The 57,671-nt window shown below is 40.7% G+C and carries 54 protein-coding genes (2 of these 54 only partly in view); 37 read left to right on the top strand and 17 right to left on the bottom strand.

Going from position 1 to position 57,671, the window contains the following annotated elements:
* The 10 genes from ahpF to IF202_RS06980 all read left to right on the top strand — a co-directional run.
* Positions 1 to 195, top strand: partial view of an alkyl hydroperoxide reductase subunit F gene (gene ahpF, locus IF202_RS07025; RefSeq protein ID WP_191594176.1) — the end only. 1,353 nt of this gene lie to the left of the window's left edge; only the last 195 of its 1,548 coding nucleotides appear in the window; the start codon falls outside the window, past its left edge; the stop codon is at positions 193 to 195.
* A gap of 175 nt (positions 196 to 370) precedes the next feature.
* Positions 371 to 1,243: a helix-turn-helix domain-containing protein gene (locus IF202_RS07020; protein ID WP_191594175.1), complete on the top strand. Its 873-nt coding sequence runs from the start codon at positions 371 to 373 to the stop codon at positions 1,241 to 1,243.
* Positions 1,244 to 1,442: 199 nt separating this feature from the next.
* Positions 1,443 to 2,693, top strand: coding sequence for an MFS transporter (locus IF202_RS07015; protein ID WP_191594174.1), 1,251 nt, complete (start codon positions 1,443 to 1,445; stop codon positions 2,691 to 2,693).
* Between the two features lie 146 nt (positions 2,694 to 2,839).
* Positions 2,840 to 4,873: a TonB-dependent receptor gene (locus tag IF202_RS07010; protein ID WP_191594173.1), complete on the top strand. Its 2,034-nt coding sequence runs from the start codon at positions 2,840 to 2,842 to the stop codon at positions 4,871 to 4,873.
* A gap of 97 nt (positions 4,874 to 4,970) precedes the next feature.
* The gene (locus tag IF202_RS07005; RefSeq protein ID WP_191594172.1) at positions 4,971 to 6,095 is read left to right on the top strand and encodes a siderophore-interacting protein; all 1,125 of its coding nucleotides are present in this window, start codon (positions 4,971 to 4,973) and stop codon (positions 6,093 to 6,095) included.
* Between the two features lie 368 nt (positions 6,096 to 6,463).
* Positions 6,464 to 7,597, top strand: a complete 1,134-nt coding sequence (locus IF202_RS07000) for a siderophore-interacting protein (protein WP_191594171.1) — start codon at positions 6,464 to 6,466, stop codon at positions 7,595 to 7,597.
* A gap of 258 nt (positions 7,598 to 7,855) precedes the next feature.
* Entirely contained in the window at positions 7,856 to 10,078 is a 2,223-nt protein-coding gene (locus tag IF202_RS06995) for a TonB-dependent receptor (protein WP_191594170.1), read from the top strand.
* A 9-nt stretch (positions 10,079 to 10,087) separates the two neighbouring features.
* Positions 10,088 to 10,858, top strand: coding sequence for an ABC transporter ATP-binding protein (locus tag IF202_RS06990; protein ID WP_206705411.1), 771 nt, complete (start codon positions 10,088 to 10,090; stop codon positions 10,856 to 10,858).
* Complete coding sequence (locus IF202_RS06985; protein WP_191594169.1) at positions 10,855 to 11,796, top strand: ABC transporter substrate-binding protein; 942 nt, start codon at positions 10,855 to 10,857, stop codon at positions 11,794 to 11,796. Before IF202_RS06990 ends, IF202_RS06985 begins: the two co-directional genes overlap by 4 nt.
* Positions 11,789 to 13,711, top strand: a complete 1,923-nt coding sequence (locus IF202_RS06980) for an iron ABC transporter permease (protein ID WP_191594168.1) — start codon at positions 11,789 to 11,791, stop codon at positions 13,709 to 13,711. Before IF202_RS06985 ends, IF202_RS06980 begins: the two co-directional genes overlap by 8 nt.
* 86 nt (positions 13,712 to 13,797) lie before the next feature.
* Here IF202_RS06980 and IF202_RS06975 read toward each other — a convergent pair whose 3' ends face one another.
* From IF202_RS06975 to IF202_RS06965, 3 genes are all read right to left on the bottom strand, one after another.
* Positions 13,798 to 14,112 carry a helix-turn-helix domain-containing protein gene (locus IF202_RS06975; protein ID WP_191594167.1) on the bottom strand — a complete coding sequence of 105 codons (315 nt, stop codon included), beginning with the start codon at positions 14,110 to 14,112 and terminating at the stop codon, positions 13,798 to 13,800.
* A gap of 245 nt (positions 14,113 to 14,357) precedes the next feature.
* Complete coding sequence (locus IF202_RS06970; protein ID WP_191594166.1) at positions 14,358 to 14,699, bottom strand: zinc ribbon domain-containing protein YjdM; 342 nt, start codon at positions 14,697 to 14,699, stop codon at positions 14,358 to 14,360.
* 92 nt (positions 14,700 to 14,791) lie between these two features.
* Positions 14,792 to 15,217 carry a VOC family protein gene (locus tag IF202_RS06965; RefSeq protein WP_191594165.1) on the bottom strand — a complete coding sequence of 142 codons (426 nt, stop codon included), beginning with the start codon at positions 15,215 to 15,217 and terminating at the stop codon, positions 14,792 to 14,794.
* A gap of 146 nt (positions 15,218 to 15,363) precedes the next feature.
* On the opposite strand from IF202_RS06965, the gene IF202_RS06960 reads away from it, so the two are divergent.
* From IF202_RS06960 to IF202_RS06950, 3 genes are read left to right on the top strand one after another with little or no spacing between them, the layout of a single operon-like run.
* On the top strand, positions 15,364 to 16,737 hold the full coding sequence (locus IF202_RS06960; protein WP_191594164.1) for a DASH family cryptochrome: 1,374 nt from the start codon (positions 15,364 to 15,366) through the stop codon (positions 16,735 to 16,737).
* Positions 16,734 to 18,233 (top strand): cryptochrome/deoxyribodipyrimidine photo-lyase family protein, encoded by a 1,500-nt coding sequence (locus IF202_RS06955; RefSeq protein ID WP_191594163.1) that lies wholly within the window; start codon positions 16,734 to 16,736, stop codon positions 18,231 to 18,233. Before IF202_RS06960 ends, IF202_RS06955 begins: the two co-directional genes overlap by 4 nt.
* Positions 18,230 to 19,780 carry a cryptochrome/photolyase family protein gene (locus IF202_RS06950; RefSeq protein WP_191594162.1) on the top strand — a complete coding sequence of 517 codons (1,551 nt, stop codon included), beginning with the start codon at positions 18,230 to 18,232 and terminating at the stop codon, positions 19,778 to 19,780. Before IF202_RS06955 ends, IF202_RS06950 begins: the two co-directional genes overlap by 4 nt.
* Positions 19,781 to 19,813: 33 nt before the next feature.
* Here the strand turns inward: IF202_RS06950 and IF202_RS06945 are convergent, their stop codons facing one another.
* Positions 19,814 to 20,332: a glycine cleavage system protein R gene (locus IF202_RS06945; RefSeq protein WP_191594161.1), complete on the bottom strand. Its 519-nt coding sequence runs from the start codon at positions 20,330 to 20,332 to the stop codon at positions 19,814 to 19,816.
* Positions 20,333 to 20,618: 286 nt separating this feature from the next.
* Between IF202_RS06945 and IF202_RS06940 the strand changes: the two genes are divergently transcribed.
* The 6 genes from IF202_RS06940 (at position 20,619) to IF202_RS06915 (ending at position 26,196) form a co-directional block, all read left to right on the top strand.
* Positions 20,619 to 21,374 (top strand): helix-turn-helix domain-containing protein, encoded by a 756-nt coding sequence (locus tag IF202_RS06940; RefSeq protein WP_191594160.1) that lies wholly within the window; start codon positions 20,619 to 20,621, stop codon positions 21,372 to 21,374.
* A gap of 6 nt (positions 21,375 to 21,380) precedes the next feature.
* Positions 21,381 to 22,919, top strand: coding sequence for a sulfatase family protein (locus IF202_RS06935; RefSeq protein ID WP_191594159.1), 1,539 nt, complete (start codon positions 21,381 to 21,383; stop codon positions 22,917 to 22,919).
* A 61-nt stretch (positions 22,920 to 22,980) separates the two neighbouring features.
* Positions 22,981 to 24,009, top strand: coding sequence for a TRAP transporter substrate-binding protein (locus tag IF202_RS06930; RefSeq protein WP_191594158.1), 1,029 nt, complete (start codon positions 22,981 to 22,983; stop codon positions 24,007 to 24,009).
* A gap of 51 nt (positions 24,010 to 24,060) precedes the next feature.
* Positions 24,061 to 24,570 (top strand): TRAP transporter small permease, encoded by a 510-nt coding sequence (locus tag IF202_RS06925; protein WP_191594157.1) that lies wholly within the window; start codon positions 24,061 to 24,063, stop codon positions 24,568 to 24,570.
* Positions 24,563 to 25,840 carry a TRAP transporter large permease gene (locus IF202_RS06920; protein WP_191594156.1) on the top strand — a complete coding sequence of 426 codons (1,278 nt, stop codon included), beginning with the start codon at positions 24,563 to 24,565 and terminating at the stop codon, positions 25,838 to 25,840. The genes IF202_RS06925 and IF202_RS06920 overlap by 8 nt, the downstream gene beginning before the upstream one ends.
* A 17-nt stretch (positions 25,841 to 25,857) precedes the next feature.
* On the top strand, positions 25,858 to 26,196 hold the full coding sequence (locus IF202_RS06915; RefSeq protein WP_191594155.1) for a YidH family protein: 339 nt from the start codon (positions 25,858 to 25,860) through the stop codon (positions 26,194 to 26,196).
* 218 nt (positions 26,197 to 26,414) lie between these two features.
* Here the strand turns inward: IF202_RS06915 and IF202_RS06910 are convergent, their stop codons facing one another.
* On the bottom strand, positions 26,415 to 27,665 hold the full coding sequence (locus IF202_RS06910) for an MFS transporter (protein ID WP_191594154.1): 1,251 nt from the start codon (positions 27,663 to 27,665) through the stop codon (positions 26,415 to 26,417).
* 227 nt (positions 27,666 to 27,892) lie between these two features.
* On the opposite strand from IF202_RS06910, the gene IF202_RS06905 reads away from it, so the two are divergent.
* The 4 genes from IF202_RS06905 to IF202_RS06890 all read left to right on the top strand — a co-directional run bounded on the left by IF202_RS06905 (position 27,893) and on the right by IF202_RS06890 (position 33,213).
* Positions 27,893 to 29,542 (top strand): methyl-accepting chemotaxis protein, encoded by a 1,650-nt coding sequence (locus tag IF202_RS06905; RefSeq protein WP_206705410.1) that lies wholly within the window; start codon positions 27,893 to 27,895, stop codon positions 29,540 to 29,542.
* 226 nt (positions 29,543 to 29,768) lie between these two features.
* A complete protein-coding gene (locus tag IF202_RS06900) occupies positions 29,769 to 31,700 on the top strand; it encodes a putative bifunctional diguanylate cyclase/phosphodiesterase (protein WP_206705409.1) in 1,932 nt (643 codons plus the stop codon).
* A gap of 120 nt (positions 31,701 to 31,820) precedes the next feature.
* A complete protein-coding gene (locus tag IF202_RS06895) occupies positions 31,821 to 32,459 on the top strand; it encodes an NAD(P)H-dependent oxidoreductase (protein WP_191594153.1) in 639 nt (212 codons plus the stop codon).
* A 214-nt stretch (positions 32,460 to 32,673) separates the two neighbouring features.
* Positions 32,674 to 33,213, top strand: a complete 540-nt coding sequence (locus IF202_RS06890) for a DUF3750 domain-containing protein (protein WP_191594152.1) — start codon at positions 32,674 to 32,676, stop codon at positions 33,211 to 33,213.
* Between the two features lie 18 nt (positions 33,214 to 33,231).
* Here IF202_RS06890 and IF202_RS06885 read toward each other — a convergent pair whose 3' ends face one another.
* The 3 genes from IF202_RS06885 to prlC form a co-directional block, all read right to left on the bottom strand.
* Complete coding sequence (locus IF202_RS06885) at positions 33,232 to 33,690, bottom strand: hypothetical protein (protein ID WP_191594151.1); 459 nt, start codon at positions 33,688 to 33,690, stop codon at positions 33,232 to 33,234.
* Positions 33,691 to 33,708: 18 nt separating this feature from the next.
* Entirely contained in the window at positions 33,709 to 33,969 is a 261-nt protein-coding gene (locus tag IF202_RS06880) for a YheV family putative zinc ribbon protein (protein ID WP_191594150.1), read from the bottom strand.
* A 117-nt stretch (positions 33,970 to 34,086) separates the two neighbouring features.
* A complete protein-coding gene (gene prlC, locus IF202_RS06875) occupies positions 34,087 to 36,117 on the bottom strand; it encodes an oligopeptidase A (protein ID WP_191594149.1) in 2,031 nt (676 codons plus the stop codon).
* 216 nt (positions 36,118 to 36,333) lie between these two features.
* Between prlC and IF202_RS06870 the strand changes: the two genes are divergently transcribed.
* The 7 genes from IF202_RS06870 (at position 36,334) to IF202_RS06840 (ending at position 40,434) form a co-directional block, all read left to right on the top strand.
* Positions 36,334 to 36,891, top strand: coding sequence for a gamma carbonic anhydrase family protein (locus IF202_RS06870; protein WP_191594148.1), 558 nt, complete (start codon positions 36,334 to 36,336; stop codon positions 36,889 to 36,891).
* Between the two features lie 89 nt (positions 36,892 to 36,980).
* Positions 36,981 to 37,613 carry an RNA polymerase factor sigma-70 gene (locus IF202_RS06865; protein WP_191594147.1) on the top strand — a complete coding sequence of 211 codons (633 nt, stop codon included), beginning with the start codon at positions 36,981 to 36,983 and terminating at the stop codon, positions 37,611 to 37,613.
* Positions 37,610 to 37,801, top strand: a complete 192-nt coding sequence (locus IF202_RS06860) for a zf-HC2 domain-containing protein (RefSeq protein WP_191594146.1) — start codon at positions 37,610 to 37,612, stop codon at positions 37,799 to 37,801. The genes IF202_RS06865 and IF202_RS06860 overlap by 4 nt, the downstream gene beginning before the upstream one ends.
* A gap of 139 nt (positions 37,802 to 37,940) precedes the next feature.
* A complete protein-coding gene (locus IF202_RS06855) occupies positions 37,941 to 38,216 on the top strand; it encodes a BufA1 family periplasmic bufferin-type metallophore (RefSeq protein WP_191594145.1) in 276 nt (91 codons plus the stop codon).
* Between the two features lie 17 nt (positions 38,217 to 38,233).
* A complete protein-coding gene (bufB, locus tag IF202_RS06850; protein ID WP_191594144.1) occupies positions 38,234 to 39,160 on the top strand; it encodes an MNIO family bufferin maturase in 927 nt (308 codons plus the stop codon).
* Positions 39,144 to 39,887 carry an HvfC/BufC family peptide modification chaperone gene (locus IF202_RS06845; protein ID WP_191594143.1) on the top strand — a complete coding sequence of 248 codons (744 nt, stop codon included), beginning with the start codon at positions 39,144 to 39,146 and terminating at the stop codon, positions 39,885 to 39,887. Before bufB ends, IF202_RS06845 begins: the two co-directional genes overlap by 17 nt.
* Positions 39,888 to 39,963: 76 nt before the next feature.
* Positions 39,964 to 40,434, top strand: coding sequence for a DoxX family protein (locus tag IF202_RS06840; RefSeq protein ID WP_191594142.1), 471 nt, complete (start codon positions 39,964 to 39,966; stop codon positions 40,432 to 40,434).
* A 52-nt stretch (positions 40,435 to 40,486) separates the two neighbouring features.
* On the opposite strand, the gene IF202_RS06835 is transcribed toward IF202_RS06840, so the two are convergent.
* The 9 genes from IF202_RS06835 to IF202_RS06795 form a co-directional block, all read right to left on the bottom strand.
* Positions 40,487 to 42,118 (bottom strand): methyl-accepting chemotaxis protein, encoded by a 1,632-nt coding sequence (locus tag IF202_RS06835; protein ID WP_191594141.1) that lies wholly within the window; start codon positions 42,116 to 42,118, stop codon positions 40,487 to 40,489.
* Positions 42,119 to 42,305: 187 nt separating this feature from the next.
* Complete coding sequence (gene znuB / locus IF202_RS06830; protein WP_191594140.1) at positions 42,306 to 43,109, bottom strand: zinc ABC transporter permease subunit ZnuB; 804 nt, start codon at positions 43,107 to 43,109, stop codon at positions 42,306 to 42,308.
* A 29-nt stretch (positions 43,110 to 43,138) separates the two neighbouring features.
* Positions 43,139 to 43,912, bottom strand: coding sequence for a zinc ABC transporter ATP-binding protein ZnuC (gene znuC, locus IF202_RS06825; RefSeq protein WP_191594139.1), 774 nt, complete (start codon positions 43,910 to 43,912; stop codon positions 43,139 to 43,141).
* Entirely contained in the window at positions 43,909 to 44,433 is a 525-nt protein-coding gene (locus IF202_RS06820) for a Fur family transcriptional regulator (RefSeq protein WP_191594138.1), read from the bottom strand. Before IF202_RS06820 ends, znuC begins: the two co-directional genes overlap by 4 nt.
* Positions 44,434 to 45,438 carry a nickel/cobalt transporter gene (locus IF202_RS06815; RefSeq protein ID WP_191594137.1) on the bottom strand — a complete coding sequence of 335 codons (1,005 nt, stop codon included), beginning with the start codon at positions 45,436 to 45,438 and terminating at the stop codon, positions 44,434 to 44,436.
* 99 nt (positions 45,439 to 45,537) lie between these two features.
* Positions 45,538 to 46,161 carry a MarC family protein gene (locus IF202_RS06810; RefSeq protein WP_191594136.1) on the bottom strand — a complete coding sequence of 208 codons (624 nt, stop codon included), beginning with the start codon at positions 46,159 to 46,161 and terminating at the stop codon, positions 45,538 to 45,540.
* Positions 46,162 to 46,196: 35 nt separating this feature from the next.
* Positions 46,197 to 46,832, bottom strand: a complete 636-nt coding sequence (locus IF202_RS06805) for a LysE family translocator (RefSeq protein ID WP_191594135.1) — start codon at positions 46,830 to 46,832, stop codon at positions 46,197 to 46,199.
* Between the two features lie 66 nt (positions 46,833 to 46,898).
* Positions 46,899 to 47,477 (bottom strand): DUF1007 family protein, encoded by a 579-nt coding sequence (locus IF202_RS06800; protein WP_191594134.1) that lies wholly within the window; start codon positions 47,475 to 47,477, stop codon positions 46,899 to 46,901.
* An 18-nt stretch (positions 47,478 to 47,495) separates the two neighbouring features.
* On the bottom strand, positions 47,496 to 48,452 hold the full coding sequence (locus IF202_RS06795) for a homoserine kinase (protein WP_191594133.1): 957 nt from the start codon (positions 48,450 to 48,452) through the stop codon (positions 47,496 to 47,498).
* Positions 48,453 to 48,652: 200 nt separating this feature from the next.
* Here IF202_RS06795 and IF202_RS06790 point away from each other — a divergent pair, with 200 nt between their 5' ends.
* The 7 genes from IF202_RS06790 to IF202_RS06760 all read left to right on the top strand — a co-directional run.
* On the top strand, positions 48,653 to 49,777 hold the full coding sequence (locus tag IF202_RS06790; protein ID WP_191594132.1) for a GGDEF domain-containing protein: 1,125 nt from the start codon (positions 48,653 to 48,655) through the stop codon (positions 49,775 to 49,777).
* A 112-nt stretch (positions 49,778 to 49,889) separates the two neighbouring features.
* Entirely contained in the window at positions 49,890 to 52,625 is a 2,736-nt protein-coding gene (polA, locus tag IF202_RS06785; protein ID WP_191594602.1) for a DNA polymerase I, read from the top strand.
* Positions 52,626 to 52,945: 320 nt separating this feature from the next.
* On the top strand, positions 52,946 to 54,442 hold the full coding sequence (locus IF202_RS06780) for a Fic family protein (RefSeq protein WP_191594131.1): 1,497 nt from the start codon (positions 52,946 to 52,948) through the stop codon (positions 54,440 to 54,442).
* Positions 54,439 to 54,591 carry a hypothetical protein gene (locus tag IF202_RS06775; protein WP_191594130.1) on the top strand — a complete coding sequence of 51 codons (153 nt, stop codon included), beginning with the start codon at positions 54,439 to 54,441 and terminating at the stop codon, positions 54,589 to 54,591. The genes IF202_RS06780 and IF202_RS06775 overlap by 4 nt, the downstream gene beginning before the upstream one ends.
* A 5-nt stretch (positions 54,592 to 54,596) precedes the next feature.
* Positions 54,597 to 55,238 carry a hypothetical protein gene (locus IF202_RS06770; RefSeq protein WP_191594129.1) on the top strand — a complete coding sequence of 214 codons (642 nt, stop codon included), beginning with the start codon at positions 54,597 to 54,599 and terminating at the stop codon, positions 55,236 to 55,238.
* Positions 55,239 to 55,519: 281 nt separating this feature from the next.
* Positions 55,520 to 56,170, top strand: a complete 651-nt coding sequence (locus tag IF202_RS06765; protein WP_191594128.1) for an Abi family protein — start codon at positions 55,520 to 55,522, stop codon at positions 56,168 to 56,170.
* Positions 56,171 to 56,626: 456 nt separating this feature from the next.
* Positions 56,627 to 57,671: the 5' portion of a hypothetical protein gene (locus IF202_RS06760; protein ID WP_191594127.1), read on the top strand. It continues 536 nt past the right edge of the window; the window shows 1,045 of its 1,581 coding nt (coding positions 1–1,045); its start codon is at positions 56,627 to 56,629; its stop codon lies beyond the right edge, outside the window.

Raw genomic sequence — 57,671 nt, 5'->3', positions numbered from 1 at the left:
AGTGAGTTCCTACAGGACACACTAGCATTGTCTAACCGTGGCGAAATCGTTATCAACGCTCATGGTGAAACCTCAATACCAGGTGTCTTTGCAGCGGGTGATGTGACAACAACACCTTACAAGCAAATCATCATATCAATGGGATCTGGTGCAACAGCAGCCTTGGGCGCATTTGATTACTTGATTCGTAATTAAGCCAATGCGCTAGTGGATTTCTTTTCTACCAAAACACTCTAATCTTAAAACCGCTTTCTAGAATCATCCAGAAAGCGGTTTTTTCATTTCAAATATAGTACATTATAAGTGATAATGATTCTTAATACCGAATTTGATTGAATGTTTCATTGGAACTGAAAGAGGAGAGTTTATTTTGCTAAGTCATCCAGTCGAGAATGTAGCAACGTTTGAGCACTTAAACCTCGATTTTGATTCTCAAAGTTGTGTACGTATTGTTAATCATCGGTTTCCAGAAGAAACCGAAATTGAAAACTACTTCATGCCTGGTTTATATATTTCCATGCTAGGCCAATGCCGTTGTGAAACATTTGATGATGACGGCTATAAAAGCTGCGATTACAGCTATAAATATATTGTAGCTGCTGTTGAAGAGGCTGCTATCAGCAAACTTCATTTCCCTAGCAATAGTATTTGGCAAACATTTTCGATTATGTTGCCACTGAATCAATTCAATGAATATATTTTACCTAAATTAAAAGGTATCACTACAGCAACAACAATAAGAAAAGACAGACTTGCTGAGTCTGGACCAGTTCCAAGAGATATTCTTAGCTGCTGTGAAGCTGTCTGGCAATGTACGTTTCAAGGGGTAGAGAGGGAGCTATTTATTAAAGCTAAGGCTCTTGAAGTTTTGTCATTATTTCTTCATAAAAGGCATGAACAAGATCAAAATATTTTAACTTCAAGAGTGATGAAATTGCAAAATTCACTTAATTATATTCAATCTCATTTATCAGAAGAATGGACTCTAGCCTCGGTCTCCCGCATGGCAGGAAGTAATCCAACGTATGTTAAACAAGACATAAAGGAATTAGTTGGTAGCAGCTTTCGTGATTGGCTGAAAAAAGCTCGTATTGAATCTGCCCTAGAGCAATTAACCGGAAAAGACTCTATTTCTGAAATTGCCCATAATATTGGCTTTAGAAGCCAAGCTCACTTTGCGACTTTGTTTAAGCAAGAAATAGGACTTTCTCCAAGTGATTTCAGACGCTCATTGGCCATATAAGCGGTCATTTTATAAATGATAGTTATTAAAAATTATCTTATTTCAAAAGTAACATGTCTCTATTCAAAAGAACTCCCTCTGAATAAGAATTAAAATCATTCCAATAAATTTCTAATACGACTTCCCACGACCATTTAACAGTGGCTACGTTGAAGCTCTTTTTGAAATTATCGATTAATACTAAATACCGGAATAAAACATGAAATTTGGTTCGACGACTCAATACCCTTGGTTCATGTTAGCTAGCATCTACGTAACCCAATACATAGGTATCGCATTCATATTATCTGCAGCAGTCGCCATTTTACGGCAGCAAGGCGTTGCCCTAGATAAACTTGCGCTGCTGAATCTGGCCGTATTACCCCTAATGGGCAAAGTATTTTATGCACCTCTTATTGATAAATATCGCTTATCTCTACAAGGGAAATATCGTAGCTGGCTAATTATTGCCCAAGCAAGCATGACATTATTATTAGTCATTGCAGGAGCGATGGATTTCGAGAACCAGTTTACTTGGATAATAGTCATACTCACCTTTTATGTATTTAGTCTGAGTGTTCAAGATGTCGCTATAGATGGTTTATCCTGCAAGCTGTTCGCTCCTGATGCACGTAAACTCGCTAGCAGCGTGCAATTCTCAGGTAACTTATTGGGTAATATTATTGGCGGCGGCCTGATACTTATGTTCTACCCTTGGCTTGAATGGCATGGATCATTATGGCTATTGGCGGCTTTAACCAGTATTTCTCTTATTCAAATGGTGCTATTCAACGAGCCAGAAGAATCGATGGATAACCAACCACAACAGGAAGAACACAAGCATTTATTACGTGGTATCAAAGACTTTATAAAGCAAAACAAACACTGGTTCGTCATTATGGCACTTTACCCTATTGGCTCTACTTGTGGTTTTGCTCTGCTCACACCTTTACTTGTCGATGGTGGTTGGCAATTTGGTGACATTGGATTTGTAATGAAAATTTTCGGCTCTGCCGTTGGCCTTATCTCAGCCTTATTAGCAACACCTTTGATCTCTAGAATAGGTCAAGTTAATGCTCTGATTAGCGCTCTATTCGTTCAAGTATTCGCGTTAGCTTTAATAATACCATTGACGCTCGGCTTTACTGAAAAACCAATGGTTTACGCCGCAATCACTGTGCACTTTATAAGTTTTCCTGCGCTGTTAGTTATCTCATCAACCATCATAATGGACAAAGCCGCACAAACTATACATAAGGCCACTTTCTTTACTCTACAGTTCAGCTTTGCGTCTCTACTGGGATTTGCTTATTCCGCTATTAGTATGACTATCGCGAAACACATTGGTTACAGCACCGTTGTCATAGCAGGTGTCGTCCTCACATTAGGGATTGCTCTATTTATTTGCTTTCTACTTAAGCGAAAATCCATCATTTCGATACCCATACACAACGTGATACCTAAACATTAAGCATTAAGGCAACAATCTATTTTATACCTTCTAAAGTAGTGGCCGGTTTTAACATTATTTGAAAGGCAATCAATAGAAATGATTATTATCAGTAACATTACCTTTATCTCATAGCGTATTTAATAATATATAGGAAACTCTAAATTATGAGCCAAACAAGCATTACCAACATTCCCACACATCTATCTTTAGTCGCTTTGTCGGTTATTGCGATCAATAGTGTGATTATCTCTCCAAACGTTCAGGCTGAAACTATCCGATTAGAGAGTATTGTCATCACCGGTGAAAAAATTGATAAGAGCATCAAAGACACAACTACCGCAGTAACTGTTATCAATGAAGATGAGCTAGAAAAAGGGGAGAGTAACAACGCACTAGATATCGCTACCCACGCACCCAACGTTATTGCAGACTCTTTTGATCATATTGCAATACGTGGAATATCTGGTGGTGGTGCAGCAAATGGTGGACTTGTTTACTTAACAAGTGCTCGTGCTCGTATCGCAACTGTTATTGACGGAACAACACAAGATTGGTCTGGTTATAATTTTTCACCAAGTAGCCTATGGGATACCAAACAAGTAGAAGTGCTGCGTGGTCCACAATCAACAACTCAAGGCTCAAGTGCAATTGCAGGAGCGATTGTCGTAAATACAAATGATCCAACATTTGATTCTGAAGCAGCTGTACGCATAGGTTTAGAAACGTACAAGAATGGCAACCTAAAATATAATCTCGCAGCCATGTCCTCCGGAGCCATAATTGACGAAGAGTTAGCCTATCGTATTGCCATTGATAAGACTCAAGGTGAAGGGTTCTTGAATTATGAAACTAGTAGTTACGATACCCCTAATCCGAGCGAATCTGAAAGCTTTAATGTGCGAGGGAAATTATTATGGGAAGCTTCTAGCATTCCAGAACTCTCAACAAAAGTTACCATTAACTATCATAAGAATGATGGCGAACACGCAAATTTTGCCAGTAACACAGAAGAAGGTATGGAAACACAAACTTATACGTTAAACGGTACTAATGAATTTCGTATACAAGACTCCAATGCAAACTCTTTCGCTGTAGATATAGATTACGAATTCGACCAAGGTATTACTAACGCCTTTCATATTAGTCAAAGCAGCTCGGATATACATGACGATGCCTACTCTACAGGCTATGAATACGATATTAATCAAGACACAACGGCATTAGAAAATCGCGTACTGTTTAATCGTAAGGACTCGAACCTAAGCGGTGTATTAGGCTTATTTATATCAGAAAAAGATGCTTCTCTTTCGACCGATAATTATGATATCCAAACAGCTTACACTACTGCGACAACAGCCGCTTATGGCGAAAGTATGTATTCTCTTTCATCCAAAGCAAAAATTGCACTAGGCTTGCGTATAGAAAATGAAAATACAGATAAAACTAGCTCTACTCAATTCTCCGGCAGTGGCAATAATGAGCAAAGTACAGATGAAACCCATTATTTACCTAAACTAGGCGTTACGTACGCTGCATCAAACTCAACTACTATCGGTGCAACTATTCGCCAAGGTTATAGCCCATCAGGTGCAGCCATTAATTTCTCAGGTGTTGCATATACATATGATAGCGAAGAAGTTACATCATTTGAATTAAGCAGTAAAAGCCACTTCAATAACGGTACAACACTTAATGCCAATGTATTCTATAACGATTACACCGACTACCAAGCAGGAACAAGCAGCTTCACTATTGTCAATGTCGACGCCGCTACTACCTATGGAATGGAATTAGAAGCAACGAAGTGGTTAACAGAAAATCTAGAGCTTCGAGGATCGATAGGATTGCTAAAAAGTGAAATAGATGAAGATGATTCCTATAAAGGTAATGAATTAACGAGTGCACCAGAAAGCAGTTTAAGTATTGGATTTACTCAGTACATAGATACTACATGGTCATTTGGCGCAGACATAACCCATGTCGGCGAATACTACTCAGATCTTGATAACACTAGCAGCTCTATCTCTGGTGATTACGTTATGGCTGATGCGCGTATCCAATATATGATGGGGAACTTAACCATAAATGGCTATATCAAGAATTTAACCGATGAAGATGCTGTTTACTATCGAGGTGGCGTTCTTGCCGCAGTCGGCCAAACTCGCACTATTGGTATTAATGCAACGTACCGTATGTAACTTATTCAAATACAGGATGCTCTTCTCTAAGAAAATAAAGTCTCCACAGTGAGACTTTATTTTTATTACTTAAAGCACAAGGAAAAGACAGTTTTTTATGAGTTACTTAACGCCTATTAAAGACATCGATCATAAGATTGATATTATCGATCATGTTAACCAAGATCACCCAGAAGAAGTGCTAGCAATTGCTAGAAGTTATACAAAAAATGGAGAAAGCCTACTATCTGCTAAGATTTTAGACATTTTTGAAGAAGGTGTGAATATTGAAGTAAAATTCGACTCTGCTGCTGATCAGGTACTGGTTCCTTTTAAAATTAAAGGCGAGTTAGAAGACCAAATTCTATATCTAGCCTATGCTGCGATAGTGAAAGAAGGTCGCGACTTTAGTGGTAATGGAAAGCACTTTTTTGAAATAATAGACAAACAAAACATCACCAAGAATATGATTCGTATTAGCGTAAAAAGTGCCTCACCGCTACCTGAATATTACCCTGGTTATGCTTACGCACTTTTCTTAAAAACAATGACAGTGATTCCCCCAGAGCTGTTAAATCAATCCAAACAAAAATCATGGATAAAAAGTGTTTTTGGCCACCTGTTTGTTTGGTTGATGAAACACTTATCGCCCAAAAACCGTGAAAAGCTGTTACAACGTGCCAACAAAGACATTCGTTTATATACACTACGTAAATCTTGGCAGCATGATACGTCGTCTGAATTTTGTGATAGAGGTCATATTGATGTATTTACTCATGGCGAAACATCAGGCAGCCAATGGATAAAAGCTTTATCTGTGGGGGATATCATTATGAGTCGATCAGAATCCCCAGATAAACATCCACACCTTGAAAACGGACAAGCATTATTAATCGCGGATGAAACAGCTTACCCAGCGTTAGCTGGTATTTTAGAAAAATGGAAAAATCCATTATTGCCTCATGTGATCCTGATCAGCTCAGAACAAGGCGAGCAACGCTACTTTGAGCAAGATAAGGTTCCCTTGCCTGAAGGACGAGTTCATCATCTTGTTTGCACACCAGAACAGCAACCTGGACGCGTTTTAGCAATAATACAAGTACTTGGCTCGTTAGACGTTGTGTGGGCCGCTTGTGAAGCACAAGTAGCAAAAGAGATACGACACCATCTAAGAAATGAGCGTCAACTGATAGGGAAAAACAACCATACAAAAGCATATTGGAATCTAAAAACCAAACGTTAACAGTTTTTATGACTTATTAAGTTGCCTTCTAACTTATTATTTAAAAAGCGATTCCCTAACCCTTTTTCCTCACCAATAAATAACACAGCATATGCTGTTCAGTTAGTACTAGGTTAGATTTGATGCAAAAGGATTTAAAGGCTTTATCGATACGCCTTGGGCTTGACTCTCTTTTTTTGCTCTATATCGGATAAGGTATGACGACTGTTTATAATAAAGTCTACATAATGTATTTGTTAAACACCTAATATCAATCTTTTTTCAACATCCAAAATTGATAATGATTATCAGTAATATATAATCATTATCAATTGAAAATATGAGCTCAGTTGCGCCTATATTTTTTACAGCTAAAATACAGAGACATTATGAACTCATATTCACTGATTACTGACATAGACCAAAAAATCGACATTATTGATCATGTGAATCAAGATCATCCAGAAGAAGTCTTAGCCATAGCAAAAAGCCAACACTCAGAAGAAGAAATATTGTCTGCGAAAATCTTAGATATTTTTCAGGAAGGTGTTCTACTTCACATACAATTCAATATCAAAACACCACCAAAAGAGACTTTTTTTCCTTTTCAAATAGAAGGTTCATTGGAAGACAAAATTTTCTATCTAGCTTACGCAGCGACGGTAAAACAAGGTCGTAATCTTACTAGTACTGGCAAACACTTTTTTGAAGTTATTAATAAGCAATACATAACCACAAACATAATTCGTCTTACGGTAAAAAGTACAACACCTCTCCCTGAATATTATCCAGGTTATGCCTATGCTTTTTTATTAAAAACTATTAAAAAACACTCTAACGAATCCACCACTAAAGTTCGAAAAAAATATAGAGTTAAAAACCTTTTGGATCGTTTTTTCATTTGGCTAATGAAACACCTCTCAAGTAAAAACCGCAAAAAATTACTCAAAGGAGCGAACAAGAATGTCCGCCCTTATACTTTACGTAAAACGTGGAAAAGTAGTGATCAAGCTACATTTTCAGATCAAGGACATATCGATATTTACACTCATAATGACACTCTAGGCAGCCAATGGGCTAAAGGGTTAAGTAATGGAGACTTAATTATGAGCCGTTCTGAATCCGCTGATAAACATTCACACTTAATCGAAGGTCAGGCTTTATTGATTGCAGATGAAACAGCTTATCCCGCTATAGCGGGTATTATCGAAGAATGGCAGAACCCATTGCCGCCTCAAATCATTATCATCAGTTCAGAAGTATGTGAACAAGACTATTTCAAAAATATCACTCTACCTGCAGGCTCTCAAATACATAAAATCATTTGTCTTCCTAAGCACCAAACTAATGAAGTCTTGAGTGTCATAATGAGGATAGAGAATATAGACGTAGTTTGGGCTGCGCTTGAAGGAGAATCAGCTAAAAGAATAAGACATCACCTCAGAAATGAACGAAAAATCCTAGGAAAAAACAACCACACCAGAGCTTATTGGAAAATCAAATCAAATCGAAAGTCTGCATAATCGTCTACATACATGAAAAATAAAACTGCATTAAAAGAATATAAACCCAGCTTTATTCAACCTGACCACAATATTCCCTCCGAGTGTAATCGAGAACAAACACGTATAAATGTTGTATAAATCCCCATAAACATCACATTTATAATTAATTATTGACGCTTTCTTGCAAATAAAATGATAATCAGTATCATTCTCACCTCTATTTATACACGTCCGGTTGATCAACGACTCAAATATACCGCTCCAACGAGGAATAACATGAATAAAAAAGCTGCTTTATGTGCAAAATTAACGCCCATTGCTTTAGCTCTATTTACCCATTCAGCGTATGCTGCCGAAAACTTAGACACTATGATTGTGACGGCCAATGGCGTAGATACCGCTATTTCTGATGTTGCTGCGACTATGTGGGTCGTTGATCAAGAACAAATTGAACGTGAAATCAGCACAGGTGCGGATTTAAAAGTTGCCTTAGGTCGATTAATTCCAGGTTACGACTTCGGTGGAGAAAGTAGGACGAACACCAGCCAAAACCTACGAGGTCGTACTGCATTAATTATGATTGATGGTGTTTCATTAAATTCCACACGAGCGGTCAGTCGACAATTAGAAAGTATTTCTCCTTTCAACGTTGCACGAGTAGAAGTACTTTCAGGTGCGACAGCGATTTATGGTGCAGGCGCTTCAGGCGGTATTATTAATATCATCACTAAAAAAGCGGAGTCAGGCGAAACTATCACTGAACTAGAAATTGGAGCTTCATCTGGTTTTAATTCCAGTGACACATCTGGTTTTAAGACCAGTGACGACTTGAGTAAAAATATTGCAGTGGCTGTTTCTGGTGGAAGTGAAAAACTTCGCGGTCGTTTATCTACTTCATACGAAAGCACAGGTGCAAATTACGATGCCAATGGCGACATGGTGTTACCTGATATTACGCAAACCGATCTACAATTTAATGACACTATCGATATCATGGGGAACGTTGAATATCAGCCGGATGATAAACAGCTTTTATCTGTCACAGCACAATATTATAAAAGTGCTCAAGACACTAACTATGCAGCAGACCTCGGAACAAACTCATTGGGGGCTCTTGGCTACGTAGATATAACCATCAGCGATGAATTAGATTTAGACATACAGCCAAGTACTGAACGTCTAATGCTAAACGTTCAGTACAGTAATGAAGATGTATTGGATCATAATTTTCTAGCTCAAACCTACTACCGTAATGAATCCATACAATTCTTTCCTTTTCCTTCTAATATAGCCGATGGTAGTGACCTTCTTACTTCTGCTACTTATGTATTTTCTGCTTCATTACAAAAAACGGAAACCATTGGCGCTAAAGTAGTTTTTAGCAAAGCGTTCGACAATATAAAACTGAATCATGGTCTTGATGCCCAACTAGAGTCTTCAACAGCAACATCGACATATTACGACCAAACAGCTACCAGCTCAGGAGGTTTAACCTTTAATAAACAAGGAGAAATCGATAGATATCCTGATATAGACACACAAAAAATAGGTTTATTTAGCCAAGCCGATTGGGGTGTAAATCAAGATTTGAAAGTCTCAGGTGGATTACGTTATCAATATGTTTCTCATGAGGTTAGTGACTTTGTTGGTACAGCCCAACAAATACTTCTCGATTACGGGTACTTAAGTAGTGCGGATACGATAGAAGGTGGCAAAACAGATTACAGTGAATTAGTAGCCAATATTGGTACTATTTACACAATAAATAACAACCAACAACTTTGGGCGAATCTAACTCAAGGTTTTGAACTCCCTGACCCTTCAAAATATTATGGAGTCGGTGAATATGATGGTAGTGGTAACTTGACCAGCAGTGTCAGTGTAGATGACAATTCATTAGACGCAGTCAAAACAAACTCTCTTGAGCTAGGTTGGCGTCTAAGTAAACCAAAGTATGACGTCCAAATTGCTACCTATTATTCACTTTCTGATAAAACGACCTCTTACGACTCGAGCACTTTAGCGATCATTGTCAATGATGACCAAAAACGTATCTACGGTATTGAAGGGCAAGCTAACTATCGCTTTACTGATAACTGGTATACAGGTTTTCAAGCACACTTAATCAAGAGCGAAACTAAATCTAATGGAAGCTGGTCAGCTTTAGCGGCTGAGACTGCAAGCCCTTCTAGTGCATTAATTCGTGGCGGCTTCGATAATTTCGATTACGGAGCGGAATTACAATGGCAAACACTTGCAGATTATTCTGATGACGCTGGTGAAGAGCTAAATGGTTATTCGTTAATGCACTTTAGTTCTTACTACGCTCTACCCTTCGGCAAAATTAGTTTTGGTATTCAAAACTTACTAAATAAAGATTACTACACTACATGGTCTCAGCGTGCGCAAATCTATTATGGTTCATCGCTCTCAGAAGACTTGTTTGCCTATAAAGGCACGAGCAGGACTTATGCCGTCAGCTATAACGCTGAATTTTAGGAGACACATTTGTTTCAATTTAATAACCTTTCCCTTCAAATTGGAGGGAATAAAATTCTACGAGGAATGACCGGAGAAATTCAAAAAGGCTCAATCACTGCACTGATTGGCCCGAATGGCTCTGGTAAAAGTAGCTTACTCTCTCTTTTGTGTGGGCTAACATTACCAACAACAGGCCAGATATCACTAAACGATGAATTATTAACAGAAATTAAGCGCAGTGATCTGGCTAAAAAACTGGCACTTTTACCGCAAAGTAACCCGGTTCCAGCCACATTAACCGTATCTGATTTGGTGACCTTTGGCCGCCACCCTCACCGCCCTTGGTATAAAAAGATGGCGAAAGAGGATAAAGAAATTATTGATTGGGCAATGATAGAAACAGGAATAAATTCTTATAGTGAGCGTTTACTTACAGATTTATCTGGAGGCGAACTACAGCGAACTTGGTTGGCTATGGTGTTAGCTCAAAATACCGATATATTGATGCTTGATGAACCAACTTCTTGGTTAGACATTTCCCATCAGCTAAGCTTGCTAAAAATCGTGCGACGATTAAACCAACAATATAATAAAACTATCGTCTGGATATTACATGACCTTAATCAAGCTCGCCAATTTAGTGATCGTGCGATTCTAATTAACGAAGGTCAAATTGTAAATCAAGGTAATGCAAAGGACGTTATAAACGCTAAAGACATCAGCAATGTTTACCAAACTCCCGTGAAAATGCATTCATTAGATGATCTACAGATTCTATGGCCAGAGGAACAAGTATGAAACGTTACGCCATGTGCCTAACGCTATTATTGAGTTTTTTCGGTAGCCATACATCCCATGCTGAATCTACTTCTGCATGCCTTAGCACCTGTATTGAGTTACCAAAAGCAGCACTTAGAGTGGTCGCACTGAATTGGACTGTAGCCGAAATGCTACTTACTTTAGACATAGTTCCTGTTGGTGTGACTCAAGGAAATGGTTATAGAAAATGGCAAACAAATCATCCTGCGCTACCTAAAACCGTCACTGAAATCGGCAGTCGTCAAGAACCAAATCTTGCTGCCATCGCAAAATTAAAACCAGACTTAATAATTGGTTACGAATTTCGCCATCGTCGAATTTTAAGTTCATTAAAAACTATTGCTCCAACACTGTTGTATCAACAATTCCCGAACGCTTTGCAAACCGAGTTCAGTTACTTCAAGCAATCTCAAGACGTGTTCTTAGAAATTGCAAAAACCCTTCATAAAACCCCAGAAGCGAAAGTAACAATACAGACGATGCATCAGCGTTTAGAAGAACTAAAGCAACAACTAACTGAAGCAGGGTTAGCCAACAGCCAAGTATCCTATGGAAAATTTGTTGGCATGGGTTATGGCCTAAGAATGTTTACAAACAAAAGTCTTGCTGGCGCAATCAGTAATCAACTGGGACTAGACTATTCGTGGCAAGATGGCTTACTTGGAAAAGACTTTACTCATCTTCAACTTGAACAATTACCGACATTAAAAAACAGCCACCTTATTTTGGCGGGCAATCAAGTGGACAGCGAACGCATGATGGAGTCTCCTGTTTGGCCTTTATTACCTTTCGTTAAGCAAAACAAATTTTCAGAAGTGCCTCCGTTATTCAGTTTCGGTGGTCCATTATCAGCAATTAAAATGGCCGAAGCCTTCACCCAGTCATTACTAACATGGCAGCAAAATCCACATGATTAAATCACTTTCGCTAAGCGGAGCTTTATTGCTTTTGCTGTTGTGCGGCTATCTTTTTTTTCCTCCTGTGATCAGTGATCAATATTTAGCTACAGCTATGTTCAATAACGTTTGGTTACCTACGGCGTTAATCGCGTTATTAACAGGTGCTTTGCTAGGTAGCTCAGGACTACTCATACAAACTACGCTAGATAATGACTTTGCCTCACCTTCAACATTAGGTATCGCTGCGGGCGCATTATTAGGCGCGGTATTAATACGAATTTTAATCCCCGAAGCGGGTTTGAACCTTGTATGGGCCGGTGCATTATTAGGCGCTATTTTACTTTCTTTGGCAGTATTGAGTGTTAGTCAGTTAATTGGTGGCGGAAAGCTGCCCATTGTATTAATAGGTATGGCATTAGGACTTAGCGCGGGTGCGCTGTCTTCTTTATTAATCATCTATTTTGAAAATCAAATGGATGGTTTGTTTCTATGGGGAAGCGGTCAGGTATTACAGACCAGCACATCGACGCTCCACCAAACGATTACACCTATCGTCATCAGTTTATTATTAAGTCTATTGATTTTGCCTAAATTGGCGCTTTTTTTACTTGGTGACACTCATGCAGCAAGCTTAGGTTTATCTGTCAAACCTTGGCGCTGGGCTGTTCTATTGCTTGCACTGATACAAGCGGCATTAGCTACATCTATTGTTGGAATGATAGGTTTTGTTGGTTTGATGGCACCTCATATGACACGATTGCTATTGGGTAAATGCAACTCTGGCGGACGCAATATCACACTTCAGTGGCTTTTAACCTTACTCATTGGAGCAATGTTAGTCTTGGTAGCGGAATGGTGTTCTAGAAGTTTATTGTTCTTGGGATATCGTTTACCGACTGGCGCATTTACCGCTTTGCTCGGCGCACCTTATTTTGTTTATTTGCTCTTCCAACGATCAGGACGAATACTCGCAGCCACCGAACGTCAAAGCATTGCGCTAAAACCTCTGCTGCACGTTTCTCCTGCTAAGATTTTAATCGGACTATTTCTATTTTTACTTATCACGCTGTATATCTGCTTGGAGCCTTTTAGTAATGCAGGCTCAGTGTGGATTAACCAACGTGTTTTATTGGCTGGATTAGGCGGCGTCGGTTTGGCGTGCGCAGGTACATTACTGCAAACCCTCTTCAAGAATCCAATGGCGAGCCCAGACATTTCTGGTGTCAGTGCCTTTGCTATCTTGGTCATTGCCTGTGTTTTGGTTATTTACCCTGCAGCCAATCAATTTATGCTGGTTATCGCCGCATTGATCGGCGCCGGCATGGTAATTGGTTTGTTATCTTGGGGGTTAAAGCAACAACTAAGCGTGTCTCAATTAGCCTTATTTGGTATCGTGATTACGGCATTTTCAGGCACGGCGACACAAATACTACTGACCTTTGGCAGCTCAACCGCATCCGTCACTATGATGTGGCTTGCTGGAACGACTTATGGCGCTTCTGTGGATCGAATTGTGCCGTTATCAATGGCACTTGTGTTAGCTGGTATTGTGATTCTGCCTTACCTTAGAAACCTTGATTTAATGCCGTTAGGAGAAATATTACCGCGCACTCTAGGTGTTTCTCTCAAAGGTCAACGCATCATTCTATTGGTCATTGCTGCGTTGCTCACAGCTATTTGCGTATCGAGTATTGGCGCTATCAGTTTTATCGGCTTACTTGCACCGCATTGTGCTCGTTTGCTTGGTTTGTATCGTCATATCCATTTACTTCCTGCTTCAGCGATGACAGGTGCGATTTTACTGATGTACGCAGACAACTTAGGCCGTAATATTATGTCGCCGAATGAAATTCCCGCGGGTTTGATGGTGTCAGTGATTGGCAGCGTTTATTTTCTCTTATTACTATTTATTGCTTACAGAAAGAAGAAATAACATCATTGTAAGTTTAACCTTTTATTACCTAGCTTCTGGCACTAAATGGTTAAACCTACCGAACTCTTCACTCCGAAGAGTTTTTCTTACTGTCCGCTTTTACCCACAAGTAAGTAACACGCCATGTGTGGCTGAATCGGAGCGAGGCTGGATTTGATTCCAAAAGGCTTAAAGACTTTGTCTATAATGCCTTGGGCTTGGCTACCTTTGTTTTGCTCTATATCGGTTAAAGTACGACGACTGACACCAATAAATTCGGCATAGCGAGTTTGTGAGACGCCTAAAATATTTTTACGAAGATATTTTAGTAATTCACCTTGGCTGATTTCCCCCAATATGTGCTGCCTCAATAGATCTATTAACAGAGCCTGACGCTGATCTTCTGTCATTTCTATTTTCATATGAAATCGCCTCAATATGAGCAAAATATCACTCAAATATAGCGAATAATTATAAAAATGGGAAATATATAGCTCAAAAATCAAACAGCCAATAAAAATGAGCGTTATTCTACTCATTTATTATATGTAAATATCAGCAATCGATGTTCCAATAGAGGAAAGAGGATAAAGGTAGGAAATGGAAAGCCAGATAAACGAATTACTTCTTTCTTATCTGGCTTTATTCTTAAATTATGCGAAACACGTTACGCAGACGCTTTTTTCACGAATTGAGATTTAAGCATCATGTCACCAGCACCATCCACTTTACAATCGATATCGTGGTCGCCATCAACAAGGCGCTTAATCGTTGCTTTGGTACCGATCTTCAAAACCTGCGAAGAACCTTTCACTTTTAAGTCTTTCGCTAAAGTCACTTTATCACCTTCTTGCAAAAGCTTACCGCTCATGTCTTTGATGACGAGAGCATCTTCATCCACTTCAACTTCATTGGGGTTCCACTCGTGAGCACATTCAGGACAAACTAACATTGTTTGATCTTCATACACGTATTCTGAATTACATTTTGGGCAATTTGGAAGACTCATAGCTATCAATACCTTTGATACAGATGGAGAAAAATTTCGCGCATTATACCCCTATTTTTGCTGTGGTTTTTATCTCAGATAAAAATATTTATTTATCCATCAATTCGCTTCGCCATTGGATGATCGGAGTTCAGTTGTAATAAGTCCCACTGATTACCGTACAAGTCTTCAAACACAGCGACCCAACCATAGTCTTGCTCTTTTGGCTTACGCACAAAGTGAATACCTATACTGACCATACGATCATAATCACGCCAAAAATCGTCCGTATTAAGAAAGAGAAATACTCTGCCACCCGCTTGATTACCAATAAAATCATGTTGCTCAGGCTTCGATGCACGCGCCAACAGAATTGACGCTCCAGTTGAATTAGGTGGTGCAACAACAACCCAACGTTTGTCTTGTTCCGGTTGATAGGTGTCTTCCACCAAATCGAATTTTAATTTATTAACGTAAAAATCAATGGCGTCGTCGTAATCTTTAACGACCAATGCGATGTGGACAATGTTTTGTTTCATGACGTTTCTCATTTTGATCGGTGTTTTCTTCCTTCAAGTATGATTTATCTATAACGCGAAAACATCGTTTATTCGAGAAGCACTAAACCAATACCCTCTTTTGTACGTATCAGTTTCAAATAAGACAATAACTCAGAGGTGTAACAATGAAATTGGGGCTAGTTTGGTTTGGCAATGACTTACGTTGCACAGATCAAAAAATGCTGTCACTTGCTGCACAAGAAGTCGACCAATTAGTGTGTTTATATTGCGATGAACCTCAGCACAAACAACCTAGCCGATATGCAACACAAGGCATGTCAGCGCTGCGTCGTCGTTTTTTAGACGAGGGTTTAAACAGCCTTGCTACAGAGTTAGAAAAGCTCGGGCAAACGTTATTTGTTAGCCAACATGACGTGGTCACCAGCATCACCCTGCTGTTGAATGAACTGCCTATTTCTCATCTTTACTGCAATCATAACAGTGGCTGGAACGAGCAACAAAGTCTGGAAAAAATAGCCCATGATTTTGCTGATGTGCACTTTCATATTGAACATGGCTTAACTTTGTTTGAGCCAGAGCAACTTCCTTTCACCTTTACTTCTTTAGTGACGACGTCGACTAAAAAGCCAGAACAAGAGTACGGATTTCCGAGTTGTTTTTCCAAATTTCGTAAATTGGTTGAGGTATTAGACCCGCCGCTGTCGTCTCCACACGTAACTCAGTTACCCATGGTGTCAGAGTTGCTTTTGAAACTTTCCCTGCCTCTGATTCGACCATGGAAACCGAAACCAGTAACATCAATACCTACATTCGCAGGAGGTGAAAAAGCGGCACGACAGCAACTCAATCATTATTTCTCTACCAATTTAGCCAGTCACTATAAAGAGGTACGAAATGCCTTAGACGGTTGGGGGAACTCGACTAAGTTCTCTCCTTGGCTCGCTCAAGGCAGCCTTTCACCAAGACAAATAAAAGCCGCACTGACGCAATACGAAGAGAAATACGGGGAGAACGAATCGACTTACTGGATTTATTTTGAGCTGCTGTGGCGTGAATATTTTCAATGGTACGCCACGTATTACGGTAAACAGCTTTTCTTGGTCGGTGGTTTATCCAATGCAAAAACACACGGCAGTTTTTACGCAGAACGTTTCCGTAAATGGTGTGAAGGGAATACGCCTTATCCCATTGTGAATGCGTGCATGAAGCAATTGAATCAAACGGGGTTCATGAGTAATCGTGGCCGTCAAATTGTAGCCAGTTGTTTGGTCCATGAACTGGCGATTGATTGGCGTTATGGCGCTGCGTATTTTGAAGAAAAGCTCATTGATTACGATGTGGCATCGAACTGGGGTAATTGGCAATACATCGCAGGTGTTGGTGCGGATCCACGAGGTGGCCGTCGCTTTAATTTAGAAAAGCAAACAGAGCAATATGACCCCAATCACCACTTCATTCATAAATGGCAAGGTCATCATTACGATAGCCAACTGGATTCTGTGGATGCGGCTGACTGGCCAATTTCACCTCAAGCATGACAATAACGACTCACCAAACTAAACCGGTAGTTGTCTGGTTCAAACGGGATCTGCGTCTTACGGATCATTTGCCTTTAGCCAATGCAATACAGCAAAATCTGCCGATTATTTTGTTGTACATTTTCGAACCTGAATTGCTATCAGATCCACATTATGACGAACGTCACTGGCGATTTATTTGGCAATCATTAGAAGATATTAATCAACAACTTGTTCAGCATGGCGGGCACGTTCAGATTCTCTTAGATGAGCCATCAAAAGCCCTTGAAAAGCTTCATTTAGACACTCAATTTGAAACGCTTTTTAGTAGCGAAGAGGTAGGTTTAGGCGTTACTTTCGAGCGAGACATCCGTATCAAAAGCTGGTGTCAGCAAAACAACATTGTATGGAACGAGTCTCCAACAGGTGCGGTTATTCGCCCATTGTCGCATCGAAAAGATTGGGATAAGGCTTGGCAGCAAGTTATGCGAGCGCCTATTGTCGACATCGATCTTAATGAGATGTTATGGCACCCAATCACACCAAACTCCCCAGAAGTGCCAGACAGCTGGAAACAACATAAAAAAGGCATGCAAACAGGTGGGCCAAGCCTTGCGTGGCAAACCTTAGACAGCTTTTATGCTGGCCGTGGTAAAGACTATTACCGTTCGATATCCAGCCCTCTTACGAGCCGATCAGCGTGTTCGCGGCTTTCACCTTACTTAGCTTGGGGAAACATAAGTTTAAGAGAAGTCTATCAAGACCTTTTATCACGCTGGAACACAACAGGCTGGCGGCGAACATTGATTGCGCTGAGCTCTCGTTTACATTGGCATTGTCACTTCATGCAAAAATTCGAAAGCGAATGTCGCATGGAATTCCATCCCGTCAATCGAGCTTACGAGCAATTCCCCCATCGCCAAGACGATAAAATACCGATGGATTTACTCGCTTGGCAACAGGGTATGACAGGCTACCCTATGATTGATGCTTGCATGCGGGCATTACAAGCAACGGGTTATATTAATTTTCGCATGCGCGCCATGTTGGTTAGCTTTTTATGCCATCACTTAAATATTGATTGGCGTTTTGGTGTGCATCACTTGGCCCGTCTTTTTCTCGATTTTGAACCTGGCATTCATTACCCACAATTTCAGATGCAAGCGGGGATGACAGGCACCAATACCATTCGTATTTACAACCCAGTAAAACAAGCTCAGGACCAAGATCCAGACGGCCAATTTATTCGTCGCTGGGTGCCTGAACTTGATGAAGTCCCGGCGCCGTTAATTCATTCACCATGGGAGATGTCGCCAATGGAAGAAGCCTTGTATCAATGTCATATTGGTGACGATTATCCTGCACCGATTGTGCCTCTCGCAGAATCCGCAAAAGCGGCACGAGATCGTTTATGGGGCTATCGCAAAAATCCAGACGCCCAACAAGAAAAGCAACGCATTCTCGCCACACACGTTCGGCCTTCTAAGAAACCCAAAACGACAAGGAAATCTTCATGAATCGCTATCACACTTTACGCGTTATTTTAGGTGATCAATTAAATGCTGGGCATTCCTGGTTCAAACAACGTGATGATGGCGTATTGTATTTGATTGCTGAGCTGCACCCAGAAGCAACTTACGTTAAGCATCATATTCAAAAACTGTGTGCGTTTTTTCTGGCAATGGAACAATTTTCTGATGTATTGAAAGACGCTAATCATCATGTGCGCTATCTCACTTTAGACGATACCGAAAAGCAAACATTAGAGTCGTTAATCCTCACCATTTCAAAAGAAGAAAATATTTCCTGCATTCAACTCCAACGACCAGACGAACATCGCGTTTTAATGCAATATCAGACTCTGATTGAACATACTGAACAGAAAATCGAAATGGTCGACAGCGAACATTTTTTATTACCATTCGAGGATATTCCGACATTTTTCAAGCCAAAACACAGTGTGCGTATGGAGAATTTTTACCGAAAAATGCGCCAACGTTTTAATATCTTGATGGATAAAGAGGGGCAACCTGAAGGTGGGAAATGGAATTATGACAGTGACAATCGAAACAAACTAAAAGCACAAGACATCGGTGAAATCCCTCAGCCTTTATGTTTTCAATACGATGTACGCCATTTACTCGAACGTATAGAGCGTCATGGCATTTCATCAATGGGTCGTGCAGAAAACGAATTACTTTGGCCTGTTAATCGACAGGGTGCGCTGCATTTATTAGAGTATTTTTGTACGCACCTTTTGCCTAATTTTGGACGCTTTCAAGACGCTATGACCAGTAAAACACCACACAGTTGGAGTCTGTATCATTCACGTTTGTCCTTCGCCTTGAACAGTAAATTAATCAGCCCAAAACACGTTATAAAAGCCGCGATCACCCGCTACAAGAACAGCAATGATATCGATATTGCGCAGATCGAAGGTTTTGTTCGACAAATATTGGGTTGGCGTGAATACGTCCGTGGCATGTATTGGATCAATATGCCGGATTATCGAGAACAAAATGCCCTTAACGCACAGCGAGATTTGCCCGATTACTTCTGGAACGGTGACACTAAGATGCATTGCCTTACCAGCGCCATTGGACAGTCTTTAGATTACGCTTACGCTCACCACATTCAAAGACTCATGGTGACAGGTAACTTTTGCTTATTGACGGACATTGAACCAAATCAAGTTGATGAGTGGTATTTGGGGATTTATATCGATGCATTAGAGTGGGTAGAGTTGCCGAATACTCGAGGCATGAGTCAATTCGCAGACGGCGGTTGGGTGGCGTCTAAGCCCTATATCGCGAGTGGCAGTTACATTAATAAAATGAGCGACTACTGCACGTCTTGTCATTACAAAGTAAAAGAAAAAACAGGTGAACTGTCTTGTCCGTTGAATAGCTTATATTGGCGCTTTATGGTGAAACACCGAGAACGCCTCGCGAAGAATCCTCGTATCGGCATGATTTACGGTAATTGGGACAAACAAAACGACGCGCAGAAGCACGCCGTATTAGAAAGAGCAGAATGGTGTGTAGACAATATTAATGCTCTTTAACTAACACCGTCATTCAGCTCTTTCATTAACAAGTTAAGCGAACTGGCTTACTGATAATTCAACCATAAGGTCACTGCTGATACCTTCCAGCGCGATCTCTAATTCCGACAGTGGGAGGTTATCTGGAACGACCAGAACCATTTCTGTTTTAAACAGCATATCGGAGCTCATCGGTGCCGGTTCGCAAAATGTTTTCAATTCTTTGACGTTCACCATTAAAGAATGTAGAACTTGAGAGACTTCTTTTACTATGCCTGCGCGGTCATTCCCGACAACAGATAAAGACAGCGTCGAACCTTCCACAACATTATTTTGTGCAATTTCAATAGTGACACTGAGGCCCAATTTTTCGAAATCACGCAGATCGTTGATTAATGCATCTTGATGAATAATGGGTACAGATAACGTTAAAATGCCTGCAAACTTATCAGCTAAATGAGCCATTCGGCTTTCTAACCAATTACCATGGTGACGAGAAATAGTATCGGAAAGGCGATCAACAATTCCTGGACGATCATCTCCAATAAAGCTTAAGACTAGATGTTGTGACATAAGATTCTCCATCCATTATTTTTAGTGTTATAAAAAAGAGTGACTTAAAACAACAAACTGCTTCATCAGTCTAGACTACGGCAATTAGATTAAAGTGCCAAGCAAGCAAAAAACACCACATAACTCACTTATCTTTTCCTATATTTTTCACCATCACAGAGAATAAATTAATAATTCTTTATTAATCAATTAATTATAATTATAAAACCATATATGGTAATCGAACCACCATATATGGCTTCACTTTGGAGTAGCTCTTTCCTAATATCTTAAGACGGAGATCGATATGACATCAGAACCTGTAAGAAAAACAATAAAAGTCATTGAGCTTTTTGCCGTAAGTGACAAAGCAGAAACCTTGGCAAGTATTTCACGAAAATGTGAGATTCCAGTAGCAACCGCTTCTCGCATAGTTAATACACTTGAAAAAGAAGGTTACTTACGCCGATTAAAAGATAAATCTTTTGTACGTAATTTTTATCTGCAAAAGAAAATGAGCTTATCTGAAGGTTATTTAAGTCTTCTAGAGCAAGTGTTGGAAGACATCTCTGACCAATCAGAACAGTCTTGTGAAGCGATATTCATTGAGAATTGTCAGCTTTATTGGCTGTCGAAAAAAGAATCAAAAAATGTCGCTTTTCGTCTTAAAGCACACACAGGGTTTAGACGTCCATTATACGAACTAGATTCACCATCACGACTCAGCTTGGCGGCAATGGGTTGGGATAAAGTACGTGAACAATTCGATGTAAATGCATTTTTTGAAGCTGGGGCTTTGCGCAATAGCGTTTCTAAAAGCTACTTAAAAGAGCAATTACAAAATACTTGTTTAACCGATGTTTTATATGACATCGAGGGTAATGTCCGTGGAATACGACGTTTCTCGAAAGCTATTTATGACAAGCAAGGTAAATTCATTCATCTGCTTTGTATTGCAGAAGCGGCTATATCGGTTCACGACATTGACGCCCATATTGAAAAAAATAAAAAAATCATCAATCAGGCGGTCCAGAAACTAACCGCTTTTCTTCACAGCGAGTAGATTAAAATGAAAAAACAACCCAACATTCTCTTTATTATGGCGGACGATCACGCCTCAAAAGCCATCAGTTGTTATGGATATGGGATCAATAAAACACCGAATCTTGATCGTATCGCAGCGGAAGGTATGCGTTTCAATCATTGCTACGTCACTAACTCAATTTGTACGCCAAGCCGCGCCAGCATCCTTTGCGGTACTTATAATCATGTAAATGGTGTGATGACGTTAGAAAGTAAAATAAACAAACACATTCCCAACGTAGCAAAGCATTTGCAAACGGGTGGTTATCAAACCGCGATGATAGGTAAATGGCACTTAGGAGAAGGTTCAGAACATGAACCATCTGGCTTTGATTTTTGGTCTGTATTACCAGGTCAAGGTGAGTACTTTGATCCTGAACTGATTGAAATGGGAGAGCATATTCAAGTCCCAGGTTACGCCACTGAAATCATTACTAAGAAATCTATTGATTGGCTAAAAAAGACCGACAATGACAAGCCTTTCTTTTTAATGTGTCATCACAAAGCGCCACATCGTTCTTGGGAACCACATCCTAAATATCGCAATTCTTATACTGACGACATAAAAGTCCCTGAAACTTTTTCCGATGACTATAAAAATCGTGCAAAAGCCGCTAAAGCCGCAAAAATGCGAGTTCATGGAGATATCACTTATTTTGACCTTGGCCTTGTGCAACCAGAAGGTGGTTCAGAAGTGGGCGAACTGGCGGTTGTTAACTCATTGGTTCGCAAGATTCCAGTACCTGAAGATCTAAGTACCTTCAAACTTATCGATAAAGACAACGGTGACGTTTTCACTTTCAAGACTCAAGACGAACTCGCTCACTTTAAATACCAGCGTTACATTAAGCGTTATGTTCGTACGATTGCCTCCATTGACGAAAGCGTCGGTGAGTTGCTTGATTACCTAGACGAAACAGGTCAAGCAGACAACACCATCGTTATTTACACCTCAGACCAAGGTTTCTTTTTGGGTGAGCATGGCTGGTTCGATAAGCGCTTCATGTATGAAGAATCCTTCCAAATGCCATTTTTAATCCGTTATCCAGAAGGAATCAAACCAAACACTGTGTCTAATGACATTCTTTCCAATGTCGATTTCGCGCCTACGTTTTTAGACTACGCCAACTTACCTGTGCCGAACTATATGCAAGGCAGGAGTGTCAGGCCTGTATTGGAAGAAAACACACCAGAAGACTGGCAAGACGTGGCGTACCACAGATATTGGATGCACAGCGATGAACATCACAACGCTTATGCTCATTACGGTGTCCGCAACAAACGCTACAAATTAATTTTTTGGTACAACGAAGGCTTTGACCTACCAGGCACGCAACCAGGTGGTGAAGAAAAAGAGTGGGAATTGTTTGATTGCGATGAAGACCCTCTTGAATTGTTCAATTGTTACAACGATCCGAAATATAAAGATGTTGTTCGTGAAATGACCTTTATTCTCGACCGAAAAATGCTTGAGATTGGCGATATTCCACAACACGACATTAATAAAACACTAGCATCACAGTAAGCTTAGAGTCGCCCTTAGCGAATCTATTAAAACGTCTATTAAAAAAATAAAAGGACAAAACATGAAACTTAAATTTTTAGTTAAAGCTATCTCTACTGGGTTATTAGTTGGTTCAACTGCCATGGCTTCTGCTGCGGACTACGACCTAACAATGGCATCTACTACGCCGGTTGCCTCTCCTTGGGGGAAAACGCTAACGAGCTTCCAATCATTGGTAAAACAATACACTGATGACCAAGTCAATATTAACGCCAGCTTTGGTGGTGCGCTGGGTAATGACACTCAGTTACTACAAAAAGCTCAGCTTGGCTCGACTGTTCAAGGCGCTCAGTCTTCAGGAGCAAACCTAGGCTCTGTCGTTCATGCATTTAAATCATTCGATGTTCCTTATATTATTAAAAGTATTGAGACGAGCAATAAGTTGTTCTATCCATATGGCACGTTAGGTGGTGAAGCGGTAGATGAACTTCAATCACTTATGGCAAAGAAAAACCTACGTTTGCTTTATGTTATGCCATTTGAGTTCCGCGGTATTTTAACAACCGATAAAAAAGTACAAACGCCAGCGGATATGCAAGGTTTGAAAATTCGCGTAACGCCAAGTGAAGTTGAGCGCAGCATGATCACTGAGCTAGGTTCAGGTGCGACAACATTGGGCATCTCTGAGGTTTATACAGCACTTCAAACAGGTACTGTTGATGGCTTAGCGATTCCTCCTGCTACTGCTGTCGCTTTTGGTTTGCATGAAGTGGCTGGCAATATGAATCTATTGAACTTCCAACCGCATGGTTCTTTCATGACAGTCAACGCACGTACTTGGAATAAACTTCCACAAGACTTGCAAATGAAAGTTCAAAGAGCAGCGGACGATGCAGTTAAACAAAATGCAGCCTTCTTTGAAATTGAGTTAACTAACGCACTTGAGAAATTCAAAGCACAAGGTGTTAACGTCATTACGCCAACGTCTGCTGAGCAAGATGCGTTCACGGCAATTATTCAAGCGCCAACCACTAAGATTGCGACTAAAGACTTTAACAAAGACGAAAAACATTTCTTTGAAACTCTAAAAAGCACATTGGACAATATCTAAAGACATAGGGCAGGATGCTTTTCCTGCCCATTTTTTAAAGTAGATTTTAATATGCTAAAGCTAATAAAAATAATGGATAGATATTTTGAAGAGTTTCTATGCAGCCTTATGTTGGGCTACATTGCGATATCTCTCAATATTGAAGTATTTAACCGTTACTTTCTGAACTCTCCTTCTGCGTACACAGATGAAATTGCTAGAACGCTGATGATAATGTTGATATTTCTCGGTGTACCTTGGGCGGTGAAATCCAACAAACACGTTATTATCGATCTCATCCCAACTACCAAAGCGTGGCAATCAAAACGCGTTGTTATTGAATTTATTTCACACATTATATTCATTGTATTTAGTATCTTATTTGCATTGGCAGCTTATCGTGCTGCTGAATTTCATCACATGTTGGGTTCAACTACCGAAGGCCTAAGGATTCCTTATTGGCTGCTTCTCGGTTCTTTACCAGGCATCTTCATACTGACTATCGTGCGACTTTTGCAACGTATTCATATTCTATTGAAAACTCGCAAAGCAACTGATCATCAGGAGCCAATCAATGTCTAGCCTTGAAGTGACACTCACTGTTTGCTCTTTTTTTCTGTTTATCATCTTTCAGGTGCCCGTTGCTATTGCGTTAGGTTGCACACTATTTGTTGCCTTCTATAGTTTAGGGTTCGATACCATCGAATTAGCGCTTGATGCTTATCAGTCACTCGACAGCTTCCCATTATTAGCCATTCCTATGTTCATCTTGGCAGGAACCTTGATGGCAACAGGTGGAGTAGCACAACGCATATTGGATCTTGCCGATGAGTTTGTTGGGCATTTACCCGGCGGATTGGCAATCGTTACTATATTTGCGTCTTTATTGTTTGGCGGTCTTTCTGGCTCTGCACCGGCGACAGTAGCCGCCATCGGAACCATCACGATTCCAGCCATGATTAAACAAGGCTACAGCAAAGGGTTTGCCGCTGGGTTAACGGCCTGTTCTGGTGTTATTGCGATATTGGTTCCGCCTTCAAATCCAATGATCATCTACGCGCTAGCTCAACCTGGTACATCGGTGTCATCGATGTTTTTAAGCGGGTTACTTCCTGGTTTGCTTTTAGCTCTTGGTATTGCCATTCCAGCTTACTGGGTTTCAAAGAAAAACAATTGGGGTGGCACTCGAGAAGCTGGGACATGGAAAACGCAACTCAAAGCAACTTATAGAGCGAAATGGGCGATACTGACTCCAGTCATCATTCTAGGCGGCATTTATTCAGGCGCATTTACGCCTACGGAATCAGCAGCAGTGGCATCACTTTACGCCTTTATTATTGGTGCCTTTGTTCACAAAGAAATCAAACTGCACAATGTGCTTAGTGTTTTTTCACAGTCGGCAATTATGTCTGTTGTTGCGATGTTTTTAATTCCTTTTGCCGTAGTGTTAGGTAAGTTGTTATCGTCCCAACAAATCCCTGAATTAATCACAGACTCCATGTCATCCTTCGTAGATGGCAAAGTCATGACGATTTTATTGGTCATTGCGTTATTACTGTTCGTCGGCTGCTTCATGGACACCTTAGCGTCCATTATTGTGTTAACACCCTTGCTGTACCCCATGCTCAGTCAATATGGCATTAGCCAATATCACTTCGGTATCATTTTAATTGTTTGCCTAGGGTTAGGCTTTGTCACACCACCGTTGGGCGGAAACCTCTTTATTGCTAACCAAATCAGTAAAACATCCGTGCAAAATGTCTTCATTGGTGCTTTACCGACACTAGGTGGCATGCTGATCGCTGCGTTGCTTATTGCTTTTATTCCACAAATCTCAGAGCTTTTCCTATAACTAAGGGCCAGTGAATTATGAGCAAATGGTATGAAGAAGGGGAAACACCGGATTATCGGTTTTCCCTTGCCAATGAGAGAACCTTTTTAGCGTGGGTTAGAACAGGACTTGGTTTTTTTGTCGCGGCGCTCGCTGTCGATCAAATGATTACGTATTTACAGCTCGACTCAAAGCTTACTATTTTATTTTATGCGTTCATCATAATCAGTGCTTTTTGTATTGTCGGTGGCTATCTACGTTGGCGAGGAAATGAAATAAACATGCGCCATGGTCGAGACTTAAAATACGGTATAGGGAACATAGTACTTGCTGCATTCTGCTCTGTGCTATTAGCATCATTGTTCATCATAAAATGATCGAAAAAAAAAAAGAAACGCAATATGAACGCACCGCTTTCTCATGGATGAGAACGACGGCACTGGCGATATTAGTCACGATTTATTATCTAAAAGCAGACCACTTACAATCTAACCTAGCTTTTTATTTAGCCGCTCTTTACCTTATCTTATTGTTTTTATCATATAACTATAAAAACAAACTGCTTCTCTGCAGCACATTAATCACTCTGATCATGTCATACCTCTGTCTTTAGCACTTCTTTCGTTTGTTTACGTAAAAACCAGAAGCCTAATGACGCCGCCAACATACCAGACACACTTCCCATACCAATCGACCAACGTGCTCCGAAAGTATCCGCGACCCAACCGACCAAAGGTGCGCCTAATGCGGTGCTGCCTAATGCGGTCGCCAATACCACGGCCATGACTCGGCCTCTATATGGCTTTTCCGTCGCGACTTGCATGTAAGACGCGGTCGAGGTGGTAAACAGCTGTAAGCTTAATCCTAAAAGGATGAGCAACACGGCAAACGCCCAAAATGACGAACTAATAGACACGAGCAAACAACTCAAAGAAAACAACGCGGCAACGTAAATCATCGAACGAAAAGAAGGTGAAGACTGACGACTCGCGGTTACCATGGCGCCTGAAATAGAACCAATTGCCATCATGGAAACTAAGAATCCATACTGATCAGCACGACCTTCAAACACATGTACTGTCATTGCGGAAAGATACACCGAAAAATTCATACCCAAACTGCAAATAAGAAACGACATAACTAGGATGACGGCCATTTCTCTGTGTTGCCAAATATAACGAAAACCATCAAGAAACTTTGCCATGTCAGGGGTAGCTTTACTCGTATCGATGGCCATTTTCGGTAAACGTGCTTTTAAGCGATGCAAAGCAATCAACATGGGAATAAAAGACACCACATTGACCATAAACACCCAGCCAGTTCCGATCAAAGCAATGAGCAATCCTGCCATCGCGGGGCCAACCAAACGCGCACTGTTAAATGCCACCGAATTCAAGCCGACAGCATTAGACAATTCTTTTTCACTGACAATGTCTGAAACAAACGCATGACGTGCAGGCGCATCAAAGGCCGCAACACAACCCAATGCAAACGCACAAGCGCACACTTGCCAAAAAACAACGTGCCCACTCAAAACCAATAAACCAAGTATTAAGGCTAAAGTAGCCATTAAGCATTGCGTAATAAAAAGCAGCTTACGACGATCAACTCGATCGGCCGTCCAACCTGTAATGGGTAACAAAAGGATTTGTGGCGCGAACTGTAGAAAAACAACAAGGCCCACCGCCGACGCGTTCTGATCCGAAAGCTCTGTAATAACGATCCAATCTTGTGCTGTACGCTGTAACCAAGCGCCAATGTTTGATATCGCTGCGCCACCAAACCAAAGACGATAATTTGGATTAGATAAAGACCGAAAAGTATTGTTTAGATGTAGGTAGTACAACCGAATATCCTTACGCCATTTAATATGACCTTTTAAGACAAAAGAAGAATGTCTGTCGTGTGGAGTTAAAAGATTATGCTCTTATCTGAGAAACATTAAAAATAAAGCCTCAAATAAACCTTATTTCTTGTACACTTCAAGATAAATAACCTACGATTAAAAGGCACAGACCTTTTAATCTAATCTTCTTTGCTTAACCCATATAACTGCCACAAAGGTAATCTATTTTGATATTTAATAAAATGTCTCTGAAAGCTCAGTTTCTATCTGTTATTGCATTGCCCTGCTTTGTATTATTGCTGGTGGGTTGGGCAGGTTTATTCGGTCTTTCAAACGCGCAAGAACAAACAAGAAAGCTCGCTGAAAATACTAGTGCTCCAATGCGCTCTCTTGCCGAAGTTGCTTCTCGCATTCCTCGTATGCGTGTTGGTATCGATGTTATGTTGTTACAAGAAGTAGCCGCACTAAAAGATGCTAAGGGTGTATTAACTCGCGTAAAAGAAACTCGCGCAGAAGATATTCCAGAAATGGACGAGGCTTTAAAACAAGCTCTTGATGCTCAGGTAAATCCAAAAACTCGAGCTGACGTACAAAAAATAATCAACATTTTCGCTAAAGTAAAAAGCGATGAATTAACACCAATGCTTGCCGCGTTGGAAAGAAATGATTTAGCTACAGCACAAGAAATTTATAAATCAAAATACGCGGCCAGCTATGGCGTAATGCGTAAAGCAGTTAATGCCATTCTTGATGACTTATTAAAACAAGGTCAAACAAGCTACGCAGATAGCCAAAAATACTATGAAGAAAGTCGTTTAGAAATGATTGTTTTAATCATAGTGGCATTATTTGCTTCTATCTTTCTTGCTTGGCTAATGCTGCGTCGTCTTAATAAACGCGTATCTTACCTACAACAGCATATCTCAAGAGCCAGTGACAAACTGGATCTTGGAAGTGCAATGACATTGGATGGCCAAGATGAACTAGGTGATATTGCTCAGCACTTTAACCAATTCATTACGAAAGTTCGTACTGCGATTCAAGACGTAGCAGAAAACTCTCGCCAGCTTGCTCACACAGCGAATGACATTGCAGCAAAAGCAAAAGCGACGCATAACAATTGCTTAAACGAACGAGACCGCACAACGCAAATCGCAACAGCAATTCATGAAATGGGCGCTACGGTTGAAAACATTGCAGAAAACGCGTCACAAGCTGCTCAAGCAGCACAAGAAGCAGATAAGCAAGCTCACCAAGGTGCTGACCTAGTAGCTAAAGCACGCACAGGTGTTTCTAAGTTATCAACTGAAATTCAACACATCAGTAAAGACATTGGTTCATTAGCATCACAAACGGACTCGATTGGTAGCATCTTAGATACGATTCGCAGTATTTCAGAGCAAACCAACTTGCTGGCTCTGAACGCTGCAATTGAAGCAGCCCGAGCTGGTGAACAAGGCCGAGGATTTGCGGTTGTAGCCGATGAAGTACGCAACCTTGCAAGCCGTTCTTCTGAATCGACAGACGAGATCCAGAAAATGATCGATCTGTTGCAAGAACAATCTGCGAAAACTGTAGCCACGATTCAAACAGGTCAAGATCAAAGTAATGTTGTTGTAACACAAGCTAACGACGCAAATACCTCCCTTGAACAAATCACATCACACATTAGCCAAATCAGTGATATGAACATTCAAGTTGCAACGGCAACAGAAGAACAGGCGCTTGTTGTAAACGATATGAGTAAAAACGTAGAAGAGATTAATCAGCTAACGACTGAAACATCTGAAATTTCAGATGAATTAACTATTTCTAGCGCCAATTTACAAAAACTCTCTGCTCAGTTAGATACTCTTGTTACTCAGTTCAAGATATAAATTAATTAGTTTCAATATTTAATTTTATAAGAACTTAACAAGTAAAAGAGGAGCTAATTAGCTCCTCTTTTTTATGCTTTTTTTATTGACACTACTTTTAAATATCAAAAGAATTCGTTACTTCATAAGTATGAAACTGTGCTAAATTAGACACATTAAATAAGCATTTAAGGTAAGTTAAATTCGTACTTAAAAATACAAAAAACTTTATCTATGAGGTAAGGAAGTGGAAACAAATAAAGAGGTGAAACAAGATGAGCTACAAGAAGCTCTACGCCTTTTATATGCTAATGTCATTACGAGCACCATTGTTTCAGCCTTTGTCAGTACTGCTTTTGTTTTTAGCTTTAATTCTAGCGATCAAGAATACAGTTCAAATAAAATCATTTGGTGGCTAATCATGATGATTGGGCTGTTATTACGCTTATTTGATTTAGCTTACTATAGAAAGAAAACTTCACAAAAATATACCTCATCTAAAAAAGACTTATGGGTTTTTTCTTCATATTCTCTTTTGACCGCATGCATTTGGGGTGCTTACCCTCTATATTTTTTCCCATTTTCAAATCCCGGTGAACTAGCTACGACTATCATAATCATATGCGGTATCGCTTCTGGTGTCGCAAATATGTGGTCGGCTCATAGATTCACTGCCGTATCTTGTGTTCTTGTCATGTCAGGGCCCTACACTATTGTTCTTCTCTTCTCTGAAGACTCTTACCATCACATAATGGGCACGATGGGCTTGGCTTATACAATTGTTATGTCATTATCTGCTGTGAAATTTTCTTCCTTTACCTACAAAGCAATCCATTTAAAGAATCAAAACGCACAACTTTTACAAAACATGGAAAAAAAAGTAGAGGTTCGCACTCAGAGAATTTATCGTCTTTCTAACGTTGATCGTTTAACAGGCTTACTCAATCGCACTGCGTTTCTGAAGGAATTAAATCAGGTGGTTGATGCCGATCCTGAGACTCCGTTTGCATTGCTATTCATAGATCTTGATGGTTTTAAGCAAATCAACGACAGCCTAGGTCATCAAGCGGGTGACAAAGTTGTCAAAGAAACCGCATCGCGCATTGCTTTATTATCTCAAGACTCTTTGCCTATTTGCCGATGGGGCGGCGACGAATTTTTAGTTACTTATAAATTTGAAAGCATCGAAGACGTTAATCGTTTCTCTGAAGAGCTGATTCATACCATCAGCCTCCCTCACTCTATTACTCAATCAAAAACTTGGGTAGGTGCCACTATTGGCGTTGCCTTATATCCAGAACACGGTAGCCATCACGACACTCTGATTCAAAATGCAGATATGGCGATGTACCAGCAGAAACGTATAGAGAAAGGCCAAGTAGGTCACTTTAGTGAATCGTTACGTCTGCAAAATATTCGAGACCATTTACTTTCTGATAGACTTTTAACTGCAATTGAAAAAAGCGAAATGCGACTGGTTTTTCAACCCATTATAAAAAGTAAAACAGGTAGCATCGCCTGTATAGAAGCTCTACTAAGATGGCATCTGGATGGTGAAGAAGTCTCGCCTATAGAATTCATTCCGATTGCCGAACAATACGGCATGATTAAAAATATAGGGTTGTGGGTAGTAGAAAAAGCCTGTCAGCAAATCATAACACTGTCTCAAAACGGTAGAGCCTTAACCGTTAGCATCAATGTTTCAGTTATTCAGCTCCAAGATAGAGAGTTTGTCACACACATTAAAACACTATTAACCCGATTGAAATTTGAACCGAGTTTATTGCATATAGAAATTACTGAGTCTGTTTTTGCGGCTGATAAAACAGTTTTAATGAAGCAAATAAAAGCGCTTCAAGAAATGAGTATTAAAATATCCATTGATGATTTTGGCACCGGATATTCCTCTCTTGCAAGCATGCAAGATCTAGGTGTTGATATTGTCAAAATTGATAAAAGTTTCATAGATAACGTCAACGGCAGTGGTTCAAACATTGTCCATGCTGTCATGCAAATTTCACAATCTATGGGCTACCAAGTTGTCGCGGAAGGTGTTGAATCACTTGAGCAAGTGGAAAAACTCAATGAGATCGGTGTGCATTTTTTACAAGGCTATTATTTTTCAAAACCCTTAGAAGTTGACCAACTGACAGATTACCTAAACGATCGCCTTAACTAATGACTTTCCAACTCGATTTATTGAAATAATAAAACCATTGATTGTTGATACGCCTCTTGAATTTTTGCCTAAATCAACCATATAAGAGTCATACAGAAACTTCTTTTAAGGAATATTTAAATGTCGAATTTAATAGACAAATTGAACTGGCGCTATGCGACGAAAAAAATGGACCCAAGCAAAGCTGTTGATCAAGAAAAAGTAGATCGTATTTTGGAAGCAACTCGCCTAACAGCAACCTCTAGCGGCCTACAACCATACGAAGTCATTGTGGTAACCAATAAAGAATTACGCGAACAAATTGTGCCTCACGCTTGGAACCAAGCTCAAATCACAGACGGTTCACATCTTTTGGTTTTTGCTGTATGGGATAACTATACAGAAGATCGTATTAACGAAATGTTTGATCTTGTGAATGACGAGCGAGGCTTTAAAAACGAAGGTTGGGAAAACTATCGTCAAATGATCTTAGGTGCCTACCCTCCACGTGACGCAGAAGTAAACTTCCAACACGCTGCCCGTCAGGCTTACATTGGTCTTGGTACTGCATTGATTGCAGCAGCAGAAGAAGGCGTAGACAGCACCCCAATGGAAGGCTTTGATCCAGCGAAAGTGGACGAGATTTTGGGCTTAAGTGAACGTGGTCTTCGTTCTGTTATCTTGTTGCCACTTGGCTACCGTGCAGAGGAAGGCGATTGGTTGAAAGACCTGAAAAAAGTTCGAGCGTCAAAAGCTAAATTTATTACTGAAATGAAATAAGTTTTCATTAATCGAAAGAATGTAAAACGCCACGTCACGGCATAAGTGATGTGGCGTTTTTTATGTCAATTATGCAACGTTATTTACTTGAGACACAATTTCTAGATGTCTACCCCTCATATGGAATACACATAGCTTCCTAAATTCTGCCCCTTTTTTAATCAGTAATTATGGTATTAATAATTAATATATGAATTGTATTAAGGACAAGCGAATGAAAAAGCACTTTGGGATTCTAATTACTGCATTGTTATTAAGTGCTTGTTCTAACGATGACTGGCGAACAGCCAGCCGTGAGCCTGCTGGTATTGCGCCTAACCCTAAAGAAGTCTCTGAAGCGGTTATTGAGTTCTATGCCGCAGATGCTTTCAGTTGGCGTGGTTGGTTTGCCGTACATTCTTGGGTCGCAACAAAAGAAAAAGGGGCATCTGAATATACTGTTTATGAAGTGACTGGTTGGCAAGTGAAGCGTGGCTTACCTGCGTTACATCAATATAAAACAAGTACACCAGATCGTTATTGGTTTGGATCGAAGCCTGAAAAAATATTGTCGTTAACAGGTGAAAAAGCAGAGACTTTGATTCCAAAAATAACAAAAGCCGTAACGCGTTACCCTTGGGCAAATGAATATACGATTTTTCCGGGACCAAACAGCAATACGTTTCCAACGTGGGTCGGTTTGCAAGTACCGGAACTCGGTCTTGATATGCCTTTTAATGCGATTGGTAGCGGCTATGCAGATAACGATAAATAGGAATCAATCGTGTATTTATCAATAGTAAATTTGCAACAAGAATACAGCGTTCAAACAAAGGATAATTAACATGCATCTAAGTACACCAGAAAGGTTCACTTTGCTATGTTTAAAGATCAGACCGAATATAGACAGCAAAATCATATTAAGCCCAAGAAAAAGACAAATATCTACGACTAGATTAAAAAGTTTTATAGAAGGCTTCAAAACCTCCTTGTAATATTGAGCTGAGTTGCAATCTACAGCTTCTTTTGTAGGAACCAGCTCTTTACAGTTTAAAGTTCCTACCTCACTAGCCCCTGTAGACATTTTAACTGAAAATTCAAGGTCATTCTGCTTAGCCTCCATCTCTACTAATTTAAATGAGGTGTCTGACCAAGCAACAAAAACAATTCCAATGAGAACTACGCCTCCTTTAAAAATAATGGAATATCTATATTTAAGGATATTACCAAGTGTTACAAATACATAATCCATAAGAGCACTCTTGTCCAATCAGTGTTTTGTCATTCCTGGATTCGGAATAAAGTTAATCACTACCTCTTCTACGTCTGGAGCGCTGCTGTGAGGTTGATTCACTCTGGTTGCTAACTCTGGCGGTTGCGCTTCGATTGTTGTCGATTGAGCATCTTCATAACCACAGGAAATGCACTCACGATACTGCTGCTCTGCATCGTCATCACGCCATGCGCGAATTCTATCCATTTCACTACAACGTGGGCAAACAACTCCAGCGATAAAGCGTTTTACTGTCATAACTTTACTACCTTTAAAAGCGCATAAAAAAGCAGCGTTCATCTCAACCATCTACTTAAAAATAGTGAGATAAGACACCGCTTGATTATTACGTCAATTCTTTAAATAGATTAATGTTTAAGCCGCAATGCCGCTGTGTCTTAATAGCGCATCAGTGCTTGGTTCACGGCCACGAAATTCAGCAAACAATTCAGCTGCCGGACGAGAACCACCGTTAGCCAATATGGTATCACGGAAGTGCGCGCCAGTAGTTGTATTGAAAATACCATCTTCTTCAAACTTAGAGAACGCATCGGCTGATAATACTTCAGCCCATTTATAACTGTAGTAACCTGCCGCGTAACCACCTGCAAATATGTGTGAAAAACCATTTTGAAAGCGATTAAATGTAGGCGGAGTAGTAACAGCAACTTTACTTCGCACATCATCAATTACGTCTTGAACAACTGTGTTTTCTTGATATTCCATGTGTAAACGGAAATCGAACAAAGAGAACTCCAATTGACGCATCATTTGCATCCCAGATTGGAAGTTTTTCGCAGCTAACATTTTATCTAATAAGTCTTTTGGCAGTGGCTCGCCCGTTTCAAAGTGCCCTGCAATATACGCCAAAGCTTCTGGCTCATAACACCAGTTTTCCATAAACTGACTTGGTAATTCTACTGCGTCCCATGCAACGCCATTAATTCCAGACACGCCAGCGACATCAATCTGCGTCAACATGTGATGCAAACCGTGACCAAATTCATGGAACAAGGTTGTAACTTCGTTATGCGTCAGCAATGCTGGCTTATCACCTATAGGTGGCGTGAAATTACATACAAGATATGCAATAGGAAGTTGCAAGCTATCGTCGGGTAAACGACGTCGTGTACGACATGAATCCATCCAAGCGCCACCTCGTTTTGCTTCACGAGCATAAGGATCAAGGTAGAAACGTGAAATATCTTCTCCATCTTTACTGATAGTGAATAACTGTAAGGTATTGTTATAGCTATCAAATTCTTTTTCTTCTCGAATTTTTACGCCAAATAGAGTTTGTGCCACGTGAAACAATCCAGACAATACCTTGTTCATTGGAAAGTAAGGACGCAGCTCTTCTTGAGAAATAGAGTATTTATGCTGACGAAGTTTTTCGGCGTAATAGGTCATGTCCCATGCGTTCAGTTCATCAACACCATTTTCATCTTTAGCAAAGGCAGTTAATTGCTTAAGATCTTGTTTTGCAGAGCTTTTTGACTTATCTGCCAAGCTTTCTAAGAAATCGATAACCTGCTGTCCATTGTCTGCCATTTTCGTTGCTACAGACAATTCCGCGTAATTATCAAAACCTAAAATGTGAGCCATTTCATGACGAAGTGATAAAATTTCGTCAATCAACGGTGCATTATTAAACTTAATATCACCACCTTGGTCTGAAGCACGTGTAGCAAAGGCGCGATACATTTCTTCTCGCAACGCCGCATTATCTGCGTAACTAATAACTGGCATGTAAGACGGAAAATCTAAAGTAAACAGCCAGCCTTCTTTTTCTTTGGCTTCTGCCATTTGTTTTGCTTGAGCAAGCGCAGACTCAGGCAAACCAGATAATTCCGTCTCATCGGTAATCAGTTTGCTCCATGCTTGTGTGGCATCCAATACATTTTCACCAAATTGGCTGCCCAGCTCAGATAAACGCTGACTAATTTCGCCGTAACGTTTCTTCTCATCCCCTTCAAGGCCGACACCAGACAATTCAAAATCACGAATAGTATGCGTCAAAGCTTCTGTTTGAGCTTGTGATAGATCTTTCGCTGCCGGACTTTCCGCCAATGCCTTGTAAGCTTGATATAACGCTTTGTTTTGACCTAGGTCTGTATAAAACTGAGTCAATTTAGGTAAACATGCATTATATGCAGCACGAATCTCAGGTGTGTTTTTAACTGAGTTCAAATGACTAATGGGTGACCAAAAATGATTCAGATCATCGTCTAGCTGATCAAGGGGCAAGACTAGGCTTTCCCAGGTTGGATTAGCATTTTCACTGACACAAGCATCGATGCCTGCTTGATTATATTTTAGCAGGGCTTCTAAATCTGTTTCGATGCTAGAAACATCTAAACTAGTGAAATTTGGTAAGCTGGTCGCGTCCCATACAGACTGTGACATATCGTGATATCCTTTAATTAAAATTGAACGCCTTATGGCTTAACCATGCCGCACTGTAACACAAACAAAAAGGGTGGAGATGGCGTAGCGATATGGCATTCGTAAAGAGTCATACCTAATAAGATATGTGGTCTTGAGCTTTTTTCAATACGTAAATAGCTATTGTTTTAATAGTTCCTTCATTTTGCAGACCAAAATACCCCTAAGAGAGGATGTATGGTGATGAAATCTTTCCGAGGCAAGACGCCTCAATTGGGCAATCGAGTTTGGGTTGATGATAGCGCAGTTGTTATCGGCGATGTCGTCATTGGCGAAGACAGCTCTGTTTGGCCTTTAGTTGCCATTCGAGGTGACATGCATCGCATTCGAATTGGCGCTCGTACCAGCATTCAAGATAATTCCTGTTTACACATTACACATGCAAGTACATATAAGCCTGAAGGCCACCCATTAACTATTGGTGATGATGTCACAGTTGGCCACATGGCAATGCTTCATGGCTGCACTATCGGCAGCAAGGTTTTAGTCGGCATGGGCACAACAATTCTTGATGGTGCCGTTATCGAAGATGAAGTCATCATTGGCGCTGGTTCTTTAGTACCTCCTGGCAAACATCTTGAATCTGGCTACTTATATATGGGCTCCCCAGTAAAACAAGCTCGTCCACTAACAAAAGAAGAAATTGAATACTTTCAATATGCAGGCTTGAATTACGTCAAACTGAAAGACGAATATTTAGCAGAAAGGGAACTTCTGGGTAAAAAAGTAGACTGATATTATAATGTAAATATAAAGTGCTTAAATTGTGTAAGAATTATCTACACTACTCCGTCTAAATTCTAGAAGTGAAAGCTGAGGCTTAAATGATCGATGTAAACCCATCTTCTGATGTAAACAGTTCACCTGCAATTAATGTATTCCATGATGCTGTTTTTATGGAAGACCTACGCAGCCAAATGTTCAAGTTTGCACAGTTACAGGTTCGAGATCATCAGCTTGCAGAGGATGCAGTTCAAGAAGCGATGATTTCAGCATACCAAAACATCGAAAAGTTTGGTCGTCAATCAGCACTGAAGACATGGGTTTTTTCTATATTGAAGAATAAACTTATTGATCTTTTGCGTAAGGAAAAGCGCCATACAGCAGCCAGTCAATTGGAAGACGGTTCTAACCTTAGCGGTGATGCCTTAATGGACGCACTGTTTGAACAGAATGGTCATTGGCAAAAGCATGAACGACCAAAAAAGTGGGACCAACCAGAGCATGGTGTCGAAAACAAACACTTTTGGCGAGTCTTCGATGCTTGCTTAAATGCGCTGCCTGAAAAGTACGGTCGATTGTTTATGATGCGAGAATTTCTGGAAATGGAAACATCAGAAATTTGTCATAATGAAGACATCACTGTCAGTAACCTTAACGTCACTTTATATCGCGCTCGTTTACGACTACGGGAGTGCCTAGAAGACAACTGGTATCAAGCAGAAGTATCAAAATGATGAACTGTAAGGAAGCAACACAATTACTGTCCGAAAAACTTGATCGCCCATTGGGCACAAAGGAAAAAGTGGCGCTTGGCTTCCACACTACCATATGTGTAAGCTGTCGTAATTTCGCCCATCAAATGGAAGAATTACGTGATATTTCAAAGCATTACATGAAAGGTGACACCGATAAAGAAAAATAAATATTTTTGTGTGTAAGAAACTTAACTAGACTTACGTCAAAGGTATGTAACCAAAAAGTTAAGACTTTTTGGAAAACTAAATCGGCACTTTGTGCCATACTTAATACAACAATCATTATTAAAACACAGAGGATCTACTATGAAAAAATCAACAGCATCATTAGCACTTGCACTTGGTACTGCCGTCGCTATCTCTGCAGTATCTGTTCCAGCTCAAGCAGCAAGTAAAGAAAAATGTTACGGCGTGGCTCTTGCTGGTCAAAATGATTGTGCTGCAGGTCCTGGAACATCTTGTGCTGGTACATCTAAAACTGATTTCCAAAGCAACGCTTGGAAACTAGTTCCAGCTGGCACTTGCATGGATATGGACTCTAAAACATCTGCTACTGGCCATGGCCAACTGAAAGCATTCTAAGAGACTGATACAAAAATATGTCTCCTGTTCTTTCAGAACTCACGTTTACGCAAGCCGAAGATACTCCCCATTCTTCGAGCTTTGCGAAACGTTTTCGTTCTCGTTCAGGTATCAGCCTGAAACCCGCGTATTACCAACTCATTTTATCTGAATTACCTGATGTCGGTTTCTTTGAAATTCACGCAGAAAATTATTTGAGCAAAGGCGGACCTGCGCGTCATTATCTACAATTGATTCGCCAGCATTACCCTATAACTGTGCACGGTGTCGGGCTATCTATTGGTGGCGAACATCCAATTAATAATCAACACCTTGATCGAGTTGCTCAATTAGTTGACGAGACCCAACCTGAAGTATTTTCAGAGCACTTAGCTTGGTCTTCCCACGACAATACATTTTTGAATGATTTACTGCCTGTTGCTTATGATGAAGCGACATTACGCAGAGTATGCGAACACATAGATCAAATACAATCCCGTGTAAAACGCCAAATATTAATAGAAAATCCATCAACCTATTTTGAATTCAACCGTAGTGAGATGAGCGAAATTGCCTTTATTACAGAAATGAGCAAACGCACTGGCTGTGGCTTACTTCTAGATGTAAATAATGTCGAAGTATCTTGCTTTAACCATGGCCATGACGCTTACCAATATTTAAACAATTTTCCTGTCGCAGCAGTAGGTCAAATACATTTAGCGGGTCACACAACAGATGACAACTCAACTGTTCCATTAAAAATAGACAGTCATGACGAACCTGTTTCACCAGATGTGTGGTCGCTTTATCAATATACCTTAGCCTTAACAGGCGACTGCCCAACGTTAATTGAACGAGATGGAAATTTGCCTCCAATGGCGGCATTAATAGAAGAAGCAAATATGGCAAATCGTATACGAGAGTCTATCCAACCATTGGAGATACCCCGTGAACACGTCATTTAAAACAGCGTTACTCACTGAAGACACTCGCTTTTATAACGAAATCAAAGCGCCAAATATGCAAGAACAAGAAGTGAGGCTAAACGTCTACCGTAACAATGTTGTAGTCTCACTGGTTGATGCGTTATGTGATATTTTCCCTATTACTGAAACACTCGTGGGAGAAGAGTTTTTTCGAGCAATGGCGCGCATCTATTTGTTAGATAACCCACCTAGTTCGCCGATTATTAGTGAATACGGTGTCGGTTTTTCAGATTTCGTTCGTAATTTTGACCCTGCCAAAAGTATCCCTTTTTTGGCAGATGTTGCCGCGCTAGAACAGACCATGCTAACACTTACTCACAGCGAAGAATATGACACCCTAGATCATGAAGCAGTTTCTTCTGCGTTTGTGTCTGTGGAAGACCCAGGTAAGCTACAACTTAACATTCCACCTACTACTCAGATATTAGCGTCACCTTTTGCTATCGGTTCCCTATATCAAGCGCACTTTAGCGATGGCCATCAACGCCTTAATAAGGTCGATATTCATAAAAGTGAATACCTACTGCTGGTTAAGTCTCATCTATATGCTCAACTGCACATAATCCAGAAAGAAGAAGCCATTTTCATAAAACATCTAATGCAAAAAAAGTCACTCGAAGACGCGGTACCGGATTCAGGCCTTTTTGACTTAGGTGAAACACTGGCTAAACTAATTGAATGGAACATACTCACTCACATCGAATGACCACCTAGCTCATAGAGCCAACGGTACATATCAACAATCAAAATAAACAAAAAACTTAAACCTACAAGGAACTACTATGCTGTCTATTATTAACGATAAAAGCGAAGAAATATTTCGTAAAATTCCAGAATCCGTTATTTTATTTGTCGCTCGCTTCGCCATAGCCGCCGTGTTTTGGAAATCTGGCCAAACTAAAATAGAAGGCTTTTCTCTTGATATTATTGCGATGAAAATGGAACTCGGCTTTCCAAGACTAGCGGAAACCACAGGGTTCTTATTTGAATACGAATACAACCTGCCACTTATACCTCCTATGATTGCAGCGGTACTAGCAACATTAGCAGAACACCTTCTGCCAATTTTGATTCTAAGTGGTCTTTTTACTCGTCTTGCAGGATTTGGTATTGCGATGATGACATTGGTCATTCAGATTTTTGTTTATCCTGATGCTTACCCAACTCATGCTACTTGGTTGGCGATCGCTTTGTTACTGATGTACCGAGGCGCAGGCTCTTTCTCTTTAGACAATTGGTTAGCAAAGCGTTAACCAATTGTGTTGCTTTAAAGAGGGGCTCAAAAAGCTAATAACCATTCAGGTATTAGCTTTTTGGTAGCGTAAACGTGAAAATTGCTTGCTTTGTTTGCTCTGAAGCACCTGACAAGGCGTCTGTTAGCGCAGTTAGGTGCAATGAAGTTTGGCCGTTATTAACCGTCACATCGACAATTTGAGTGATATGCAAAGCAATATCATTGGCTTCAGAAGATTGGTGTTGTGCAAGTTCAGATAAACCATCCAAACTCTTAAGTGATACAGCAGAATCTTCCTCTAACTGGGTCAATGGCCCGACTACATTTTCTATTTGCGTTACACCATGGCGCATACGCTCTTGTCCTTGCTCCATCTCATCAGAGATTCTCACAGACAAGTCGGCAATAGATGTAATCACCTGATCGATAGATTCCGTTACTTTCGCAGTATTACTCGCTAAGTTTCTAACTTCATCTGCAACAACTGCAAAACCACGACCAGCTTCACCAGCACGGGCCGCTTCAATAGATGCATTCAACGCCAACAAATTAGTTTGATCTGCAACATTACGAATATCATTAACAAAGTCAGATACCGTTGCGGCGCTTTCCTTCAATTTAGTAACTGAATTGGATGTTTCTTCAATGTACGCAGCCACAGACGTAATATCTTTTGCGGCATCATTAATAATCTGTTTACCATGCTTTGCCAAACCATGAGCTGCTTCAGCTTGATTACGGGACACGGCAACGTGCTCCGCCATAGTCGTTACACCAGTAGATAACTCTTCAACAGAAGCTTGAATATCACTTGCCATAAGCTCTTGCTTATCAGAGCCTTGCTGAACATTCACCACACTAGTACGAATATCACTGACAGCATCCACAACCGTTTGCGCACTTGAGTCTATTTTATTGACCACGCCGACTAAGCTAGCACGCATGACTTTCACACTGCCAACCAACTTACCTATTTCACCTTTTTGTTGAAGATTAATGGTATGAGATAAATCCCCTCTCGCCACACAATCTAATAGGTTACCGACTTGACGTAATGGATTAACAATACTGCGAGTAATTAGTACCGACATAATGGTACCTATCAATAACGCTAAGATACCCACTCCAATAATCATCAGAATTCCAAGTTCAGAATCAGACAATACTTGCTGCTGACGGGTTTGCATCATTTTGCGCTCTCTTTCTGATAGCGCTTTTGTTTGAGCCAAAAAGGTTTGTAATTCGTCTATTGTTGGGCCAGCCATCTGCATCTGTGCATCAATTAACTCACCAAACTCAACAGCTTCTACTGTCGCTTGCAAAGCCGCTTGATAAACAACTCGCTGCTTTTGAAGGTTTTCAATATTTAATTTGCTGGCTTCAGAGGTAACTAAGGTCGCCATTAGTTCTAGGCTGGCATCCATGTTGCGATTACGTTCATCAATTTCTTTATAAATCGCTACACGAGCATCACGATCTTCTACAACGAATAAAAGTAATAAACGGCTCGCTAAGCTTTCTGCGTTTACATTTAGCTCACCAGTTAATTCAACCAGTGCTGCATTTTCATCAACAATACTTCGTGTGTTACTTGATAGCATCTGAAAGCGTGTAACAGAAAGCCCTATTACCACTAATAGAAATACCAACAACACTAAATAACTCGCGGTTAAACGACCTCGAATCGTTGTAAAACCCAGCATAGACTAACCTCTAAATGACCTTAAATATGACGTCTAAATTAACGCCGCGATACATCCTTTAAGATTAGACGTAAAGCAGATGATTATTATTACAATTTCTAACACAAGAAATAAACAATAAGATTTAATGACCTTTATATGACTTTCACTGTAACACTACATCAGCAACTCAATAGATTTTAGTGCATTAATTATTAAAATATTTAAGGCGCTGAATTGGTAAAGTGTAGGCAATTAAAAACAAAAACGCCGCACAAACCACAACGCTTGGTCCCGTTGGTGTATCCCATTGGTAAGATGCCCACAATCCACCGCATACCGACAAACAACCAATTAAGCTTGCCATAGAAGCCATTTGAACAGGTGTTTTAGACAATTTACGAGCCGTAGCAGCGGGAATAATCATTAAAGAAGTAATCAACAACACACCGACAATTTTCATTGCCACTGCAATAACTAACGCCACCAGCAACATAAGCAATAAGCGAATCGCTTCAACTGGATAACCTTCTACTTTTGCTAACTCTTCATTTACTGTCATAGCTAAAAGTGGCTTCCAGAATACGACTAACAAAGTAATCACTGCCAACCCACCACCGTAAATCCAATACACATCGGTTTGGCTTATTGCCAATAAATCACCAAACAAATAGGCCATCAAATCAATACGAATGTTATCGAGAAAACTCACGGCAACCAGCCCTAATGACAAGGCAGAATGAGCCAAAATGCCCAACAAGGTATCCGTCGCAATAATGTGTTTCTTCTGTAGCATTACCAAAACCAACGCCAAACCAACACACAAGACGATAATCGCAAGGTTCAAATTAATATCGAACAAAAAACCAAGCGCTACACCCAACAAGGCAGAATGCGCCAAGGTATCTCCGAAATACGCCATACGACGCCAAACAACAAATGCGCCCAACGGCCCAGCAACGGCCGCCACACCCAATCCGCCTAACAAGGCTCTAAACAAAAGATCTAACATGGTATTACTGACTCCAAACTGGAATAGGCTTAATGGTTACAATTGGCGTGAGTGTCGTCATCACCAGATAAAATACTGCCATGTTCGCCATGAACGTGGTCATGCTGATGAGCATAAATTGCAATAGATTCATCTGCACCGGGAACACCAAATAGTGCCTGATAAGCAGGATGACCAGTCACATGTTGTGGACTACCAGAACAACAAACGTGCTGATTAATACACACCACAGTGTCGGTTTTTGCCATCACCAAATGCAAATCATGGGACACCATTAAAACGCCACAACCAAGTTCATCACGAATGCCTTCAATCAGGTTATAAAGCTCAACCTGACCATTCACATCTACGCCTTGCACTGGTTCATCCAATACAAGCAAATTCGGTTTGTTCAACAAAGCACGAGCCAATAAAACTCGCTGTGTCTCGCCGCCAGATAACACATGCACTTGTGAATGAATGAGATGCGCGATACCTAACGTCTCTAATGTTGGAAGAATTTGATGCTTATCCACACCACGCACCAAGGCCAAAAAGTGCTTCACGGTTAAGGGTAAAGTAGGATCAATATGGAGCTTCTGAGGCATATAACCAATGCGCAGTGTTTTGTGTCGAACAACTTCGCCAGACGTCGCAGCCTGCAAACCCAATAAGATACGAATCAAGGTGCTTTTTCCGCTGCCATTTGGGCCAATCAGCGTAACAATTTCCCCTTCGCTGATGCTCATATCGATGCCGTCTAGCAAGGTTCGGCCATTAAATGAAATGCCAATTTGTTCAAAAGCGACTAACTGTTTGTTCATACATTCGCTCCTGTAGGATGACTTTTACAAGCGGAACACAATCCGGTTAACTCAATCGTTTCGGCGCGTAATTCGAACCCTTGCTGAGCCGCTTTTTCAATCAACGCTGCATGAATGTCTTGGTAATCAAATTCCATAACATTGTGGCAATCATCACAAATCAGAAAATAGCCCTTATGCTCTTTGTCTGCATGGACGCAGCCAAGATAAGCATTCATTGATTCCACTTTATGAATCAAACCCGCGCTTAATAAAAAGTCTAATGCGCGATATACCGTCGGCGGCGCTGAGTTAAATCCCTCTTCTGCTAATTTCGCTAATAATTGATAAGCCCCAAGTGGACGATGGCTTTCCCAAATTAGCTCTAAAGCACGACGACGCACCTTGGTAAGACGTTGACCTTGCTCTACACATAAGGTTTCTGCGGTCGCTAAAGCGCTCTCAATACAATCATTATGATTATGGTTAGTACTTTGATCACCATGATTATGGTCGTGATCATGTGAAGTATTTTTTTCCATTTAAAACGCCCTTCCAGCATTGCTGATATAGCTTAAAATCATAGAGCAACTGATGACAATCAAAGCGGACGCCGCAATAAAACCGAATGCACGAGACACTCGCTGTCGCCAGATTTGATGCTCTCGACTCAATATAAAACCAGTATCACGAACAAACACAGTGACACCAGCCAAGGATGCCACGGTAATGGCCGTGCCTAATGACATAGCAAACGTTGCAGCTAAACCCCATTGAAAAATCCCAGTGCTCAAAGAAAATAACAAAACTAGAATCGCACCAGTACAAGGTCGAATACCAACGGCAAGCGTCATCGCCCATATACTACGACGAGCGACTTTTGCTTCCTCCGCATCGTGCGCTTCAGTATGAGAACAGCAAACATGTCTGTAAGTGTCATCGTGAAAGTGAGTATCGTCATGAGAGTGACTGTGGTTGTTTGCATGATCGTGTAAGTGCTCATCTTCTGTGGAATGACCATGTAAATGATCTTTCGAATGGTCATGTCCACAGCTGGATTTACCGCGTAATAATCGTATAAGAATCCAAACGCCAATTAAACCAACCGCCGCGAAACTCGCAACTTCAAAAAACCGACTAATTTGCATCGCCTTGCCGGCTAAGGAAAAAATCTGACTCAAAACCAGAATCACCAAAACAGCCATCAGCCCCTGCGCACCAGCGCACAGAAAAGCCAAACTAATACCACGACTCAGCGGCGCTTTACTGGCTAACATATACGCAGAAATTACCGCTTTCCCATGACCAGGCCCTGCGGCATGAAACACACCGTAAAAGAAACTCGTAGTGATCAATCCCCATAGCAAAGCCGCGCTGCCTTCTTTGCTTATCGCGCGCACCAAAGTCACTAGCTCTCGATGAAAGTTCGCCTGTTGGCCCATAATCCATTGAATAAAGTCTTGATAAAACGACACATCTATCGCGGCGTAAAGAGGAGAATTAAACAGGAAGAAAGACAGAAAGAAAAAAACGGCGTTCTTCGCCATGACATGTTCTCACTTAGTAATAAATTGATTTTGTTATGATATAACAACTCAATCCGAAGGAGAAGCTAAAGCCAAAAAACGCCGCATTTAAAAATAAAACTAGCCAGTAACAGAACTAGTGACAGGTTGTAAAAATCCCATCACACCACTCATAAAAATTTGCGCTGCCATGGCCGCCAAAATCAAACCCGTGATTTTAGACAATACATTTAAGCCAGTACGACCTAACATTTTTTCGATCAAAGAGCCGGAATACAGAATCAAAGCTAAGGTACCCAACGCCAACAGCAAGCCCATCAAACCTAGGATTAAATCCCAACCTTGTAGTTCAGCACCGTAAACTAGAATTGTACCGATTGTTGCGGGTCCAATGATCGTTGGCACGGCTAATGGAACAACCGAAATATCATCACGTTCTTCACTTGGCATACCGACCGCATGATTTCGTGTGCCATCACGAACCAAACTTAAAGCGGATAAAAACAGCAAGACACCTGATCCAATTTTGAAAGAATCTAATGTTATGCCCAATATAGAAAACAAACTCCCACCAAAAAACAACAACACTATCGCAATGGCAGCAGAAGAAATAATGGCCTTATTCGCCACCTGTTTTCGTGATGCTGAAGACTCTCCTCGAGTTAACGCAAGAAACATAGACAACACAAAGAACGGCGCGAATAAAAAGAAGAACTTAATCCAAGTTGCGATCAATAAACTCATTTAGAGAACTACCAAAGAAGCATTTAACAACACTATTAGCGCTGACTTAATGCGAGTTTTACACCAAAGCTCACTAGCAACAAACCAGTTAAGCCATCCAAAATTTGCGCCACTCTTGGTCGCGCCAGCCAAACTCGCGCTTTATGGACCATAAGCGCAAGAAACGTTTGCCATGCCATCGCTATAATAAAATGCAGAGAAGCCATAAAGAGAGATTGACCTAAAGCAGAATAAGACGGATCGATAAACTGCGGTAAAAACGCCATATAAAAAATAATTGGCTTTGGGTTCAATACGTTCGATAAAATACCCTGACGAAAACCGCCCCAAGCCGTTAGTACCTTAGCCGACTTTTTATCACTAAATGTCATGCCTACAGGCTTCATTGCGCTGCGCAACGCCTGTACACCTAAATAAACAAGATAAGCGGCACCCGCAAATTTGAACGCGGTAAACAAACCAGCAGAGCCTAATAAAATTACCGACAAGCCTAAGGCCGACAAGGTCGCATGGGCGAACAATCCCATGCAAATGCCTAAGCTAGTTAAAAAACCTAGACGCCAACCCCCTGTTGCCGCATTTCGCATCACTAGAATTGTGTCTACACCTGGACTCATCGTAAGAACAGAAATTGCCAACAAAAAAGGTAACCATTGAAAATGTTCTATCATCTGAGACTTCCTTTCCTTACAACTTATAAAGTGACGTAAAAAACACTAAAAGCGTTTTAAAAGACATTAAGGCTTGCAGGTCAAATCCACCCAAAATGCCACGGATGTTTCTTCTGCTTCACGCTCAACGGGAGTACAAATTTCAGATAAAAGACCTGACAAACGCACCAAACCTTCCTCTAACGGCTCCATGGCAAAATACAATTCATCATCACCAAATGCCAAACTTAAGGTCGAGGTTTCAAGATCCACTGACGATGGCAATGTAATACCAAAACGAACCCATAACATCTGGTCTCGAACACGAACATCAATAATATGCACATCAGATGGAACGATGTCCGCACCATCCTGCTTCATCTTGATAAAGTAACCATAGTTTTCGAAGCTTTTTAGCACCTCGATCATTTCGATTTTTTCTTGGCCTGTAAACTCACCATCAGAATTAACGTCATATTCAGCAATCAGACTAGTCGAGGTAAAAAGGTCAAGACTCCATATGCCTTCTAATTCTTCTATATTTGGTTGATCAATCGTTACTCGATATTGAGAATCAACCCAAACATGGGGATGAGCCATCACCTTGTTAACAAGGAGAAAGCTGGCACTAATAAACAAACATAAACTCAACCAAAAACGGACCATTTTATCTCACCTGACCTTTTACTCTAATAAACTGGGCGCATAACGAATGCGCGCTTCTAAAATACGTTGAAATTCGAGTGGATCATGTTGTTGCGCCAAACGTACTGGGTCGGATTTTGCGCCGTGCCACGCTTCTAAGCGAGACAACCAGAAACGTAACGCAGCAATTCGTAGCATATAAGGCCAAGCCATGACTTCTTCGTCACTTACTTCCCTCTCGTACAAATAGGCCTTTAACAGCGCTCGATATTTAGGCATGTCCAATTCGCCTGTCTCTATGTCCGAACACCAATCGTTCACCACAATGGCTAAATCGTACATCACCCACGAATGGCATGCGTTATAAAAATCAATAACCGCTGACAACTTGCCGTCTTCAAACAAAGTGTTGTTATAAAACAAATCTCCGTGAATCGTCGTTTTCGGTAAATCAGCATGATCTGCAATAAAGGCATCAAACGCTGAAATTTGTGACATTAACAACTCAGCTTGTACTGGTTCTAGCTCCGATTCAATCGCTTTACTGGTCTTATGCCACCAAGTCACACCACGATGACTATCACGATGTTCTGGGAAGTCTTCGCCCGCAATATGCAATTTCGCTAAGGCGGCACCCATTATCTGACAAGAACTAACGTCTGTTTGTTTAAGCTCGGTACCAGGAAAACAATCCACAATGATAGCTGGACGCTCGTTCACCATTCGTAAGCGTTCACCATGAATATCAATCAAGGCGGCTGGAACGTTAAAGCCTTTGTGTTTCAAATGTGCGACAACATCTAAGAAGTACGGCACTTCTTCTAACTCGAACTCTTCAAACAAGGTCACCACGTACTTACCTGTGGTAGTAATCAAAAAATAATTGGTGTTTTCAACACCGCCTGAAATGCCTTGGAACGAAACCAGTTCACCCAAATAATAATCGGCCACTAAAGCGCGCATGTCAGAGTCAGAAAGGGATGTGTAAACAGCCAAGTTGTACTACCTATGTATAATCAAAAGATAAAGCGAATACGAAAACGCCTATGCTCCACAATAAGCGACTAAAGGTCAATTCGTTATCAGTAAAATACACAGACATCAGCTCACGCTTTTTACGAAGAAAAACAATATTTTATTATTGATTATGTATACTCAGTATTAAAGACAAACTAACTGCGTGATATTTTATCTATATGGACCAGCAATTTAGTAAATCAGTTTTTTTGATTAAAGCAACGTACCAACTGCTTATTGGTACGATATTAATCTGTGCCATATATACTATTTGCTCTACCCTCTTCACTGGTAGCTTTGTCATAAATGTTTTTCAACCAGTCATGATTTTATTTGCTTATTTAGGTGTACTTGCTTATTTAGGTGTACTTGCTTATTTACATAGCGATCCAGAAAATAAAATACATAAGACTCTTTTCTTATATTGCTTTATTACCTTAATCACCTCTGTACCTAGTGCCTTGTATTACACCATAGGTGGATGGCTTAACATGTGGGATTTTGTGGCAATCTTTCCACCTATATCCGGCATGAATATTTTAACTACCGCATTGATGCTAATGTTAATTCCTGAAAGGCTGTCTAAATTTGCAGTCATTTGTTGGTCGTTAAACACATTACCTATATTACTTTTTTTATTAACAACTCCGTCTCAACTTCAAACACCGAGAGGTTATGATTTATTATTTCTGCTAGGCCCGGCAAGCATATTGATACTACTCATGATTCCTTACCAGAAAAAAATACAATCCAATATCGAAAAAATAACCTATGAGTTGAAACATTCAAAAGCAGCCTCTCTACAAGATTTTTTAACCGATGTGTTTAATCGACGTGGTTTAGACAGCTGGTTAATGGAAGGTAAACCATCTAACAATATCTGCATTCTTCTTATCGATATTGATAAATTCAAAGATATTAATGACAAGTTTGGGCACTCTGTTGGTGACAATGTCTTAATTGAACTCGCCTCTCGCCTAAGCACGGTTTATTCTGAATTGCATTGCCTTGCGCGTTGGGGTGGAGAAGAGTTTATCGTTGTTATTGTGAATCCCACCACTCATACCACATCCATGATTGGCGAAATGTTTAGAACCGCTATTAGCCAGCGATCTTACAAAATCATTGGTCAAGTCACTGCCAGCATTGGCGTTTCCAGCATAAAAAAGGCAAAGGACTTCGATATATTAGTTGATGAAGCAGACAAAGCCCTTTATTTCGCGAAAGCCAACGGCCGCGACCAAGTAAGCTTGTATCAACAGAGTCTAGAAACAGCTATCGAGCAGCCATCAACGAAAGATTAATTCCTCTTTTGACTGCAAAAACCTCCTCAAACACATAGAATAGAAGCCAATTATCGCCTATTCATGCAGAGGTTCTATTTTGGCTACGGATTCATCAATACAAACTCCACCAATGGTTCTCGTCGACGGCTCGTCTTATCTTTACCGAGCTTTCCACGCCATTCCACCAATGAGCACCAGCGACGGCCATCCGACCAACGCCACTCGCGGTGTCATCAGTATGATCCGCAGCCTTATCAAAACCTACCCTGATTCGCCCATGGTTATTATTTTTGATGCTAAGGGTAAAACCTTCCGCGATGAGATCTACAGCGAATACAAGGCACAACGTCCACCAATGCCTGATGACTTACGTCCACAAATCGAGCCAATTCACCGCATGGTGGAAGGCATGGGCTTGCCACTGGTTATTATCGACGGCGTAGAAGCCGACGATGTTATCGGCACTATCGCCAAACAAGTCGGCGAAGCAGGTCGTGAAGTCGTCGTATCCACTGGCGATAAAGACATGGCGCAATTGGTGACAGACAAGGTCACACTTGTAAACACCATGAACAACACTGTCATGGACATTCAAGGTGTCACCGACAAATTCGGCATTCCACCAGAACTGATTATCGATTATCTCGCTTTAATGGGCGACAAAGTCGACAACATTCCTGGCGTCCCGGGCGTTGGCGAAAAAACCGCCGTAGCCTTGTTACAAGGTTTGGGTAGCATCAAAGAAATTTACGAGCACCTAGATGACATTGCCGCGTTGGGTTTCCGTGGTTCCAAAACCATGAAACAAAAAATGGAAGACAACAAAGAGATGGCCGAGCTGTCCTATACCTTGGCGACCATCAAATGTGACGTAGAATTGCCATTTAATTCTCTAGAGTTGGAGAACGGCGAAGTAAACAAAGACGTTTTACGCGAGTGGTTCACTAAACTGGAATTCAAAACTTGGTTATCCGATTTAGATAAAGAGCCAAGTGTAGAAACTGCCAGCGACACCGTCGGCAATGATGGTCAAGTCGATGCGCCAGTGGCGTCTAACATAGAGGTGAACTACAAAACGGTTTTCGATAAAGATGCATTCAATGCTTGGTTAGAGAAAATACAAAACGCCGAATTAACCGCTTTCGACACAGAAACCACCAGCCTAAATTACATGGCCGCAGAATTGGTTGGCGTGTCTTTTTCTGTTGAAGCAGGCATTGGCGCTTATGTGCCTTTTGCTCATGACTACGAAGGCGCACCAGAGCAGCTTGACCGCGATTGGGTATTAGAACAGCTAAAACCTTGGTTAGAAGACGACAGCAAAGCTAAAGTCGGTCAGCACTTAAAATACGATGCCAACGTACTGAACAACTACGACATTACCTTACGCGGCATCGCCTACGACACCATGTTGGAGTCTTACGTTTACAACTCAGTAAGTTCACGTCATGACATGGATACGCTGGCGAAAAAATTCTTAGGACACACTTGTGTCAGCTTTGAAGAATTAGCCGGTAAAGGCAAGAAGCAAAAAACCTTCAATGAAATCGACTTAGGACAAGCTGCCTTTTACGCAGCGGAAGACGCTGATATTACCTTGCGCCTTCATCAAACTATCTGGCCGCTAGTCGAGAAAACACCAGAATTGGTCAGCATTTTCAAAGACATCGAATGCCCCTTAATTCCCGTCTTGGCGAAAATGGAACAAACGGGCGCTTTGATCGACCCAGAATTACTGCACATCCAAAGCAGTGAAATTGGCGCCAAGTTACAAGAGCTGGAAATCAAAGCCCACGAAGAAGCAGGCGAAAGTTTCAACCTAAGTTCACCAAAACAACTGCAAGTCATCTTGTTCGAAAAACAAGGTTTGCCTGTTATCAAAAAAACACCAAAAGGCCAGCCGTCTACCGCTGAACCTATCTTGCAAGAATTGGCGCAAGAATTTGAATTACCACGCTTGATCATGGAACACCGCAGCCTGTCTAAGTTGAAATCCACTTACACAGACAAACTGCCAGAAATGATCCAGAAAACGGGTCGTATTCATACGTCCTATCATCAAGCAATTACTGCAACGGGCCGTTTGTCATCGACTGATCCAAATTTGCAGAACATCCCAATTCGTACCGCAGAAGGTCGTCGTATTCGCCAAGCGTTTATCGCCCCAACAGGCTACAAGATGCTCGCGGCCGATTACTCCCAAGTCGAATTACGCATCATGGCGCATTTGTCGCAAGACAAAGGCTTGCTCGATGCCTTCACTAAAGACGCTGACGTGCATAAAGCCACCGCCGCCGAAGTCTTTGAAGTCACACTAGACGAAGTCACGACTGAACAGCGCCGCCGAGCTAAAGCCATCAACTTTGGTTTGATCTACGGCATGTCAGCTTTTGGTCTTGCGAAACAGCTTGATATCAGCCGCCCAGAAGCCGCTAAATACATCAAACGTTATTTCGAACGTTACCCCGGCGTACAGCAATACATGGAAAACACCCGTGAAGGCGCGAAAGAAAAAGGCTACGTAGAAACCATCTATGGCCGCCGTCTGTACTTGCCAGACATCAAAGCCAGCAACGCCATGATGCGCCAAGCCGCCGAACGCACCGCGATCAACGCGCCAATGCAAGGCTCCGCCGCCGACATCATCAAACGCGCCATGATCAAGATGCACGACTGGTTACAAAGCACAGACCTAGACGTGAAAATGATCATGCAAGTACACGATGAACTCATCTTCGAAATCGCCGAAAAAGACCTAGAAGCCGCTCAAGCGAAAATCGTCGACATCATGGAAAACAGCAGCAAAATTGACGTACCTTTATTAGTAGAAGCAGGCGTTGGAATGAACTGGGACGAGGCGCATTAGAACTTCAAGCAATCAGATTATTTAGAAACACAGAAAGGCTTTCGATGACTCGAAGGCCTTTTTTATTCGACGTAATGAAGAATTCTGAACAATTTTCTGAGTAAAACAGTCAAACTGAACAAAAATCTTAGACGCTGAATGATTTTCTGAGCTGATGAAGTGATAAAATGGCATGGATTTAATGAAAAACACAACTTTGAACAATTTTATTAGAAAAAATCCAATCCTGAACAAAAATCTTAGTTATTAAAAACTTTTCTTGAATAATAAGCTAAACTGAATAAAAATTTCAGTTACAAAAACATTTTCTGGTACACAGCATGAAAAATGAATACGTTGGATACGCCTATTTAATTGAGCACTCAGAAGTCAAAGCGCTGTCTTTGCACTCTTCTGCGCGCATTATGCCTGTGACCAAAAAACAACAAATAGAAAACACCCTAGCAATCCCCGCGACGCTAAAGCCAGCAGACATACTATTAGATCATGTGTTATTCGCCTTAAAACACGAAGGTTTGAATTTACAGGTTCTTGCTCAAGTCATGCCTCTTATCTGCGAAACTGAAATCCTCGAACATTATGAAGCGTCTCCAACAGGTAAATACATACGTATAACTTGCTTACTTTGGGAGCACTTTAACCAGCAACACATTCAACGAACAACCGAGCTTAAGCATGGTAAATACGTTCCTTTATTAGACCCAAAAGACTATATAACGGGTATTGAGAAAAAGAACGCACGCTGGCGAGTGACCATTAATATCATTGGGTCACTAAACTATTGCGTAACTGTAAGGCGAACTGCTCGTTTAGAAAAAGCCCTCGAAGTTGATGTGTTGCAGAAAGCCAAAAAGTATACAGAATCGCTTGATGAGTCCTTATTAAACAGAGCGTTATCTTGGGTATATTTAAGCGAAACGAGAGACTCTTTTGCCATTGAAAAAGAACTTCCAGATACAGGCAAGATACAACGCTATACCAACTTATTAAAACAAGCTCACAAACCGCGTAACATTGACGAAGACTATTTGATCGAATTGCAAAATGCCACGATCAACAACCAATATGAATGGGCAATGTCTTATCGCAATGAGCAAAACTACCTAAGCAATGGATCAGGCTCTATCGGCGTCACTTACGTACCACCAGAACCAGAACTGTGCCGAACACTCATGAGCGAATGGGAAACGCTAACCAATGATTTACCGGATAATATTGACCCCATTGTACTCGGCGCAATTATTTCCTTTGGTTTTGTTTTTTTACACCCCTTCATGGATGGCAATGGCCGCTTATCACGTTTTCTCTTTCATCATGTTTTATGTCGTAGTGGCAAACTGGCTAACGGACTTCTCTTGCCTGTTTCCGCGGTTTTGCACAATAAAGAACGCCAATATTTAAAAACATTAACCAATTATTCATCCGAGGTAAGGCAACACTGGCAAGTGGACTACCTAGATACGGAAAATTTCACTTTTACCTTTCAAGGTCACGACGCTATTTATCGTTATTGGGACGGCACCACTTGTGCCGAACTCATGGCAGAAGCCTGCGAAGAAGCCATGGAAGATTACATCAAAAAAGAAGTTGCCTACTTAAATCAATACGATGTTCTAAAGCGGCACATCAACAACCAATTCGACATCAATGACAGAACGCTTTCGAAGTTGGTAATCTTCTGCCTTGAACAGAACGGCAAAATATCTAAAAAGCGTAGAGATCAGTTTCAATATGAAGTGCCCTCTGACGCCTTCGATGCTTTAGAACAAGCCTTCTCAGAAATAGTATTTAGAGAAAATTCAGATAATACGCCATGATCAAAATAAACGAATGGCTAGTAGAAATCGGCCAAGACGTGAAAATGATCATGCAAGTACATGATGGAATGACCTTTGAAGTGACCGTGAAACACCTACAAATAGAAGATAAAATTATCAAGACAAGAATATTATTTCTTAAGGAATAGCAACGATGACATCAGAGGATTTACTCATTGAACTCAAGTGGGGATCAACCAGCTTGGTTGAAGAGTTTGGCGAACCAGACCGTCTCATATATGAGTACTATGGCGCTATCAACAGAGTTGATGAATATGAAGAGTCCACAAGGGTAGGGAAATTCAGAGCGCAATATGTTGATGTTGTAAGAGCAATCAATGAACATGAAGATATTTTTGAAGTTATGGATTGCCACTCTTCATCAATGCTCGAGTACTTTGACCCAATATTTGGAAAGAATTCTACAGGCTTCTCAGATCTTGTCATGGAAACTTTGAATCACAGTATTAATGATGAAAATTTGCTTATATTAGATCGTGTTGAGCTTCTACCAGAATTCAGAGGCGAAAAAATCGGTCTGAAAGCTCTAAGGCACATGATGACTAGGTTTTCTGCTGGGGCTGGAATTGTTGCACTTAAAGCATTTCCTTTACAATATGAAGCTCATCGAGATGATGATTTATGGAGATCTAAGTTACTTCTTGAGGATTTCGAATCAAATCAAAATTTCTCTATAGAAAAACTAAAAAATTACTATGAAAAACTCGGATTCAAACGTCTACCAGATACAGATATAATGATTTTTTCTACGGCGTTCATTATTCCATCGATCTAATTTTCTATCGCATAACAAGCAAAAATCGACGTACCGCTATTAGTAGAAGCAGGCGTTGGAATGAACTGGGACGAGGCGCATTAGAGCCCCGTTTTATTAAGAGGATTTATTGTCGTAATGAGAAATACATTACTTTAGAATGAAAAAAAACCATGCAGATGCATGGCTTTTTTAGTATTTCATTTGTCTTTGGTGGGCTGCAAAAGCAGGGATATCCAAAGCACTCACAAATGATGTTAGGTGAAATTGACAGGTACGTCAAGACGACTCAAGGATCAAGGATGTCACACACAGCCATAGAGCAAACGCTTTCAGTAAAACGCTTCTCTACGTATCGCCAAGCTGTCATTGCTGAGGATGGTATAGATCGCAGTGCAAAAGCGCTGCAGTTGTATGAATGGAACGCTGAGCTTTCTAGTCGTTTCTTCTTCCCTTTACATATCTATGAAGTGGCAATGCGCAACGCCATTTCCGACGCCATCACTATCCGATACGGACAAGACTGGCCCACAAATACGGTATTTCAAAATTCACTAAATGATTCCGACAAAGGCGCTCTGTTATCTGCAATTAATAGAGACTACCAAGGTGTTGGAAAGTTACTGCCAGAAATGAAATTTGTGTGGTTTGAAAACATGCTGACTCGTCGCCACGATGGCCGAATATGGAAACCCTATATTGCTCAGGCTTTCCCTAACGCCCCAACAACTATGACTCCACAAGACATAAGAAAAGCGCTGAAAGAGGCTTGCTACATCATAAGAAAATTTAGAAATAGATGTGGTCATCATGAGCCTATCTTCAACAACGCGACTTTACATGATGTTTATCCTTTCATAGTTCAGTCTTTAGATTGGCGTTGCGTACATACTCAGCAGTGGATGAACAAAAAACAGTCTGTTACTGAATTATTGGCAAATCAGATTATTTAAGGTAATTATAACCATACGAGTACACGATGAACTCATCTTTGAAATCGCTGCGTCGTTATTGTTAGAAGCAGACATAAAAAAAGAGCACCTAAGCACTCTTCTTTAAAAGAAAATGATAGTTCGTGGCAGCCCTTTAGCACTTGGGGTCAGGGTGACTAAACAATGTTTAATCTAACCATCAACAATGATGTCACTGGCGAATCATTGGTAGCGTGAGAACATATGGACAATCCAGTAATGAGTCATATGTTAAGCCCTTCTACAGAATTAATTCTAGTACTGACATCAACGCATTGCAACCAGAAACAAACTCCAAACACAGCATTACTTGACTAAAACTCTCAATACAGAACAATTTTTCGCTTTCCAGCAAACCTATATAAGACGTGAAAAAAAATAGGTAATATAAAAAAAGTCGCCTCATTTTCATAAAAACATACGAATGGACATTAAACCATGGAAGATTTATCTAAATCGCTTGCACCTCTACCTCCAAGACTAAAGACACAACTGGAAAATGCATTAAAAAACAATGAAAGCCACCTAGACTTAAGATCATTTTCTTTTATTGATGATCAACTTAATGAAGTGCCACAATGCTTAGCAGACATTCAAACTTTTCGTTCCATTAATTTATCTGACAACAAGATTTCCGCTTTACCTTCTTGGTTGAATTGCCTTTCCTCTGTTGAAAATATAGACATCACAGGCAACCCACTAGAAGAAGTAGATCCTTCTTTATCGCTCAATGTATCGATAGACAGTACACAATGGCTAAATACGAAAGAGGGTTTAGAAAATTGTAATATTGTTGGGTTTACGTTACTCCCTGAAGATAAAGAGTATTTCTCTGACATTACTACTTTTCCATTTTTCGCTTCTCTAAAAACACTCTCAATGAATGACTGTAATATCACACATTGGCCGAGCGAATGGCCTGAGCAATTACAACACTTTAGTCTCAATGATAGCCAATTGTCTGACTGGCCGAGCAAATGGCCTGAGCAATTACAACATTTTAGTCTCAACAATAACCAATTATCTGACTGGCCAAGCAAATGGCCTGAACTATTACAACACTTTAGTCTCAATGATAACCAATTGTCTGACTGGCCGAGCAAATGGCCTGAGCAATTACAACATTTTAGTCTCAACAATAACCAATTATCTGACTGGCCAAGCAAATGGCCTGAGCAGCTGCAAACTCTTCAACTTAATCATAACCAATTGTCTGACTGGCCGATCGAATGGCCTGAGCAGCTACAACGCCTTCATCTCGATAATAACCAATTGTCTGACTGGCCGAGCGAATGGCCTGTACAGTTACAGCGCCTTGATCTCGATAGTAACCAATTGTCTGACTGGCCAAGCCAATGGCCTGTACAGTTACAGCGCCTTGATCTCGATAGTAACCAATTGTCTGACTGGCCAAGCGAATGGCTTGAGCCGCTGCAAACTCTTCAACTTAATCATAACCAATTGTCTGACTGGCCGAGCGAAT

Source organism: Marinomonas colpomeniae, from assembly GCF_014803385.1.
GTDB classification, from domain to species: Bacteria; Pseudomonadota; Gammaproteobacteria; order Pseudomonadales; family Marinomonadaceae; genus Marinomonas; species Marinomonas colpomeniae.
The sequence above is the reverse complement of the archived record's forward strand: the minus strand, read 5'-3'. Positions and strand labels throughout refer to the sequence as shown.

Coding starts and splice junctions, on each gene's coding strand:
- IF202_RS07015 (WP_191594174.1), top strand. CDS start 1,443: ATGAAATTTGGTTCGACGACTCAATACCCTTGGTTCATGTTAGCTAGC.
- IF202_RS07010 (WP_191594173.1), top strand. CDS start 2,840: ATGAGCCAAACAAGCATTACCAACATTCCCACACATCTATCTTTAGTC.
- IF202_RS07005 (WP_191594172.1), top strand. CDS start 4,971: ATGAGTTACTTAACGCCTATTAAAGACATCGATCATAAGATTGATATT.
- IF202_RS07000 (WP_191594171.1), top strand. CDS start 6,464: ATGAACTCATATTCACTGATTACTGACATAGACCAAAAAATCGACATT.
- IF202_RS06995 (WP_191594170.1), top strand. CDS start 7,856: ATGAATAAAAAAGCTGCTTTATGTGCAAAATTAACGCCCATTGCTTTA.
- IF202_RS06985 (WP_191594169.1), top strand. CDS start 10,855: ATGAAACGTTACGCCATGTGCCTAACGCTATTATTGAGTTTTTTCGGT.
- IF202_RS06980 (WP_191594168.1), top strand. CDS start 11,789: ATGATTAAATCACTTTCGCTAAGCGGAGCTTTATTGCTTTTGCTGTTG.
- IF202_RS06975 (WP_191594167.1), bottom strand. CDS start 14,112: ATGAAAATAGAAATGACAGAAGATCAGCGTCAGGCTCTGTTAATAGAT.
- IF202_RS06970 (WP_191594166.1), bottom strand. CDS start 14,699: ATGAGTCTTCCAAATTGCCCAAAATGTAATTCAGAATACGTGTATGAA.
- IF202_RS06965 (WP_191594165.1), bottom strand. CDS start 15,217: ATGAAACAAAACATTGTCCACATCGCATTGGTCGTTAAAGATTACGAC.
- IF202_RS06960 (WP_191594164.1), top strand. CDS start 15,364: ATGAAATTGGGGCTAGTTTGGTTTGGCAATGACTTACGTTGCACAGAT.
- IF202_RS06955 (WP_191594163.1), top strand. CDS start 16,734: ATGACAATAACGACTCACCAAACTAAACCGGTAGTTGTCTGGTTCAAA.
- IF202_RS06950 (WP_191594162.1), top strand. CDS start 18,230: ATGAATCGCTATCACACTTTACGCGTTATTTTAGGTGATCAATTAAAT.
- IF202_RS06945 (WP_191594161.1), bottom strand. CDS start 20,332: ATGTCACAACATCTAGTCTTAAGCTTTATTGGAGATGATCGTCCAGGA.
- IF202_RS06940 (WP_191594160.1), top strand. CDS start 20,619: ATGACATCAGAACCTGTAAGAAAAACAATAAAAGTCATTGAGCTTTTT.
- IF202_RS06935 (WP_191594159.1), top strand. CDS start 21,381: ATGAAAAAACAACCCAACATTCTCTTTATTATGGCGGACGATCACGCC.
- IF202_RS06930 (WP_191594158.1), top strand. CDS start 22,981: ATGAAACTTAAATTTTTAGTTAAAGCTATCTCTACTGGGTTATTAGTT.
- IF202_RS06925 (WP_191594157.1), top strand. CDS start 24,061: ATGCTAAAGCTAATAAAAATAATGGATAGATATTTTGAAGAGTTTCTA.
- IF202_RS06920 (WP_191594156.1), top strand. CDS start 24,563: ATGTCTAGCCTTGAAGTGACACTCACTGTTTGCTCTTTTTTTCTGTTT.
- IF202_RS06915 (WP_191594155.1), top strand. CDS start 25,858: ATGAGCAAATGGTATGAAGAAGGGGAAACACCGGATTATCGGTTTTCC.
- IF202_RS06895 (WP_191594153.1), top strand. CDS start 31,821: ATGTCGAATTTAATAGACAAATTGAACTGGCGCTATGCGACGAAAAAA.
- IF202_RS06890 (WP_191594152.1), top strand. CDS start 32,674: ATGAAAAAGCACTTTGGGATTCTAATTACTGCATTGTTATTAAGTGCT.
- IF202_RS06885 (WP_191594151.1), bottom strand. CDS start 33,690: ATGGATTATGTATTTGTAACACTTGGTAATATCCTTAAATATAGATAT.
- IF202_RS06880 (WP_191594150.1), bottom strand. CDS start 33,969: ATGACAGTAAAACGCTTTATCGCTGGAGTTGTTTGCCCACGTTGTAGT.
- prlC (WP_191594149.1), bottom strand. CDS start 36,117: ATGTCACAGTCTGTATGGGACGCGACCAGCTTACCAAATTTCACTAGT.
- IF202_RS06870 (WP_191594148.1), top strand. CDS start 36,334: ATGGTGATGAAATCTTTCCGAGGCAAGACGCCTCAATTGGGCAATCGA.
- IF202_RS06865 (WP_191594147.1), top strand. CDS start 36,981: ATGATCGATGTAAACCCATCTTCTGATGTAAACAGTTCACCTGCAATT.
- IF202_RS06860 (WP_191594146.1), top strand. CDS start 37,610: ATGATGAACTGTAAGGAAGCAACACAATTACTGTCCGAAAAACTTGAT.
- IF202_RS06855 (WP_191594145.1), top strand. CDS start 37,941: ATGAAAAAATCAACAGCATCATTAGCACTTGCACTTGGTACTGCCGTC.
- bufB (WP_191594144.1), top strand. CDS start 38,234: ATGTCTCCTGTTCTTTCAGAACTCACGTTTACGCAAGCCGAAGATACT.
- IF202_RS06840 (WP_191594142.1), top strand. CDS start 39,964: ATGCTGTCTATTATTAACGATAAAAGCGAAGAAATATTTCGTAAAATT.
- IF202_RS06835 (WP_191594141.1), bottom strand. CDS start 42,118: ATGCTGGGTTTTACAACGATTCGAGGTCGTTTAACCGCGAGTTATTTA.
- znuB (WP_191594140.1), bottom strand. CDS start 43,109: ATGTTAGATCTTTTGTTTAGAGCCTTGTTAGGCGGATTGGGTGTGGCG.
- znuC (WP_191594139.1), bottom strand. CDS start 43,912: ATGAACAAACAGTTAGTCGCTTTTGAACAAATTGGCATTTCATTTAAT.
- IF202_RS06820 (WP_191594138.1), bottom strand. CDS start 44,433: ATGGAAAAAAATACTTCACATGATCACGACCATAATCATGGTGATCAA.
- IF202_RS06815 (WP_191594137.1), bottom strand. CDS start 45,438: ATGGCGAAGAACGCCGTTTTTTTCTTTCTGTCTTTCTTCCTGTTTAAT.
- IF202_RS06810 (WP_191594136.1), bottom strand. CDS start 46,161: ATGAGTTTATTGATCGCAACTTGGATTAAGTTCTTCTTTTTATTCGCG.
- IF202_RS06805 (WP_191594135.1), bottom strand. CDS start 46,832: ATGATAGAACATTTTCAATGGTTACCTTTTTTGTTGGCAATTTCTGTT.
- IF202_RS06800 (WP_191594134.1), bottom strand. CDS start 47,477: ATGGTCCGTTTTTGGTTGAGTTTATGTTTGTTTATTAGTGCCAGCTTT.
- IF202_RS06790 (WP_191594132.1), top strand. CDS start 48,653: ATGGACCAGCAATTTAGTAAATCAGTTTTTTTGATTAAAGCAACGTAC.
- polA (WP_191594602.1), top strand. CDS start 49,890: ATGGTTCTCGTCGACGGCTCGTCTTATCTTTACCGAGCTTTCCACGCC.
- IF202_RS06780 (WP_191594131.1), top strand. CDS start 52,946: ATGAAAAATGAATACGTTGGATACGCCTATTTAATTGAGCACTCAGAA.
- IF202_RS06775 (WP_191594130.1), top strand. CDS start 54,439: ATGATCAAAATAAACGAATGGCTAGTAGAAATCGGCCAAGACGTGAAA.
- IF202_RS06770 (WP_191594129.1), top strand. CDS start 54,597: ATGACATCAGAGGATTTACTCATTGAACTCAAGTGGGGATCAACCAGC.
- IF202_RS06765 (WP_191594128.1), top strand. CDS start 55,520: ATGTCACACACAGCCATAGAGCAAACGCTTTCAGTAAAACGCTTCTCT.